Below are 53,761 nucleotides of genomic sequence, written 5' to 3' on the forward strand. Positions count from 1 at the left end.
CATCTCTCCGGTGTTCCAGGTCAAGCTGCTGCGTGTACTGCAGGAGCGTGAGTTTGAACGCGTCGGCGGCAACAAGACGATCAAGGTGGACGTACGCTTGATATGCGCCACCAACCGCAACCTGGAAGAAGCAGTCAGCAAGGGCGAGTTCCGCTCCGACCTGTATTTTCGCATCAATGTCATTTCCATCTTCCTGCCGCCATTAAGGGAACGGCGCGACGACATTCCGCTGCTGGTGGAAAATATCCTGGCTCGTTTCAACCGTGAAAACAGTGCCAAAATCGGCATCACGCCGGAAGCCATGCGCGTGCTGTCTAATTGCCACTGGCCCGGCAACGTGCGCGAACTGGAGAACTGCGTGGAGCGCTTTGCCACCATGGCGCGCAGCAGCGTTGTCCGCGAGGTGGACATCCCCTGCCAGACCAACCAGTGTTTGTCCTCCACCCTGTGGAAATACCAACCCAAGAGCGACGTCATCCCGATTGCACCGATTGCGGCAGATCCGGAAAGGCACACAGTGGCCGAAGAAGTTATCGATGTACCGGAACGCCCTTCGGAACGCAAACAACTGATCAATGCTATGGAAAAAAGCGGCTGGGTGCAGGCCAAGGCCGCGCGCCTGCTCAATCTTACCCCGCGTCAGATGGGCTATGCGCTGAAGAAATACAATATCGAAGTGAAGAAGTTTTAGCGGCGAGCCAACTTTAAAGAATCGTAGCGAAAATTTGACTGGACGAGTTTCCTTTACGTCCGACAGGCTGTTAATCCGGCGTACCACACTCCCCGACCACTGTTTCCTTTATGACAAACGCAATACGACTTTGTCGTAATGGCGACAAGCCGTAGAAACACGCCAACATATTGATTTAAAATAACTTAAACAAAAATACCTCAATGGCACGCGACTTGCTGATACCCCAGTAAATCCTTTACCGAGGGCATCAACATGGAGATCGCACTGCAAGACGCGCTATCGGGCCATAGCCGGCTCAAACCGTTAAACGGCATCAGGGTCGAGGTGGCAGGGCAACCGGCCTCTTCCGGCTGCGGGACTACGGGCGGCGAGGGCAAGGCCAGTTGCGGCTCCTCGGATGGCCAGAACGACATGCCGCCGGAAATCTGGGAAAAGGTGAAGAACCATCCCTGCTATTCCGAGGAAGCCCATCACCACTATGCCCGTATGCACGTTGCCGTGGCGCCGGCCTGCAACATTCAGTGCAATTATTGCAATCGAAAATACGACTGTTCCAACGAATCCCGCCCTGGCGTGGTATCGCAGAAGCTAACGCCGGAACAGGCGGTGAAGAAGGTCATCGCGGTCGCCAGCGAAATCCCGCAGATGACAGTGCTGGGCATTGCCGGCCCCGGCGACGCACTGGCCAGTCCGCAGAAGACCTTCGAGACTTTCCGCATGTTGCAGGAGCAGGCACCCGACATCAAGCTGTGCCTGTCAACCAATGGTCTGGCGCTACCGGATTATGTGGATGAAATCTGCAAGTACAACATCGACCACGTCACCATCACCATCAACATGATCGATGCGGCAGTGGGCGAGAAAATCTACCCATGGATTTTCTACAACCACAAGCGTTACTACGGTCGTGAAGCGGCACAGATACTGACTGACCGTCAGATGCTGGGGCTGGAAATGCTGACCAAACGCGGCGTGCTGACGAAGATCAATTCGGTGCTGATCCCTGGCATCAACGACGAACACCTGTACGAGGTGAATCGGGCGGTTAAATCGCGCGGCGCCTTCCTGCATAACATCATGCCGCTGATCTCGGAAGCGGAGCACGGCACCGTGTTCGGCCTCACCGGCCAGCGCGGTCCCTCCGCTCAGGAGCTGAAGGACGTGCAGGATGCCTGCATGGGCGGCGCCAACCTGATGCGCCACTGCCGCCAGTGCCGTGCCGACGCGGTTGGTTTACTCGGTGAGGATCGCAGCGACGAATTCACACTGGACCAGATCGAACACATGGATGTGGTGTACGACCTGGAAAAACGCCGTGCCTACCAGGAAAAGGTCGAAGCCGAGCGCCAGGCTCAACACGACGCCAAGCAGGCAGCACTGGCTGCCCAGAGTGGTACCGACGATGGCATGAAGGTGCTGGTCGCCGTCGCCACCACCGGCGGCGGCAAGGTCAACGAGCACTTTGGCCATGCTACTGAGTTCCAGATTTTCGAACTGACGCCCTCCTCCGCCACTTTCGTCGGCCACCGCCGCGTCGATCTCTATTGTCAGGGCGGTTTTGGCGAGGACGAGCAACTACCGTCCATCGTCAATGCCATCAACGACTGCCACGCCGTGCTGGTAGCCAAGATCGGCGCCTGCCCACGCGATGAGCTGAAGGCCGTCGGCATCGAGCCGGTGGATGCTTACGCCCACGACTTCATCGAAAAGGCAGCGCTGACCTGGTTCGCCGATTACCGCGCCCGCGTGGCCAATGGCGAAATCGCGCATCGGGAGCGTGGCGATGCCGCCATCCGCCAGGGCGCATTCATGGCGGCCTGACAGGCCACCCTCAACGCATTTTCAAAAGGAGAATCAAATGGCATACAAGATCGTCGGTTCACAGTGTACGGGTTGTTCGGCTTGCGAGCCGGAATGCCCGAACCAGGCCATTTACGAGAAGAATGGCGTGTTTTTCATCAAGCCGGAAAAGTGCACCGAGTGCATCGGCCATTTCGACGAGGCGCAGTGCGTCGCCGCCTGCCCGGTGGACAATACCTGCATCATCGACACCGCCTATCCGCGTTATCAGGCTGCATAAGGAAAAATCATGGAACTGACAATCACTCCGAAAGCGGAAAAATTCATCGGCCGCATGATCCGCTTCAACGGCGGCACGCCGGAGCACGGGTTTCGTCTGGTGGTCAGCCCCGGCGGCTGCTCCGGCCTGAGCTCGGAATTCACAGTGGAAGCCGGGCCGCTGGAAGGCGATGCCACCGTGGAAGCGAGTGGGCTGAAGCTGTTTCTGCCGGCAGAGTCCAGGATTTTACTGGACGGCGCCACCATCGACTTCAAGGATACGCCGCTGGAATCCGGCCTGACCTTCATCACCCAACAGGCGGAAAGCTGCGGTTGCAGCAGCAACTCCAGCGGCCACGGCGAGCATTCCGGTCCGAGCACGGTCAGTATCGCCAGCATCCAGCGCAAGCACTGATGTCATGGAAGGCGAAGCCATCGAAAATGTCTGGTTCGCCACCCGCTACCGGAGCCTTCCCACGGTGGCGGAAGAGCAGCTCAGGCTGGCGAGCATGGCTTATGCCGACGATACCAAAGCTGAAATGCATCTGGCGCTGGCCAAGGCTGTCGCGCCGAACAATCCGGTGGTGCAGGTTGGGGAATACCGCTACTACTTCTACAAGGGCCGCCTTGCGGAAGCCCTCAAGGTTGCCGTGACCTGCCTGGTGTCGGTAGCCGCGGAATTGCGGTTGCCTGCAAGGTGGCAGGAAGTCACGCCCAGCCACGCCGATTTTCGCAACGACGAACCGGCGCACCGTTTCTACTTGTTCGCACTGAAGGCCTATGCCTATCTGCTGCTGCGCCTCAAGCGCATGGACGAAGGCCGCGCCGTGGTGGACAAGCTGCTGCAACTCGACCCCGACAACAAGGTTGGCGGCAAGGTGTTGCTGGACGTTCTGGAGCGCATCGGCAAGGACGACTACGATGATTGAGAGCGATATCCCTGCCCTCGGCTGGCAAGGCGGCCCGATTGATTGCTCCGGCTGCATCCATCAGGACAGGCTGGCCAAAGGCACCTGCGCGCCTTTGCGTTCCTGTGTGCACGACCGCTATGCCAAGCGCATCGACCGTTTTTTCGCGACTAATCCCGGCCTCGCCAGCCAGCACATCGACCACCCCTATTTCGAAGTGCGTGCCGTCGCGGCGAAATATCTTGACCTATTCCAGCTCAATCGGCTGATTCATGATCCCGATGAAACGGTACGCGCCAGCGTCGCACTGAGGTTGCCGTCCAAGCTATTGGGCAAGCTGATCCACGATCCCGACCGCGAAGTCCGGGTGCGCGTCGCCTCCCGGCTCGAATTGCACGATCTGCCCGCCATGCTGCACGACCCCGACTACTACGTGCGGGTGGTGATCGCGCGCCGCATCGCACCCGGACTGCTGTTCCACCTGGTGCGCGACCCGGATTCCTCGGTACGGCACGAAGTGGCGGCGAAGATCGGCGGCGAGTGGCTGCCCATGCTGGCCAACGACAGCGCGGAGGAGGTGCGCCTCACCGCCATCCGCCGCATGCCGGCCGGCCTGCTCGCGCCATTCCGATTCGACGCTGACTGGCGTGTACGCTTCGAAGTAGCCCAGCGCGTCCCGGTGCAATATCTGGCGGATCTGGCACAGGACGAGGACGAGACGGTAGCCGCCGTGGCGCGTGACCGCCTGCACCCCGAACAGGAGCACACCCATGGCTGACATCAGCCGCGACAGCGACGTGGTCGAACTGGTCAATCCGCCCAAGTTCGAATACGGCCAGAAAGTGCGCTCGAAAAAATACGTGCGCAACGACGGCACCTTTCCCGGACGCGAAGTAGGCGACATCCTGGTCAGCAAGGGCGATGTCGGCTATGTCACCAGCATCGGTACTTTTTTGCAGCAGTTCTACATCTACGGCATTGATTTTTACGAGCTTGGCTACCGCGTCGGCATGCGCGGCAAGGAGCTGGAGCTGGCTGAAGCAATCGTCAATGAAGAAAAGGAACAAAGTCATGGCTGAACCGCGTGAACCAAAATTTCAGTGGGGTCAGCCTGTGATAACCGAGACAGACCTGGTCAACGACGGCAGTTATCCCGACGCCCCGCTGGAAGCGCTGCTCGCCGCCCAGGGTGCACGCGGCGAGATCGTCAACGTGGGGCTGGTGGAAGAAACCGGTGAGCCGGTGTACCTGGTCGAATTCGCCGATGGCAAGGTGGTCGGTGTGTTCGAGGAAGAACTCTCGCCGGCCTGACCGTGATGATCGCCGAACCCATCTACGAAACGTTGTGCCCCCACCCCAACGAGGTGGATCGCAAGCGCATCGAGAAAACGCTGGCCGAGCGCGAGCGCTACAAGTACGTCGCGCCCAGCGTGCTGCCGGACGTGGACGGCTACCTGGTGCGCAGTCCATGCTGTTCGAGAACCATTGACCCCGACGGTGGCGAAATCGACATCGCGCGCATCGAGTTCCAGGAAGGCGGCTTCTGGCGCCTGTATCAGAAGGACGACGCTAACCAGCGCTGGCGCGCGCATTCCGAATACCTCAGCCTGCCCACTCTGCTGGCGCGGCTGATTGCAGATCCGAAACGGGAATTCTGGCGATGAGCACTTTTTATTTCGACAACAACGCGACCACGCGCGTACTGCCTACGGTGCTTGAAGCCATGCTGCCGTGGTTCTCCGAGCAGTACGGCAACGCTTCCAGCAGCCACCACCTCGGCCAGCATGCCAAGGCGGCACTGGTGGCAGCACGCGCGGCAGTAGCCGCTTTTGTCGGCGCCAGCCCGGCAGAAATTGTCTTTACCAGCGGCGCGACCGAGGCCAATCACATGGCGATCCTGGGCGCGCTGGCGGCCGATCCGACACGACAGCGCATCGTTACCAGCGTAGTCGAGCATTCCTCCACGCTGTGCCTCCTCGCCCACCTTGCCGCACAAGGCGTGGAGGTAGTGCAGGTGCCGGTGCAGCCCGGTGGCGAGCTCGACATGGCGGCACTGGCCGATGCCGTCACGGATGACACCGCGCTGGTCACCCTGATGCACGCCAACAACGAAACCGGCGTGTTGTTCCCGGTGGCCGCAGCCGCAGCCATCGCGCACGCCAGAGGCGCGGCGTTTCACACCGACGCGGCGCAGACCGCCGGCAAGATCCGGATTGACGTGCGCCAGATCGGCTGCGACCTGCTGTCATTCTCCGGCCACAAGCTGCATGCGCCCAAGGGCGTCGGTGTGCTTTATGTGCGCAAGGGTTTCGCCCTGGAGCCGCTGATTTACGGCCACCAGGAGCGCAACCGGCGCGGCGGCACGGAAAACCAGGCCGGTATCGTCGGACTGGGCGTCGCCTGCCGCCTGGCGCAGGAATACCTGGTCCACCACGCAGGCCGAGTCGATGCGCTGCGCGACCGGTTGCAGAGCGGCATCCTGGCACGCATGCCGTTTGCGCGGTTCAACGGCAGCGCGGCGCGCGTACCCAACACTTGCAGCCTGAGCTTCCCCGGTCTGCACGGCGAAGAACTGCTGCACCGCCTGGACCAGGCCGGGGTCATCGCCTCGCAGGGCAGTGCCTGTACCGCAAACGGCACCGAGCCCTCTCACGTACTGCTGGCAATGGGCCTGAGCCGGGATGAAGCGCTCTCCTCGGTGCGCTTTTCGCTGTCGCGCGAGACCACCGAGGCCGAGGTCGACATTGTGGTGAAAACCATGGCGGCCGTGGTCGAGGCCATGACCGCACCGACATCGGTGGCGGCCTGATGCAAATTTTAAACACCGAAAGGACAGATCGTGAAAGTGATGATACGGCGCAACGATAAGGGTGAGCTCTCGGCCTACGTGCCGAAGAAAGACCTGGAAGAACCCATCGTGGGGCAGGAAAAACCGGACTTATGGGGCGGCGTGGTCAAGCTCGCCAATGGCTGGCAACTGGCGCTGCCGGAAATGGCGGCCGACACGCGGCTGCCGATTACTGTCGAAGCACGCCGACTGGGAGAATGACATGTGCATTTCCCTGGACACATTGAATGAAATCGAGCTGTCGCTGGCTGAATTCCGCAAGCTCACGCAGAATCCTCTGGTCATGCTCAAGGGCTGCTTTCCCGAACTTTCCTTCGTGCACATGTCGGCGTCCGACATCCCGGAAACGCCATTCCGCTCGCTGCCTGACTACAACCTTTACCTGCTGGACGGGCGCGAGCATTGCGTGCAGCTGACCAGCGACCCCGCCCATGCCACCGGCATCGTGGTCGCGCACCGATGACCGATACCTGGATTCCGCTGTCCGATCCGGACTACTCCGCGGCGGAAATTGCTGCGGTACAGGCCGTGCTCGGCCGTTCGCAGCAGAGCGACGGCCCGTTTACCGAGGCGTTCGAGGCTGCGTTCGCGGCTTATCTCGGCCGCCGGCATGCGGTAGCGGTGAGCAGCGGCACGATCGGCCTATTGCTCGCGCTCAAGGCGGCCGGCATCGGTGCCGGCGACGAGGTGGTCGCCCCCGGCTACGGCTGGCGCCAGACCGCGCAGGCCATTCCCTGGAGCGGTGCCACGCCGGTGCTGGCCGATATCGACTACTGGTCGCAGACACTGGCGCCGGACAAAGCCGAGGCCAAGGTCACGCAGCACACTCGCGCCATTCTCGCCAACAACGTCAACGGCCACCCGGCGGACTGGACGAAGCTGCGCGAGCTTGCCGACAAATCACATGCGCTGCTGATCGAGGATGCCACCGAATCCATCGGCTCGCACTATCAGGGCAAGATTGTCGGAAACTTCGGCGACGTGGCGGTGTTCGACTTCTCGCAGCCTTCGGTGCTGTGCTGCGGGCAGGCCGCCATGATCGCCACCGACGATGACACGCTGGCCCTGAAATTGCGCCATTATCGCAACCGCCGCCGTGACGAGCGCGGTTCGCTCACCGCTACCCTACGCCCGCCGCTGGACGCCGGAATTTCCGAGCTTGCCGCCGCGCTGGGGCTGATCCAGTTGCAGCGCCTGCCGGAAATCCTCGCCCGCCGCAAACAGGTGGAAGCCTGGTACCAGGCGCAAATTTCCAGTTTCGAAGGCATCAAGCCGCCATACATCGCGCCCGGCGTGGAGGAAGTGCACTGGCTGCTCTACACCGTGCATCTGGGGACAAGATTCACCGCCAGCAGCCGCGACGCGCTGGTGGACGACCTGGAAACCGAACAGGTGGAAGCCGCCGCCTATTGCCGCCCGCTGCACCTGCAACGCGCCTATATCGAGCAGTATGGCACCCGCAAGGGCGATCTGCTGGTCACCGAAAAAGTCGCCGACCGCGCCATCGCGCTGCCCTTTCACGGCCAGATCAGCGAAGACCAGGTGGCCTTCATCGTCAAGACCGCCAAGGACGCCTCGATCAATGTCGGCGCCGGGGCGGCGATCTATCTCTAATTGAAATTCAGCAAGGATCAATGGACATGAATACCCACCCGTTGCAGGAAATAGCCACCGGCCTGGCTGTCGGCACCGTCGTCCCCTACCTCGGACCTGATGTGCTTAAACTGGAACCGGCAACCTGCCCGGTGCCCGCCACGCCCACCGACCTGGTAAAACTGCTCGCCAGCAAGGTCAGCGTGCCGCACAAGATCCGCAACAACCTTACCGCAGCCGCCCAGTTCATCGAAAACTTCAAGCACCGCAAAACCGTGGTCAGCCTGATGAACGAGGCCTTTGCCCCCGGCGTGCAACCCAACACCCTGCACCGCTACCTCGCCGGCCTCACCAAGAAACCGCTGCTGATCGTGGATGCCTGGTACGACGCCGCCATGGCCCAGGCGCTGGCATCGCGCGGCAACTGGGGGCAGATCCAGGGCGTATCGCAGGCGGAGCACTTCGGCGAATGGGTGCATTACTTCGACGACAAGGGCAACCCGGTCGAAGCCAAGGAGGCCGATACCTGGCACATCGTGCTGTACAAGCCGCTGGGATCCATCATCCCGGAGAAAAACTTCATCATATCGGACTCAGACTTTGTCGAAGTCCTGACCGAAATCGACATCCAGACGCCGATCCCACCCAGAGTGCAGGAACTGCGCACCGGAGCCAACTTCCTGTTCCTCGGCTGTCGTTTCAACAACCAGCTCACCCGTACCTACGCGCGGCAGGTCATGAAGCGCTCCTCCGACAAGCACTGGGCCGTGATCGAAGGCCCGCTCACCCGCATGGAACAGAAGTTCCTCAGTGAGCAGAACATCACGCGCATCGACATGCCGCTGGCGAAGTTCACGGCGTGGCTGCAAAGCGGGCAAACCTGCCGGGCGCTGGCGGTCTAGAAAGGAGCTTTATATGCCTCTTTACGATTTTCGTTGCAACACCTGCAACAAAACCCTGGAAATGCTGGCCAAGGCCGACAGCACCCCATGCTGCCCGGAATGCAGCGGCACCATGGAAAGGCTGCTCTCCTGCCCGGCCCCGCCCGGCCAGAGCGCCGGCATCATCGCCAGCGCCCGCGCACAGGCCGCACGCGAAGGCCATTTCAGCAACTACAAGTCTTCGGAACGGCCGCGCAGCAAATAACCCCGATAGCGGAAAAATGCTGAATCTGTGACTCCATTAACCGTGTATTTGGGTTAAGGGCACGGTTTCGCATCGTGCCTTTTCGGACAGCTTTCCGGATCCCCTTCCACTTGTCTGTTCAGCCCTAGCCAGGCATCGATCGACGCCTGATCGAAACCCACCTCGAAACGGCCATCGGCCTCGATCAGCGGGCGGCGGATCAACAGAGGCTCGGCGCGCATCATGGCCAGCGCGGTTGCAGCATCCACCTCTTCCGGAACCAGTTCGCCAGATTTGACCCTGGGTGCGGCACGGTTGAACCATTCGGCAACCGGCCGGTTGCCGAAAAAGGCCAGCAGGCGCTCCGCAGTCCAGTGTTCGGTGAGCAGGTTTTTGGCAAGTACGGTATGCCCTGCCGCGGCCAGCAGCACTTTCTGGCGGGCATTATTGGCGCAGCCGGGTTTTTCATAAAAGATCACGGTGGTCATGGCAGCTTTCCTCTCAATAGTGCATTGGTTTGTCGTTCGATTTCTTCCCGCACTGTCGGGTCGAGCCGTGCCAGCCAGCGTAGCGGAATCGCTTTCACGCCGTACAGCGCGCCGGCCAGCATGCCGGCGATGGCACCGGTGGTGTCGGCGTCCTCGCCGCGGTTGACGGTTTCCACCACGCAAGTCTCGAAGCTGTCGGTATGGAAAAAATGGTGCAGCACGGTCTGCATGGTGTCGACGATGTAGCCGCTGGCGCGGCCGGGGTAAGGCAAAAAGCGGAACTGCGGGTGGGTTTCGACCAGCGCATTGGCGAGTTTGCGACATTCCTTTACCCCCTGCCCGGCCAGCAGTGCGTGCACCATGCGACCCAGCGCCAAAGTTGCGGCATCCGACAGTGGGTGATGATGGGTGATATGCGCCTGTTCGATCGCGGCCTGTTGAAAGGCCGCATCGTGGCCAAAGGTTGCCAGCGCCACCGGCAGGATGCGCATGGCCGCACCGTTGCCGCCGTCGCCGTCGCTGGGCGGCGCTTGCAGCGTGCCATCCAGCATGTAGCGCCGGATGCCGCGGCGGCAGGTGTTGCCGACATCGATAGGATGGTGCTTGAGCCAGGCGGCGAACTGTTCCGCGGCGGTGCGTGCATCCCAGCCGCCCGCCTGCATCCAGGCACGGCCCAGGCAGAGCGCCATTTCGGTATCGTCGGTGATCTGCCCCGGCTTGAGCTTGAGCCAGCCGCCGCCGGTCATTTCGCGATGTGTGCCACGCTGGGCAATTTCGCGGCGGGTAAGGAATTCCACCGGCGCACCCAGGGCATCGCCCACGGCAAGGCCGAGGTAGGCACCGATGGCTCCGGAATGCAACCGCTCAGGCATAGCTCGCCCTGACCAGGTAGTTACCGCCCAGCGCCAGTACCTCGCCCTCGCCGGCAAGCGGCGCTTTGGCCAGCAGGCCGGGAAAGAACAGCAATTTTACCGCCGGCACCTGGGCCTCCAGTATCCAGTCGCCGAACTCGTCGGCGCGTTCTCTGGATGTCGAGAACGACACCAGGTTGTTGAGCCGCACCACACACTCGCCGCAACGCAGGCGGCCTTCCACGACCATCTGCTCGTCGTGGCGGTTAACCCCGCGCCACAACCTGGCGTGATCGCGCGCCGGCTGGCCGAAACGGCGAATAGCCCATTGACAGTATTCGTACAGCAGGTCGAGCTGGGCGTGGATGCAGTTGTTGTGAAAGCGGCTGGAGAACTTTTCTTCCAGGTAGGCCACCCATGCGGGCGATAGAAAGCGTTCCAGCGGTGCCTTGTGATAGGTCGGCATCAGCCCAAAGCGGCTTTCCACCCAACCCTTGAGCACGGCACCCTGCGGGCCGTTGGCGTCGAAGCCCCAGCCTTCCAGCAGTTTGAGGTAACTCGAACGAAACCGGCGCCGTTCCGCGCCTTGCATTTCCGGCGTGGGCGATGTGAGACCGAAGGCGATTTCCAGGTAATGACGGAAAATTTCCGCGGCCTCGGCCATGCCCTGCGCTTCAGCCAGCAACCGGAACAGGCCGCGATGCGTTTCGCGGGCGCCGGCGATGTTCAACACCAGGGGATGCGCGTTGAACTCGACGGATGCGATCAGCCCCGCCGGCAAACCGACCAGGTTGGTTGACTGCCAGCGTTGCGGATCGATTTCTGCGACTGGATCAGACAGGCCGGTTCTCGTTCGGGTTGCGCACCGGCCCCATCAGCTTGAGGCCTTCCTCATAGCTGATGACCGGGTAGCTGGCGGAAAACTTGAGTGCCTTGTCGGCCACCGTGTCCAGCTTGGAGGCGGTATCCAGCTTCTTGAGGTCGTTTTTTTCCAGGCGCAGCAGTTCCAGCAGTTCGTTGTACACGGTGGACTCGTCGAGCGGCAGGATGTAGAACGTCGCGCCGCCCATGCTGACCTGGTACTTCTTCAGCAGGTCGATGTTGTTGCAGAACAGGAAATACTTGCCGTCCGCAAGCAGCGTATCGCCCAGCGCATCGGCCAGCGGTTTCAGGTATTCGAAGGAAAGCAGGTAGGCGGCGATGAACGGGATGCCGGACTCGCCTGCGTGAGCGACTGCCATCACCTGGTCGGCGGTAATTTCCGGCGGGCGTGCCTCATCGGCTACCTGCGGAGCGAACTTGATGGCGATTTCGCCACGGAAGCCGAAACGGCCGGGTTTCTTGGTGGCCTCCTTGACGACTGGATTCTGCAGGCGTTTTTCAGCCTCCAGCCTGGCGAAAGCAGTTTGTGCGAGCGTGGTCATGCGTGGTTACTCCCTCTGTCGTTACGAATGAAATTTGCGGTTTTGAAAAAAGCTTGTTCGAGTTGCTGCCTGAGTGTCGCATTGGCGACGACATCCTCCATCGCACGGCGCATGCACAGCATCCAGGCATCGCGTTCGGACTCGCCGATGGGGAATGTCATATGCTTGTGGCGCAGCCGCGGATGGCCGCGCTCGGTCGAATACACCTTGGGACCACCCATCCACTCGACCAGGAACTTGACCAGCACGTCCTTCACCGGCGTCAGGTTGGCCCCGTGCATGGCACGGATGGCTGCGGCCTCGGGTAGCGACTCCATATGAAAGTAAAAACGCTCCACCAGCCTGGCGATCGGCGCCTCGCCGCCAATGGCGTCGAAATGCGGATTCCGCATGCCCTGTGGCACGGGATGCAGTCCAGGGCGCTGGTTAGGAGATATCTGGTTGGTCATGTTCTTGCGTCAGGAGATAGCAGTTTCATTAACCACCTTCTGCAAGTGTCATACCAGCATGCTGGAAAAAACGGCGCAGGATGCCGGAACCCTGCAATCATGCGGCTAGCAGCTGATTTGCATGGAAAAAAACGGCAATTTTCCCGGATTTATCTAAAAGGATTTTCCTGTCCGTTATGTAACGTCATCTCCTGGCTTTGTCGGGTTTGCGACAGCCGTAAAAACCTCTCGCACAAACCAGAAAATAAACTTTTTATATTTATTTTTCATTGTGTTACGAATTTTTTAAGGGGTTGGCACACGCTTTGCAGTGACTGGCTTGCATGGCCGACAAACCATCCGGCGCCGGATAAGAAGAGTGACGTGTAGCGACTCGGAAGCGGAATACGGGCTGCGAACTTTAGATTACGGCTTAACGAATTTTTACTTTACGAAGGAGCATCAATCATGGCTGCATTGCGTCAAATTGCTTTCTATGGCAAAGGCGGTATCGGCAAGTCCACCACCTCCCAAAACACTCTGGCTGCGCTCGCCGAAATGGGCCAGAAGATACTGATCGTCGGCTGCGACCCCAAGGCCGACTCCACCCGCCTGATTCTGCACGCCAAGGCACAGGACACCGTGCTCTCCCTGGCTGCTGAAGCCGGTAGCGTGGAAGACCTGGAACTGGAAGACGTGATGAAGGTCGGTTATCGCGACATTCGTTGCGTGGAGTCCGGTGGCCCGGAACCCGGCGTTGGTTGCGCTGGCCGCGGCGTGATCACTTCCATCAACTTCCTGGAAGAAAATGGCGCGTATGACGGCGCAGACTATGTTTCCTACGACGTGTTGGGCGACGTGGTTTGCGGCGGTTTCGCCATGCCGATTCGCGAGAACAAGGCACAGGAAATCTACATCGTCATGTCCGGTGAAATGATGGCCATGTACGCGGCCAATAACATTTCCAAGGGTGTTCTGAAGTATGCCAATTCCGGCGGCGTGCGTCTGGGCGGCCTGGTGTGCAACGAACGCCAGACCGACAAGGAACTGGAACTGGCTGAAGCACTGGCCGGCATGCTGGGCACCAAGCTGATCCACTTCGTACCGCGCGACAACATCGTTCAGCACGCCGAACTGCGCCGCATGACAGTGCTGGAATACGCACCGGAATCCAAGCAGGCTGAGGAATACCGCCAACTGGCACAGAAGATTCACGCCAACGCTGGCAACGGCACTATTCCAACCCCCATCACCATGGATCAGCTGGAAGATCTGTTGATGGACTTCGGCATCATGAAGAAGGAAGACGAAAGCGTCATCGGTAAGGCTGCTGCCGTTGCTTAAGTAGCAAATCTGGCGGGGAGCTTGCTCCCCGCTGGCCCCCTCGGAATCTGTTTCAAAAGTTGCGGGGGCCTAGAGTTCAACCAACTTTTGAAACAGATTCTTATTAGATACAGGAGAAAGAAATGAGTGCTACCGCTGAAGCCCGCGTCACCGGCGCGGAACTGATCGAGGAGGTCCTCAAGGCCTACCCCGAAAAGGCCGCCAAACGGCGCGCCAAACACCTGAGCGTGCAGGAGGAAGGCAAGACCGACTGCGACGTCAAATCCAACATCAAGTCGCTGCCCGGGGTGATGACCATCCGCGGCTGCGCCTACGCCGGTTCCAAGGGCGTGGTGTGGGGTCCGATCAAGGACATGATTCACATCTCCCACGGCCCGGTCGGTTGCGGCCAGTATTCATGGGCCTCACGCCGCAACTACTACATCGGCACCACCGGCATCGATTCCTTCGGCACCATGCAGTTCACTTCCGATTTCCAGGAAAAGGACATCGTGTTCGGCGGCGACAAGAAGCTGGAAAAGATCATCGACGAAATTGAGGTTTTGTTCCCGCTCAACAAGGGTATCTCCATCCAGTCCGAGTGCCCGATCGGTCTGATTGGCGACGACATCGAAGCCGTCGCCAAGAAGAAAACCAAGGAATACGACGGCAAGACCATCGTGCCGGTGCGTTGCGAAGGCTTCCGCGGGGTATCGCAATCCCTCGGCCACCACATCGCCAACGACGCCGTGCGCGACTACGTATTCGACCGCACCGATCCGGAAAAGAACAAGTTCGTCGGGACTCCGTACGATGTAGCCATCATCGGCGACTATAACATCGGCGGCGATGCCTGGTCTTCCCGCATCCTGCTGGAAGAAATGGGGTTACGTGTCATAGCCCAGTGGTCCGGCGACGGTTCTATTGCCGAACTGGAAAACACCCCCAAGGCCAAGCTGAACATCCTGCACTGCTACCGATCGATGAACTACATCAGCCGCCACATGGAAGAGAAGTTCGGCATTCCCTGGGTGGAATACAACTTCTTCGGCCCCTCCAAGATCGAGGAGTCGCTGCGCAAGATTGCCAGCTTCTTCGACGATTCCATCAAGGAAAAAACCGAGCTGGTGATCCTTAAGTACAAGGCGCTGACCGATGCGGTAATCGCCAAGTACAAGCCGCGCCTGCAGGGCAAGAAGGTGATGCTGTTCGTCGGCGGCTTGCGTCCGCGCCACGTGATCGGCGCCTATGAAGACCTCGGCATGGAAGTGGTCGGCACCGGCTACGAATTCGGCCACAACGATGACTACCAGCGTACTACTCATTACGTCAAAGACGGCACGCTGATCTACGACGACGTCACCGGCTATGAATTCGAGAAGTTCGTCGAAGCCGTGCAGCCCGACCTGGTCGGTTCCGGCATCAAGGAAAAGTACGTGTTCCAGAAAATGGGCGTGCCGTTCCGCCAGATGCATAGCTGGGACTACTCCGGCCCATACCACGGTTACGACGGCTTCGCCATCTTCGCCCGTGACATGGACATGGCGATCAACAACCCGGTTTGGGGCCTGACCAAGACCCCCTGGAAGAAATAACCAACAGGATATAAACCTCAATATGTAGGGTGGGTTAGCGTAGCGTAACCCACCACCCGTTCGGCGGGTTACGGCGCCTCAAACGCCTAACCCACCCTACAGATAAAGGAGCCTCAAAATGAGTCAGAATGCTGAAAAAGTACTAGACCACTTCAACCTGTTCCGCGAACCCGAATACAAGGAAATGTTCGCGAAAAAGAAACAGGAATTCGAATACCCGGTTCCCGCCGAGGATCTGCAAAAGACCATCGAATGGACCAAAACCGTTGAATACCGCGACAAGAACTTCGCCCGCGAAGCCCTCACCGTCAACCCTGCCAAGGCCTGCCAGCCGCTGGGCGCGGTGTTCGCCGCCAACGGCTTCGAAGGCACCCTGCCCTTCGTGCACGGTTCGCAAGGCTGCGTGGCGTACTATCGCTCGCACTTCAGCCGCCACTTCAAGGAGCCGACCTCCTGCGTATCGTCCTCCATGACCGAAGATGCGGCGGTGTTCGGCGGCCTCAACAACATGATCGACGGCCTCGCCAACTCTTATAGTCTTTACAAGCCCAAGATGATCGCGGTTTCCACCACCTGCATGGCGGAAGTGATCGGCGACGACTTGAACGCCTTCATCAAGACTTCCAAGGAAAAAGGCAGCATTCCCGAGTCGTTCGACGTGCCGTTCGCCCATACTCCAGCCTTCGTCGGCAGCCATATCACCGGCTACGACAACGCGCTCAAGGGCGTGCTGACCCACTTTTGGGACGGCAAGGCTGGTACCGTGCCCGCGCTGGAACGTAAGCCCAACGACAGCATCAACTTCATCGGCGGCTTCGACGGCTATGTGGTCGGCAACAACCGCGAAATCCGCCGTATTTTCGACCAGTTCGACATCAAGTACACCATGCTGTGCGACCCGTCCGATGCATGGGATACCCCGACCGACGGCGAATTCCGCATGTACGACGGCGGCACTACGCTGGAAGACACCGCCAACGCCATCCACGCCAAGGCTACCATCGTAATGCAGACCATCAGCGCGGAAAAAACCGCCGCCTTGATCGAAGAGCACGGCCAGGAAGTGGTACGGCTCCATCACCCGGTGGGCGTAGCCGGCACCGACAAGTTCCTGATGGAACTGTCGCGCATCACCGGCAAGGACATTCCCGACAGCTTAACCAAGGAACGTGGCCGCCTGGTAGATGCCATCGCCGACTCCAGCGCGCACATCCATGGCAAGAAGTTCGCGCTCTACGGCGACCCCGACCTGATGCTGGGTCTCACCGCCTTCCTGCTGGAACTGGGCGCGGAGCCGGTGACGGTGTTGTCGACCAACGGCGACAATGATTGGGCGGCCAAGGTGCAGGCGCTGTTCGATGCCTCCCCATTCGGCAAGAACTGCAAGGTCTATCCGAAGAAGGATCTGTGGCATATGCGCTCGCTGCTGTTCACGGAGCCTGTGGATTTCCTCATCGGCAACACCTACGGCAAGTATCTGGATCGCGACACCAAGACGCCGCTGATCCGCATCGGCTTCCCGATCTTCGACCGCCACCACAAGCACCGCTACCCGGTGTGGGGCTACCAGGGCGCGCTGAATGTACTGGTGACCATTCTCGACAAAATTTTCGACGAGATGGATGCCGACACCAACGGCATCGGTACCACCGACTACAGCTTCGACATCATTCGTTAAACAAGCGATCGGCATTCAGCTTTCAGCCTAAAAAGCTGATCGCTGAATGCTGACGGCTGAAGCCAAGGAAAAAATCATGGCCAACATTACCTTCAGCTCCCCCAAGATGAAGAAAGACCTGACGGTCTATGCCACCGCCGGAAATTGCAGCACGCTGCTTGCCGTCGCCAAGGAACACAAGGTGCCGATTGAATTCGAGTGTGAAAACGGCGAATGCGGCTCCTGCCCGGTAGAGGTCGTCATTCTCGCCAATAAACAGCCCATGGGCATGCACCTGACCGAGAAGGAGAAGACCGTGCTCAAACTCGCTGGCAAGATCACCAAGCAGCAGATCGAAGATGCCGAGTTGAAGGATATCCCGCCACCGTGGCGACTGGCATGCCAGTTTATCGTGCGTAACGAGGATATCCTGGTCAAATTTTAGGACGTATTCACACTAATTTCCGCCTCCGCTCTCTCTCACAAGGAGAGGGCCGGAGAACAGTTCAGAAACAAGCTGCAAGAGCGGCTGATCAACCCGCGCGTTCCGGCTTTAAGGCTTGCCGGACAAAACGACCGCTATAAAATCAAACTCAGAAGCGTCGGCTACCGCCTGTACGAAATCCGCGACAGCGAGTTGGTCGTCATTGCAGTCGGCAAACGCGAACGCAATGCGGCTTACAAGGCGGCAGCGAAGCGATGATCGGCATGCGGAAGCGAAAATGACTCCGACCCTGAGGTTTCCGAACATAGCGTACCTATGATCGAGACGTAGTTGATGCAGGGTGGGCATGCTACGTTCTGTTCAACCCACATCAACTGAAGATGGTAGGGTTTGTCGGATTTGCGACGTAAGCCGTTTCTGTAAATATTTATATAAAACAATTATTTAAAATAAAACATTGCGCTGGCATGGTGTTTGCAGTAGTTGTGTCATCACAGACACAGGCATTGCATCATGGCATCCCTCAGCGAGAAGGTGCAGGACGTTTTCAACGAGCCCGGCTGCGACAAGAATCAGGCCAAGGGCGAGAAGGAACGCAAGAAGGGCTGTACCAAGCAACTGACGCCGGGCGCGGCGGCGGGCGGCTGTGCTTTCGACGGCGCCAAGATCGCCTTGCAGCCGATCACCGACGTGGCGCATCTGGTACACGGCCCGATCGCCTGCGAGGGCAACGGCTGGGATAACCGCGGGGCGAAATCCTCGGACTCCCAACTTTATCGCACCGGGTTCACCACCGACATCAGCGAACTGGATGTGGTCTATGGCGGCGAGAAGCGCCTGTACAAATCCATCCGCGAAATCCTCGACAAGTACGACCCGCCGGCGGTGTTCGTATACCAGACCTGCGTCACCGCGCTGATCGGCGACGACATCGAAGCGGTATGCAAGGCCGCGACAGCCAAGTTCGGCAAGCCCATCATCCCGATCAATGCGCCAGGCTTCGTCGGCAGCAAGAATTTGGGCAACAAGCTGGCGGGCGAAGCGCTGCTGGAGCACGTGATCGGCACCGAAGAACCCGAATACACCACGCCCTACGACATCAATATCATCGGCGAGTACAACCTGGCCGGCGAACTGTGGCAAGTGAAGCCTTTGCTGGACGAGCTCGGCATCCGCATCCTTTCCTGTATTTCCGGCGATGCCAAGTACAAGGAAGTGGCGTCCTCCCATCGCGCCAAGGCTGCCATGATGGTGTGCTCCAAGGCCATGATCAACGTGGCGCGCAAGATGGAGGAGCGCTACGGCATCCCTTTTTTCGAAGGCTCGTTCTACGGCATCACGGACATGAGCGAATCGCTACGCCAGATCGCCACGCTACTGGTGCAGCAAGACGCGCCGGAAGAGCTGCTGGCGCGTACCGAAAAGGTGATTTTCCGCGAGGAAACCCGTGCCTGGGAAGCGATCAACCATTACCGCAAGCGGCTGGAAGGCAAGAAGGTGCTGCTCATCACCGGCGGCGTGAAATCGTGGTCGGTGGTGTCCGCCTTGCAGGAAGCCGGGCTGGAAATCGTCGGCACCAGCGTGAAGAAATCCACCGCCGAGGACAAGGAAAAGATCAAGGAACTGATGGGCGAGGACGCTCACATGTTCGACGATATGCGGCCGCGCGACATGTATGCCATGTTGAAGGACTCGCGCGCCGACATCATGCTTTCCGGTGGGCGCAGCCAGTTTGTCGCGCTCAAGGCCAGGATGCCGTGGCTGGACATCAACCAGGAACGCCACCATGCCTACGCCGGCTATGTAGGCATGGTGGAACTGGTGAAGCGGATCGAGCAGGCGTTGTACCACCCGGTTTGGGAGCAGGTGCGCAAGCCTGCACCGTGGGAAACACTACCTACTCCTGCTATTGAAGCAAAGGCCGCATGATGGCTACTGTCACCACCAGCCACAAGGCCTGCACAGTCAACCCGCTCAAGATGAGCCAGCCGATCGGTGCAGCGCTGGCCTTCATGGGACTGAAACACTGCCTGCCTACGCTACATGGCTCGCAGGGCTGTACCTCGTTTGGCCTGGTGCTGTTCGTGCGCCATTTCCGCGAGATGATCCCGCTGCAAACCACGGCCATGAACGAGGTCACCACCATCCTCGGCGGCATGGACAACATCGAGCAGGCCATCATGAACATCTGGAACCGCGCCAAGCCGGATGTGATCGGGCTGGCTTCCACCGGCCTGACGGAAACCAAGGGCGACGACGTCGATGCCTATCTCAAGCTGATTCGCGCCAAGCATCCTGAGATCGCTGACATGGCGATTATCTACGTTTCTACGCCGGATTACGTGGGTGCCTTCCAGGACGGCTGGAGCAAGGCCGTGGTGCGCATCGTGCAGGATCTGGCGGTGCCGTGCAGGGTCAAGCAGATCGACCGCGTCAACGTGCTGCCGGGCTCGCACCTGACGCCGGGCGATATCGAGGAAATCCGCGAGATCATCGAAGCCTTCGGACTCGACCCGGTGTTCATCCCGGATATCTCCGGCTCGCTGGATGGCCACATCCCGGACGACTTCACGCCCACCATGTTGGGCGGGACGACGCTGGGACAGCTGCGCACCATGGGCGCGGCAAGAGCTACCATCGCCATCGGCGAGCAGATGCACGCCGCGGCCATCGAGCTGGAAATGAAGACCGGCGTGCCTTATACCGTGTTCGATCGGCTCACCGGGCTGGAGGCCAACGACCACCTCCAGCAACATCTTTTCGCGCTGTCCGGCAAGCCGGTGCCGATGAAATACCGCCGCCAGCGCAGCCAGTTGCAGGACGCCATGCTGGACGCGCATTTCTTCACCGGCGGCAAGAAGGTCGCCATTGGCGCCGAGCCGGATTTATTGTGGTCGCTCGGCAGTTTTCTGGCGGAAATGGGCTGCGAACTGACCGCCACCGTTACCACCACACACTCCCCGCTACTGGAAAAACTGCCGGCAGAAGAAGTGCTGATCGGCGATCTGGAAGACCTGGAAACGCGCGCCAGGGATTGCGACCTGCTCATTACCCATTCGCACGGACGGCAGATGGCGGACAGGCTGAAGCTTCCCTTCCTGCGCTTTGGCGTACCAACCTTCGATCGCCTGGGCGCCGCGCACAAGGTGATAGTGGGCTATCGCGGCACGCGCGAACTGGTGTTCGAGCTGGGCAACACCTTTCTCGCTGACGCACACGAAGCCACTCCCGACACCTGGGCAGAGCCGAAAAACGATTGCACATCCGGGGGTGGCTGCGCCAATTGTCACGGGGCAGCCGATACTGCACATCCGCAGGCTGCATTTGGTTAAACCAAGAAAGGAAACAAGCATGAAAGTCGCTTTTGCCACACAGGACCTGAAACGGGTAGACGCCCATTTCGGTTGGGCCAAGAACATCGCCATTTACGAGCTGTCACCGCAGGGCTGGAGCCTCATCAAGGCCGTGCAGTTCGACGGCGACCTGCAGGAAGACGGCAACGAGGACAAGCTGGCACCCAAGCTCGAAATCATCAAGGACTGCGCCCTGCTCTATGTCGCGGCCATCGGCGGCTCGGCGGCGGCGCGCGTGGTGGCGCACAAGATCCACCCGGTGAAAGTGGCCGGCCCGGAACCTATCGAGGAAGTGCTGGAAAAACTCAAGGACGTACTCAACGGCACCCCGCCGCCATTCCTCAGGAAAGCGCTGATGCGCGACCAGGAACGCGTCTTCGACTTCGACGAGGAAGAAACGGTTTAACTCTTTTAGGAATCAGGAGAATCACATGACAGCCGCCGCAGTTACCGCCCCCCCCACCGAAACTTGCACAGACCCGTGGGAATCGTCCTTCGTCCAGGAACTGGTCAAGCAATGGCGCGCCCAGGATACGCACGGTGCCTGGGAAGGCAAGGATAACGCGACCCTCCTCGCCCCCTACATCATCACCAAGGAAAAGCGCCGCGAAATGCCCATCATCGGCGACCCCGACCCGGAAACCCTGTGGCGGCTGGAGCTGTTCTACAACGCCGTCGGTCTCGCCATCGAGCGCGAAACCAGAATCATGGTATCGCCCATGATGAAGATGCACCACGAAGGCTTCGGCAAGATAATCCTCACCGCCGGGAGGCTAGTGGTGGTCAACAAGCAGCTGCGCGACGTGCATCGATTCGGCTTCGAAACCATGGAAAAGCTGGCCGCCGAGGGCGAAAAATTTGTGACCGCGGCAGTCGAGATGATTCGGAAGTTCCCCGAAGTCGCAAACTATGGATGAAAACTGCTGCGGTGACCATCCTCGCTACGTTTTCAAAATTTAATTAGGAGCACCCCATGAGCGATATCGAAACCATCAAGGCCGAGGTGAAGAAACTCAATGCCCAAGCCACGCAGCTCAAGATGGACCTGCACGATCTGTCGGAAGACCTGCCCACCGGCTGGGAGAAAATCCCGGAGGTGGCTGAAAAAACTTTCAAGGCATATGGGCAACTCACCGAGGCCCGCAAGAAACTGGCGGTAGCAGGAGGTTGACATGACATATACCGTAACCTTGCCTAGCGGCACCGTCTGGACACCCCAGTTCGCCGAACATATCGCCGAAGAAAAATGTATCGGCTGCGGCCGCTGTTTCCGCGTGTGCGGGCGCGATGTCCTGCAATTGGTGGGCATCGACGATGAAGGCGAGCGCGTCGCGATGACGCTGGGCGACGACGATGACGACGGCGAATATGAGAAAAAGGTAATGACGATCGCTCACCCGGAAAGCTGCGTCGGCTGCGAGGCATGCGCCAAGATTTGCCCGAAGAAGTGCTACACGCATGCTCCGGTGACGGCGTAGAGCCATCCATGCAAGTACAAATCACAACTCGTGCCAGCACCACGTCGGTGCGCATTGACAATCGCACGGATGAGTTCGACGACCTGGTCGAACTGCTGCTGGACTACCGTTGCGATGACAGCGACGCTACCCGCGATCTGGCGGTGTTCATCGCCGCTGCCTGCATGGGAGACAACCACCTGTGGCAGGACATGCGGCTGCCGAACCGCGCGGCACTGACAAAGCTGATGCAGACGCGCTTCCCCGGCCTGTACGCCAAAAACAGCAGCAACATGAAGTGGAAGAAATTTTTCTACAAGCAGTTGTGCGAGCGCGCTGAAATCTTCATCTGCAAATCGCCCTCCTGCGGCGTGTGTGTCGATTACGACAAATGCTTCGTATCTGAGGATGCATCCGGCTGAACGTGATGAACACGGAACTCGCCGCGCTGCAAACCGTCCTCGCCTACCACCAGCGCACCAAACACCGCTTTGAAGCCTATGCGCCCGGCCCGGGAACCCTGGACTGGGACGCGCAGCCGGCGCCGTTCCGCCGCTTTGAAGGCGCGACCGGCGTCGCCTTGCCTGCGCTGGCCGAAGCCATGCGGGACGCAAGCCTGACGGCAGCATTGCGGCGCCCGTTCGCCGATATTGCGCTGCCTGCCGCACCCGTCGTCCCCAGCCTGAATGCGTTGAGCGTGCTATTCCAGCTTGCCCTCGGCATCACCGCCTGGAAGTCTTACGGACCGGAGCGCTGGGCAGTGCGCGCCAATCCTTCCAGCGGCAACCTGCATCCGGTCGAGGGCTATGTTTTCCTGCGCGGCATCGCCGGCATCGCGGATGGCCTTTATCACTACTGCCCGGACACCCACGCGCTGGAATGCCGGGCCGGCTTCGAACCCGCCGACGGCCTTGCCCAGCCGCAGTTGCTGGTCGGGCTGAGCAGCCTGATGTGGCGCGAAGCCTGGAAATACGGTGAGCGCGCTTTCCGCTATTGCCAGCTCGATACCGGCCACGCCGTCGGCGCGTTGCGCTATGCCGCCGCGCTGCTGGGCTGGCCACTGACCGAACTGCGACAGGTCGGCGGCGCAACGCTGGCGCACTGGCTCGGACTGGATCGCGCGCAAGACTTTCCGTTCCCGCGCCATGCCGCCACCGAGCGGGAGGAGGCTGAAATCCTGCTGTCCATGTCGCCCGGCCCTGTGGATGTTGCCGCGCTGGAACAAGCTTGCGCCGCTGCGCGCTGGCGCGGTCCGGCCTCGGCCATCGATCCGCATCCGGTGTACGACTGGCCTGCCGTCGAAGCAGTGGCGACCGCCACGCGACGCACCGCGCAAGCCGCCGTATCGAGGCTGCTCCTGCCGGACATCCTGCCATCCTTCCCGCGCGGCCGCGACATCGCCGCCGCCCAGGTCATCCTGCAACGCCGCAGCGCACAGCGCTTCGATGTGCGCTGCGTGATGCCGCAACAGGATTTCTTCGCCCTGCTCGACGCCGTGTTACCGTCCAACCGGGCGCCATGGGACGTCCTCGCCACGGCGCCCCATATCAGCCTGGTATTGTTCGTGCACCGCGTTGATGGCCTGCAACCCGGCCTTTACCTGCTAGCGCGTGTCGCGCGCCTGGCGGCGCTGTTGAATGAATCCCTGGATGCGCGCTTCCTGCGTGCGGCGGTCGATGAGGCCCCGCCGCATCTCGGCCTGCAACTGCTCATCCCGGCGCCACTGGCGGAGCTGCACCGTGCCGCGCGCAGCCTGAACTGCCATCAGGATATCGCCTCGAACTCCTGCTTTGCGCTCGGCATGCTGGCGGAATTCGACGCTGTCGTCTCACCCGATCCGGCAGCCTACCGCGACCTCTACCGCGAGGCCGGCCTGATCGGACAGGTACTCTACTTACAGGCCGAAGCGTGCGGCCTGCGCGGCACGGGCATCGGCTGCTACTTCGACGACCCGTTGCACGACTTGCTCGGGCTGGATGGCAACCGATTCCAGAGTCTTTACCATTTCACCGTTGGTCTGCCGCTGGACGACCCGCGCATCGAGACTTCCATCCCTTTCGACATGAGCCCAACACCATGACGACCGCATTTCAACGTATCAGCCCGGCGCAAGCCGCCGACCTCATCCGCCGTTCGCGTGCCGGTATCCAGCCACTGGCACTGTTCGATACCCGCGACGAACGCAGTTACCGCCATGGACACCTCACCGGTGCCGACCGACTGACCGAACAGGGTTTCGGCGACATGGTGGCCATTCTGCCGAAAAATATCCCGGTGATGATCTACTGCTACCACGGCAACGCCAGCCAGGTGTATGCCGGCATGTTCGCGGATTTCCGTTTCAGCGAGGTGTACAGCGTGGACGGCGGCTACGAGGCGCTGGCCCCTGCCCTGCCCGATCCACCTGCGCTGAGCTCGCGATCAAGCAGAGAATTGGCCGATTTCATCACGAAATACCACTTCAACCCGGCCAACCTCGACAGCCCGTGGGATTTTGCCCTGACCCCGCTGATGCGCGCCGCGCTGCTTGGCCGCGACGACCTGGCCGAGGAATTGCTGGCACACGGCATCAACCCCCACCTGCGCAATAGCGACGGCAACAACGCGCTGTGGCTGGCCTGCGTCCCCGGCAATGCCGTTCTGGTACAACGGCTGATCGATGCCGGCATAAACCTCGACAACCGCAACCTCACCGGCGCTACCGCACTGATGTACACCGCATCCAGCGGAAAACCGGAAATGATGACGTTATTGCTGAAAAGCGGTGCCAACCCGCTGATCCGCACCGACGACGACTACCTGGCCGTGGAACTGGCGGCGACGGCGGAGTGCCTGCAGTTGCTACGACACACCGCCGCCTGAGAAGCCGTTGCTGCGGCAAACGACCGCAGCAACGTTATTCAAACAAAGCTCAACACTTCGACTGTTACATCCCCTTCACCAAGAATAGCTTGGCAAGCCAAGCGCGACTTGGAACCGACACCGACGATGGTATCAAGCTTCTCGTTTTCCACACGCTGGATTTTGGACAAGCTCTTGCGGCCTTCCTGCACGAAGATATGGCAGGAACCGCACTCGGCCTTGCCATCGCACTTATGCTCGATGTCCGTCCCTGCGGCAAGCAGAGCTGCAAGTATGTTGCTACCGGCGGCAATTTGTATGGTCTTGCCGGAAGGCTGAATAGTGACGATTGGCATTGCTTTCACTCCTTGGTTGAATTGTTGTTGGGTTTGTCGCAAATAGAACACGACGGTATGCGAAATTAGTGTGAACACGCCCTGGTGCACAAGGGCTAAAAGCAAACGACGTACCGGCTTTGCAGCCGGAAAGCTGGTACTGCCACCTGCGGTATCGGGTGAACAACATTACGCAGCTACATCATCAAACTGCCTGCGCGGCACCCGCTGCGTAGGCCTCGATCACCGAAGCGCCGACCGAATCCCGCGGATCGATCTCGCGCAGCTTGGCGAGTAGCTGACGCGCATCCTCTGCACGCTGCTGGCGCAGGCGGATAAAGGCCAAAGCTTTCAGGCTGAACAGGTAGAAATGCTGCGGGGCGTCCACCCGGGCCCAATCGCAGGAGGCGTTGCCCAGCAGCCTCCAGTCGGAGGGAATGTGCGCTTGGCGGGCGGCGGCATCCAGCGCCAGGCAGGCGGCGCGTTCGGCGTCGCCCAAACGATTGTGGTTGAAGTAGAACTTGTACAGGGTGTAATACACGTGCAGGCAGTCGGGGGCGGCGGTTTGCGCCCGCCACAGCAGGGATTCGGCCTCGCGCCAGTCGCCGGCCGCGGCTACCGCGGCGGAAAGATAGCCTGCCACGCGTGGCGGCAAGTCGTCGGTGGCGACGATGCCCTGCGTCGTTACAGGTCTCATACAAAACATCCAAGCGATGGGAGTGCAAGGCGCGAAACATGGGCAAAATGGGAGTTTACAGACGGACAAATGAGGATTTTGGCCATGTTTCGCAACACCGCAAGCGTGAGCGACGTGTTTTGCATTCCTTACTTACCAGACACTTTCAGGGGCCATCAGTCGCTTGATGACCTTATCCCCTAGCAAATGCTCGTCGATGATGGCGGCCACATCGTCTTTGGTGACACCGCTATACATCACGCCCTCGGGGTACACCAGCACGTTGGGGCCGCAGTCGCACGGGCCCAGGCAACCGGAATAGGTGACGGAAAACTTGTCCCACAGGTTGCGCGCCTGCACCTGCTGCCAGAATGCCTGCAACACTTCGTTGCCGCCCTTGGCTTGGCAGGAGCCGCGCGGATGGCCAGGCGGGCGGGGCTGGTTACAGACGAAAACATGTTTGGCGGGTTTTGGCATGATGCCTCCTTAAGTTTTTAAAGTTACATGATTCGCTTGCGGCTGGTTTTCACCCCATCCCCTTGCAAAGGGGATGGCCGGGACGGAGTGATAGCTTGTTCGTTTGCACAACTTTCGCCCCTCACCCCTGGCAACAAACAATCAACCAAACTTGAACAGGATGCCGTAGCCACCGCGCGGGTACTCCCACTCCACGTTGCGGTGCTCGTCGCAGATGATGCGGCAGGTGCCGCATTCCAGGCAGCCGTCGCTGATCACCGTCACCCCGCCGTTGCCTTCCATGGTCCAGCAGCCGGCCGGACAGCACACGATGCAGGCGCGCTCCCGACAGTCATTGCGGCATTTGTCCTCATCGAGGATGCTGATATGCGGTCGGCCGGAATCGACCTTGTAACGGTTCTGGAACAGTTTTTCCTCGACCTTGACCACGATGCTCATTCGAATGCCCTCCATAACTTGAACGTGTCGCCTACCAGACCGAACAGCGAACGGCGCTGGCGGAAACTCTTACCGATTTCGCGTTCCTTGGATTTCTTGTCCACGCCGTCCACCGTGAGCATGGTGCGGGCGGCCTTGGATAACAGTTCCGGGTAATCGTTAAAGAACTGCGGATTAGTGTGAAACACGCCCGGCATGTTCTTGTATTTCTTGAGGTCCTTCATCACGAAGCTCTCGTCCAGCTTCGCCTTGTAACGCTTGAGGTTGGCGGCGCCGAACGCCCTGCCTTCGTTCTTCAGCTCGATTAACGTATCGGCGGCGTGCATGCCGGTGGTCATCGCCAGGTTGGAGCCTTCGCGGTGCACCGCGTTGACGAACATGCCGGCGTCGCCGACGATCATCCAGCCGTCGCCATAGAGATCCGGCATGGCGTTGTAGCCGCCTTCCGGAATCAGGTGGGCGGTATATTCCTTCATCTCGCCGCCCTGGATTATGGGCGTGATCGCCGGATGCGCTTTCATCTGCTCCAGCAGTGCGTAAGGCGTGGTCTGCTGCGTCTTGAAGTCGGACAGCATGCAACCCACGCCGATGGTGATGGACTCGCGGTTGGTGTAGAGAAAGCCGGTGCCCATCATGCCCTTGGTAATCTTGCCCACCATTTCGATCACCACGCCCTCGTCGCCGGTGACGTTGAAGCGCTGCTCGATCAGTTCCTGCGGCATGAAGTGGATTTCCTTCACCGCCAGCGCCACGTCCTTGGGATGCAGCTCAGGGTGGAAGCCGGCCTTCCTGGCCAGCAGCGAATTCACCCCATCGGCCAGGATCACCGCGTCGGCGTAAATCTCGCCGCCCTGGCGGTCGGTCTGCACGCCGATGACGCGGTTGCCGTCCAGCAGCAAGTTGGAAACCGTGGTTTCGCAGATCAGCAGCGCGCCGGCCTTCTGCACCCGCTCCGAGAACCACTTGTCGAACTGCGAACGGATCATGGTATAGCGGTTATAGGGCTGCTTGTTGAAGGTATCGGAGCGGTAATGCGAGCCGATATAGGAGTCATCGTCCAGCACCCACATGCGCTGTTCGATGATGTGGCGCTCCAGCGGCGCATCATCGCGGAAGTCCGGAATCAGTTTTTCCAGCGCGTCGGAATAGAGGATGGCACCCTGCACGTTCTTGGAGCCGGGCGATTCGCCGCGCTCGATTTGCAGCACGCTCAAGCCCGCGTTTGCCAGCCGATAGGCCGCCGCATTGCCGGAAGGCCCGGCGCCGACGACGATGACATCAAATTTTTCGGCCACAATTAACCTGCCTTTCTTGCGGTTGCCAGATGCACCCGGAATGCCTCGGTCAGCGCCGGCAAGATGGTCATGGCGTTGCCGACGATGCCGTAGTGTGCGAAATCAAAAATGGGTGCATTGGGGTCGTTGTTGATGGCGATGATGACGTCCGAGGCATCCATGCCGACGCGGTGCTGGATCGCCCCGGAAATCCCGGCGGCGATGTAGAGCTTGGGGCGCACCGTCTTGCCGGACTGCCCGACCTGGCGCTCCAGATCGACCCAGCCCGCCTGCACTACCGGCCGCGTGGCACCGACCTCGGCCCCCAGCACCAGCGCCAGATCCCAGATCAGCTTGAAGTTTTCCGGCTTCTTCATGCCGCGCCCGCCGGAGACGATGATGTCGGCGAACGGCAGTTGCGGCTTGTCCTGCATCTCGTCGGGGATGAATTCCAGAACCTTGGTGATAATCGAGCTTTCCACCATGCCCAAGGGAGCTTCCAGGATGCGGCCAGTACGTGCGGCATCGCGATCCGGCATCGCCATCACGCGCGGCCGTATGGTCGCCATCTGCGGGCGATAGTTGAGGGTCTGGATGGTGCACAGCAGGCTGCCACCAAAGGTCGGTCTGGTTGCCAGCAGACTGCGCGCTTCCATGTCCACGTTAAGCTCGGTACAGTCCGCTGTCAGCCCGGTCTTGAGCGTGGTCGCCACGCTGCCGGCCAGGTCGCGGCCCAGCGTGGTCGCACCCAGCAGCAGAATTTCCGGCTGGTATTTGTTGACCAGGTCGGTCAACCCCTTGGTGTATGGCTCGTTGCGATAATCGGTGAGCAGCAGGTCTTCGATCAGGTAGCACAGATCGGCGCCGTGAAAGAACGCCTCGTGGCAGAAGCTGCGCGTGGCATCATTCGGCACCCCCATCACCACCCCGGCCAGTTCCACACCGAGATTGTCGGCCAGTTTGCGGCCCTCGCCCAGCAGTTCCAGCGAAACCGGGTGGATCGCGCCGCGCTCGTGTTCGACGAACACCCAGATGCCCTTGTAGGCCTTGAGCCGCTCGTCCAGCTCGACGCGCTTCTTGCCCACCGGCTTTTTAGGTTCGGTTGTTTCGCTCATTGTTTCATCCTTCTCATGTACTTTGTTGTACCGCAGGCGGTCTCGCCCGCATTGCCTGGCACGAGGTGGGCTCACGGCTCGCTCGCAAAGGCGTGGGCTCGATCACGCTTTACCCTGCCCTTTTCGCTATTTCCCGCTCCAGCTTCGGATGCTTGGTGAACATCTTGGCCAGCAGGGTCACGCTCAAATCCTTGGGGTCGTTGCTCTCGCACTGGATGATCTCGGCCTTGACCGCGCGAGGTGTCGGCGCGAACACCTTGGAAACGACGGTGGGCGAACCCTTGAGACCGGTCTTGGTGGGATCCTCGATGCCCGCCAGTTCCTTGTTCCATATCTTCACCGGATAGCGCGAGGCGCGGAACATGTTGGCCATGGTCGCAAACCGCATTTCGTTGTTGCCTTCCAGCACCGTGATCAGACTGGGAATGCGCGTCTTCAGCACCTGCACGCCGCCTTCCGAACGGCGCTCCACGACGATTTCCTTCTTTTCCACATCCAGCTCGCGCACCTTGGAAACGTAAGTCAGCAACTGCATGTCGAGCCTTTTTGCAATGCCGGGGCCGACCTGCGCGGTGTCGCCGTCGATGGTCTGCTTGCCGGTAAACACCAGGTCGACCGGCATATCCTTGTGAATCTGGCCGATGGCCGAGGCCAGCGCGTAGCTGGTCGCCAGCGTATCGGAGCCGGCGAACACGCGGTCGGTCACCAGCACCGCATCGTCCGCGCCGTAGGAAATGGCTTTGCGCAATGCCGCCTCTGCCATCGGCGGACCCATGGTCAGCACCGTCACTCGCCCGCCGTACTGGTCCTTGAGGCGTAGCGCTTCTTCCAGCGCATAGAGGTCATAGGGGTTGACGATGGCCGGCACGCCCTGGCGCATGATGGTGTTGGTCACTGGATGCACGCGAATTTGCGCGCTATCCGGGACTTGCTTGATGCAGACAACGATATGCATGTCTCGCTCCGTGAATTGCCTTACCCTGACTACAGCAACCTCCATGCCAAACTGGGCATGATGCTATTTTTACAAATATTTCAATAAGTTATAAACTGGTGACGGCGCTTTGCACTTTGTCGCAAACCCGACAATCAGACGCGGCGCTCTTCCAAAGTAGTCTTGAGTTTCTTCACGCTCACGGTCTGCACGCCTTCCGCGTCCTGAAACACCTTGAACACCTTCTCGGTGACGGCGTTGGACTGCACGAAGTCCTGGTAGGCATGCTGCAGCCTATCCTTGTAGGCAGCACGCTCCTCTGCCTCCGGCAAATCTTTCTGCACCGGGTCGTGGCCGAGGTACTGCTGAAAGCGCTTCAGGATGTGCAGACGGTTCACATGCACCACCTGCGGGGCATAGTCCACGCCCAGAAAATCGAGAAATTCTTCGGCCGCAGAAAACTTCTGCATGGTGTCGAGTAGTTGGCTCATGATGGCTCCAGGTTGAAAATTCAATGTATCGTGACGATGCGGGCGTTGTTAGCCGGGGTGCCGGCCTCCACCAGGTCTTGCCTACCCGCCGCCTGTTCGCGCTTCAGCATCACCAATTGCGCTTCCAGGTCGTCGATACGGCCCAGCAGCGTCGCCACGGCCCGCCCCACCGGGTCAGGCATCAGATGATGGTCAAGGTCGATGCCGCGCTGCGGCTGGCGGCGCTGGTCTTCCGGCAGCACCACGCGGCCGGGAATGCCGACCACGGTCATACTTTCGGGGATATCGTGAATCACCACGGAGTTCGCACCTACCCGCGCCAGCTTGCCAACCGTGACCGGTCCCAGGATCTTGGCGCCGGCGCCTACCATGACGCCATCGCACAAGGTCGGATGGCGCTTGCCGGGGTTCCACGAAACACCGCCCAGAGTCACGCCGTGATACAGCGTTACGTCGTTGCCGATTTCCGCCGTTTCGCCGATCACTACGCCGCAACCGTGGTCGATGAAAAACCGTCTGCCGATGGCGGCACCCGGATGGATGTCAATCTGCGTGAACATGCGGGTGAAATAGCTCAGCCAGCGCGCGGCGAAGCGCAGGTCGCGCTTCCACAGGCCGTGTGCCAACCGATGGGCAACGATCGCGTGCAGGCCGGGATAGGTCAGCAGCACTTCCAGCCGGTTGCGCGCCGCCGGGTCGCGCTCGAACACGCAGTTCAGATCCTCCCGCAGTAATTGCAGCAGGGAAGGCTGGTGTGTAGAGGTGTCCATGGCCTGCTCCTATTGTCCCGACGCCTGCACCTGCACTGCTTCCAGGTACAGGCGCATCAGGTCTTCGGTTTGGGGATTGCGCTTGGTCGCGTTGGCGAACTGGCGAATCCGCGCCAGCACCTGCGGCGCTTCGTTCCCCTGCAGGTTGATGCCAAGCTGCGCGTAAGCATGCTTCACACCGTGGCTGCCGGAATGCTTGCCGAGGACTAATCTGCGGTCACGTCCCACCTGCGCCGGATCGAAGTTTTCATAGGTGGCCGGATCTTTCAGCAGGCCGTCCACATGCAGACCGGATTCGTGCGTGAACACCGCCTCGCCGACGATGCTCTTGTTGAGCGCCACTGCGCGACCGGAAGCCTTGGCCACCAGGTGCGAAATGACCGGGAAGCGCTGCATGTCTACTCCGGTTTCGATGGCGTGGATGCGCCACAGCGCCATCACCACCTCTTCCAGCGGGGCGTTGCCGGCGCGTTCGCCCAAACCATTCACGGTCGTGTTCACGTGGCTGGCGCCGGCCAGCACGGCGGCAATGGAATTGGCCGTGGCCATGCCCAGATCGTCGTGGGCATGGATTTCGATTTCGAGGTCGGTAGCAGCGGCAAGGCGGGAGATACGCCCATGCGTGGCGAACGGGTCGAGCACGCCCAGCGTATCGGCATAGCGGAAGCGGCGCGCCCCGGCGGCCTGCGCGGTTTCGACCACCTGCAGAACAAAAGACTGATCGGCGCGCGAGGCATCTTCCCCGCCCACCGATACCTGCAAGCCGAGATCGACCGCCTTGCGCACGAAATAAGCAACTTGCGCCAGCACCCAGGTGCGGTCGCGGCGTAGTTTTTTCTCGATATGCAAATCGGAAACCGGCAGCGAAAGGTTGACCATCTCCACGCCGCACTTTGCGCATGCGGCCAGGTCGGTTCCCGTCATGCGGCCCCATACCATCAGACGGCTCGGCAGGTTCAGCGCGGCGATGGCGCGGATATCACCGATCTCGGCCCCGCCCATGGCCGGGATACCCACCTCCAGCTCCGGCACGCCGGCATCGGCCAAAGACCGGGCGATCGCCAGTTTTTCCACACGGCCAAACGCCACCCCGGCGGTCTGTTCGCCGTCGCGCAGGGTAGTGTCGTTGATGATGGGATTGGCTTGTCGCATGGCTGGCTCGGCTGTCATTTGAACTTAATCAAGCATCTGCCGTGCCAGCCTGAGGGTAAGTCAATTTATCAATACAAATCATCAGGTTGTGAAACATCCACACCTGCACCAGAATTGTCCGGTTTGCTACAAGCATCGGCAATGCTCACGCCCAGAAAATCCGCCACGATCACACGGGCATGCAGTGCCACGCCGCTGCTCGACACCCATATCGCCCTGTGGGTCGCTGCGGCTACCGAAACCCTTCCTATGCATCATGCCGACCCGTTCGACCGGATGCTGGTTGCACAGGCAGTTACGGAACCGCTCAAATTGCTCACACACGACAGTACCGTGGCGAAGTACGGCGATGTGATTGTATTAGTTTAGGTAAACGCAACTCGGCATAATTACTCTTATGCCTCTGAATCTCTCTAACATGGAAGATGAGGTAATCTTTCTCAAGGCCATCAAATATCTAGTTAACTCATGAAGATCGGTGCCGAGCGAGTTCGGTTTGTTAGACGCTCTTACTCGTACTCCCGCGCGTGGTTGAGGCTGTAGCGCGGCAGTTCGACGGTGAGCGGGGTTTGCCCGATCCTAACCTGACAGGCCAGGCGGGAGGTGGGCGTCAGCCCCCAGGCTTCGTCCAGCTGGTCTTCTTCCTCTTCGCCGGCCGGAGCCAGCGACGTGAAGCCCTCGCGCACGATGACATGGCAAGTGCTGCAGGCGCACACGCCGTCGCAGGCATGTTCAATTTCCACCCCGGCGGCCAGCAGCGCGTCGCACAGCGCCTTGCCTGGCTTGGCCTCGAAGACGAGGCCATCCGGGCAGGTATTGGGATGAGGAAGGACGTTAATGATCGTCATTGCAGCCCCTCACCCCAACCCTCTCCCGCGAGAGGAGAGGGAGTGCATTGGTTATGATCATAGTTCGATATTTTCAATTTGTTTCCCCGACAGCGCCTTGCGGATGGAAGCATCCATGCGGCGGCCGGCGAAAGCGGCAGTGGCGGCATTGAGCGCTTCAGTGACCTGGCGCAACGATTCCAGGCTGTTCGCATCGCCCATCAGCAGAATTTCGGCAAGCTCGTAAATCTTGCTCCAGATCGCGTCCCACTCGGGTTTGCTGAGCAGTTCGTGCCCATCCTCGGCCATTGCGGTTTCGGTCGCGTCCAGCAGGCGCCGCGCATCCACCTGGGCCTCGCGCAGGGCGCGCATGCGCTTGTCATGCTCGGCATTGGAAATGCCGGCGGTAAGCATGCCGGCAATTTCGGCATCGGTAAGGCCATAGGAAGGCTTCACCGTAATGTGCGATTCGACACCCGTGGTCTGTTCCCGTGCCGATACCGACAGCAGGCCGTCGGCATCCACCTGGAAGGTCACCCGGATGCGCGCCGCCCCCGCCACCATGGGCGGAATGCCGCGCAATTCGAAGCGCGCCAGCGAGCGGCATTCCGACACCAGTTCGCGCTCGCCCTGCACCACGTGGAAACTCATGGCGGTCTGGCCGTCCTTGAAGGTGGTGAAGTCCTGTGCCCGCGCCGAAGGAATGGTGGAATTGCGCGGAATAATCTTTTCGCTCAAACCGCCCATGGTCTCGATACCCAGCGAGAGCGGGATCACGTCCAGCAGCAGCAGTTCGTCCCCGCCTCCATTTCCAGCCAGCGCGTTGGCCTGGATGGCAGCGCCCAATGCTACTACCTTGTCCGGGTCGAGATTGGTGAGCGGTTCACGGAAAAAGAATTCGGTCACCCCCAGCCGCAGATGCGGCATGCGGGTGGCGCCGCCTACCAGCACCACGCCCTGCACCTCCTCCACCTGTAAGCCGGCATCGCGTAAGGCACGGCGCACCGGGCTGAAAGTTCTGGCCAGCAGCGGCTTGGTCAACTCGACGAACACCTCGCGGCTGAGGATGGCGTCAATCGGCGCACCGTCCGACAACACGCAGGAAAATTCCGTGGCCGGCGCATCGGTCAGGCGCTCCTTGGCGAGACGGGATTCGGTGAGCAGCAGGCGGGCGTCTTCCGGTCCCAATATCGGCAGTTTGAGTATTTCCACCAGCCAGCCGTATATGCAGCGGTCGAAATCGTCGCCGCCCAGTGCCGAGTCACCGCTGGTAGCAAGCACCTCGAACACCCCGCGCGTGAGGCGCAGGATGGAGAAATCAAAAGTCCCGCCACCCAGGTCGTAGACGCAGTAGATGCCTTCCGATGCGTTATCCAGTCCGTAGGCGATGGCCGCGGCGGTCGGCTCGTTGAGCAGGCGCAGCACGGACAGGCCGGCCAGCCGCGCCGCATCCTTGGTGGCCTGGCGCTGGGCATCGTCGAAATAGGCGGGAACCGTAATCACCGCGCCGGACAACTCGCCGCCCAGGCTTTCCTCGGCGCGCAGGCGCAGCACCTTGAGGATTTCGGCGGAAACTTCGACCGGGCTGAGTTCGCCCGCTACGGTCTTGAGCTTGACCATGCCGGGGGCCTCGACGAACTGGTAAGGCAGGTTGGCCGCGTCGGCGATGTCGGCCGCGCCGCGCCCCATGAAGCGCTTTACCGAGACGATGGTGTTGCGGGGATCTTTGGCTGCGCCATCGCGCGCCTCCCAACCCACGCCCACCTCACCGCCGGAGCCGTAGCGCACCACCGAGGGCAGCAAGGCGCGGCCTGAGGCGTCCGGTAGCACTTCCGCGGTACCGCTGCGCACCGAGGCCACCAGCGAATGCGTGGTGCCAAGGTCGATGCCGACCGCCAGCCGGTGTTGATGCGGCGCGGCGCTCTGGCCGGGTTCGGTGATCTGGAGCAGTGCCATTAGCTATCCAACCGGTCCAATGCGTCGTCGATCTCGACGCGCAGTTTTTCGTAGAAACGCAACTCATTGACCCGCTGCGCGGCAGCGTCGAAATCTCCGCGTTCATCCAGCGCCACCGCCAACTCTTTCTCGTGCACGACGACCTTGTGGCGCAGGCGGCGCGACAAGGCTTCCAGTGCTGCGGCATTGCTGGCGCCCCGCGCTTCCTCGATCGCCTCGCGCCACTCCATCTGCGCCATCAGGAATGCCGGCGCAACAGCGGCAGAGGCGTCGGCTCCGGATTTTCCGGCCAAACCGATCAGGCATTGCGCGCGGCTGGCCGGATGGCGCAGGGTGCGATAGCCGTCATTGACCGCAGTGGAAAGCTGCAGCGCCATGCGCTGCTCGTTTTCGGTGTGGCTGGCATGGCGATCCGGGTGCACCTCGGCCTGCAGGCGCCGGAAAGACAGCTCCAGGCTGTTCAGATCGATGGCGAAGCGCGGCGCCAGGCCAAACAGATCGAAATAGTTGGTACCGCTCAGGTTCTCCATGACGCTAGACACTGAAACTCTCGCCGCAGCCGCAGTTAGCCTTGGCGTTGGGGTTGTTGAACTTGAAGCCTTCGTTCAACCCTTCCTTGGCATAATCCAGTTCGGTGCCGTCGAGGTAAACCAGGCTGGCAGGATCGACCAGCACTTTTACCCCGTTGCTGTCGAAAATCATATCTTCCGGCGCGGCCTCGTCCACGAACTCCAGCGTGTAGGCCATACCGGAACAGCCCGAGGTCTTGACGCCGACACGCAGGCCGATGCCCTTGCCACGGCTGGCGAGAAACTTCTGCACGCGCGTTGCGGCGGTTGCAGTCAACGTAACAGCCATGTCGATTCTCCTATCTCTATACCGAGAACGAACTGCCACAACCGCAGGTGGAGGTGGCGTTGGGGTTGGTAATGACGAAGCGCGCGCCTTCCAGGCCTTCCTGGTAATCGATGGTGGCACCCACCAGGTACTGGAAGCTCATCGCGTCGACCAGCAACGTGACGCCGTCCTTTTCCAGCACCGTATCGTCTTCGGCGACCTGGTTGTCGAAGGCGAAGCTGTACTGAAAGCCGGAGCAGCCGCCGCCGGTGACGTAGACGCGCAGTTTGAGACTGGCGTCGCCTTCCTCGGCGAGCATCTCGCTGACCTTGCCGGCAGCGTTGGAAGTAAAAATAATGGGATCGAGCGTGGCGGTTTCGGACATGTCCTGATCTCCTGAAATGGGTTCTATGCGGCAGACTTGCAGGCCACGTAGCCTTCAGTCTCGGTGGCGTTCTTGCTGCGGTAATCGTTAATGGCAGCGCGAATGGCGTCTTCGGCCAGCACAGAGCAATGGATTTTCACCGGTGGGAGAGCGAGCTCCTCTGCGATGTTCGTATTCTTGATCTCCAGCGCCTGGTCCAGCGTCTTGCCCTTGAGCATTTCCGTGACCAGCGAGGACGAGGCGATGGCAGAACCGCAGCCGTAGGTCTTGAACTTGGCGTCTTCGATGATGCCGTTTTCACCCACCTTGATCTGTAGCTTCATCACGTCGCCGCAGGCGGGTGCCCCCACCATGCCGGTACCGATATCTGGGTCTTCCTGGTTGAAAGAGCCGACGTTGCGCGGATTTTCGTAGTGATCCAATACCTTGTCGCTGTATGCCATGATGTTCTCCTGTACCAGTCAGCTGTTTCAGGCCGCCACTTTTTCGGGGCCGCGATGTGATTCCGTGCCATGCGCCCAACTCACGGAGGAAAGGTCGATGCCGGACTTGAACATGTCCCACAGCGGGGAAAGGTCGCGCAGCTTGCCGATCTTTTCCTTGATCAGCATGATCGCGTACTCGATATCCTCCTCGGTGGTGTAACGTCCGATGGAGAAGCGGATCGAACTGTGCGCCAGTTCGTCCTCGCGGCCGATAGCACGCAGGACGTAGGATGGTTCCAGGCTGGACGAAGTACAGGCCGAACCGCTGGACACCGCCAGATCCTTAACCGCCATCATGAGCGACTCGCCCTCGACGTAGTTGAAGCTGACGTTGAGGTTGTGCGGAACACGCTGGTCCATGTCGCCGTTGAGATAGACTTCTTCGATCCCGGACAGCCCGGCCCACAGCTTGTCGCGCAGCTTGCGGATGCGTTTGTTCTCCAAAGCGAGCTCCAGGCCGGCGATGCGGAACGCCTCGCCCATGCCGACGATCTGGTGCGTGGGCAGGGTGCCGGAGCGGAAGCCGCGCTCGTGGCCACCGCCATGCATCTGCGCTTCCAGACGCACGCGCGGTTTGCGACACACGTACAGGGCACCGATACCCTTGGGGCCGTAGGTCTTGTGCGCGGAAAAGCTCATCAGATCGACCGGCAGCTTCGCCAGGTCGATCTCCGTCTTGCCGGTGGCCTGCGCGGCATCGACATGGAACACGATGCCTTTCTCGCGGCAGATGTTGCCGATGGCTTCGATATCCTGAATCACGCCGATCTCGTTGTTGACCAGCATCACCGAGGTAAATATGGTGTCCGGGCGGATTGCTGCCTTGAATGCTTCGAGGTCGATCAGACCGTTTTCCAGGGGCGAAAGATAGGTTGCGCTGAAGCCCTGGCGCTCCAGCTCGCGTACCGTATCCAGCACCGCCTTGTGCTCAGTTTTGACCGTAATGAGGTGCTTGCCCTTGCCGGAGTAGAAATGCGCCGCGCCTTTAATGGCAAGATTATTCGATTCCGTCGCGCCGCTGGTCCAGATGATCTCCTTGGGGTCGCAGTTGACCAATGCAGCCACCTGCTCGCGGGCAGTCTCGACGGCTTTTTCCGCTTCCCAGCCGAACGCATGGGAGCGGCTGGCCGCATTACCGAAGTGTTCGGTGAGATAAGGAATCATTTTCTCAGCCACACGCGGATCGACCGGAGTAGTAGCGGAATAATCGAGATAAATTGGCAAGTGCTTCATGAGTTATGTCCCGAATGGGTCGAGTTAACTCAGTAAAAGCAATCCTTATGCCACCGACAGGAACATGTACAACAAATTGAATTTTAAATGAATTAAATTTTTCCAGCCAACTTGCCCAATTGAAGTTGTGGGGTTTGTTAGATTCTCTACACAATGAAACAAACGTCTACTCACCCTCCCCTTGACTCTAGTACATCATAATCAAATCTCAAGAACAGGATGTCCAGGACCCGGATATTCAATTCCGATTTTATTTTTTCCGTGATCTGGTTTTTAAGTTTTTTCAAATCGCTGTCGGCGTTGAGATCAGCGATACTGCTAGACCGGAAAACGGTTGAGATAATGTCGCGCAATTTGCTATTGCTTTGCTCAATCGTTAAGCGGGATTTGAGGGGAACATCAAGAACCATGTCGGCATGCGCTATGACGGTTGAGCCATCAGGGGCTGGCTTACATGGCAAGATCATGTTGAACACTTCGACTTTGCTGGTGAGATCGGCTGCTTTTTCCTCCCATTGTTCTTGATGGCTTCGTGCAGCATCGTTTTTATTGATGTAATAAAAAGCTACAACACCAACCGCTAATAAACTGATTGTTATGGTAAAAATAAATGCAATTAATTTGATCCGCATGGGCGCCTGAGAGGTTATTGCTTGAGTTCGGAAGATATCTGTCCGGCTAGCGACCCGGCTCCAATTTTATTGGCGAGATCGAGTGCCTGCTTTAGCAGGGTCCGGGCTTGTTCGGAGTTGTCTCGTGCTTTTTCAAGCTGCCCTTTATAAAACAACGCCTTCGCTTCCCAGTAGCTGCTGCCGGCGCTTTGGGCCTGGTCCAGACTGGCTTCCAGCTCTTTCTGGGCGCGGACGAAGTCTTTTGCGGCAATGGCGAGGGCGGCCAATTCAAGTTTGGCGTTGAGGTAGTGGTCGAAATCCCCGCTGCGCTCTTCCAGCATCACGCTTTTGATCTGGTACTCGATGGCGCGATCGTGCTCGCCCAAACGGCTAAATGCCGCGGCAATCAATTGATCGCATTCGGAGCGCTCGTTGTCGTTGGCGGCGTCGGTGTAGGCCTCGCGGTACCTCTCCAAGGCCGCATGCACGTCGCCCTTATTTTGCAGCAGCTGGCCGCTTTCGTTGAGATTGATCATCAATGCCTGCTTTTGTCCGAGCTGACGGGCGATTTTCAGGCTGCGGTCGTAATGGCCCAGCGCTTCGTCGGTTTTGCCGGCCGCTTGCGTGGCACGAGCGCGAAACGTAATCGCCAGCATTTGATCGAACGGTTCGCGCGCGCTTTTTTCGGCGTCAGCGAACGTAGCCGCGGCATCAGCATGATCGCCGCGTCCTTGGTGGGCTCGCCCTTTGCACATCATGCTTTCGAATCCCTGCGTATTCCGGACCGATTGCAGAGCCTGGTTATAGTCACCCGCTGCCAGCGCTTTCTGGCAGGCCTGCACAGCATCGTCCGCATGGCCGATTGCAGGAAAAGCAGCCAAACAAATAAGCAGGATTTTTTTCATAAGTACTGCGTCCAGTCATGATTGCCTGCACCTACCGCAAAAAAATGCGGATTGAGCAAAGACTCTTTCAGGTTATAGCGGAATGACGCTCCATCCAAACCTATCAGCCGTCCTCCCGCTTCTTCCAGCACGCATTGCGCGGCGGCGGTATCCCATTCCGAGGTCAGCCCCAGGCGCGGATAAACATCCGCGCGCCCTTCTGCCACCAGGCAGATCTTGAGCGAACTTCCCATGCTGATCAGCATATGCGGGCCCATGCGGTCAAGAAAGCTTAGAAGCTCTTCGCTGGCATGCGAACGGCTGCCGGCAACGGTGACTTGCGTGGAATCGAACTCGCGGGCACGTATGGCTTGCGGCGATTTGTTGCCTAACTGCCGGAATGCGCCGTGGCCGGCAGTCGCAAAAAACAGCAGGTCGAGCGCCGGTGCATATACCACTCCCAGTGCGGGGCGGTGATTTTCGATCAGCGCGATGTTGACGGTGAATTCGCCATTGCGTTTGATGAATTCCCGCGTACCGTCGAGAGGGTCAACCAGCCAGTAGCTATCCCATTGGCGGCGCGTGGTGAAAGGGATTGCGGCAGATTCCTCGGACAAAACCGGCAGTTCGGGGATGAGCGCTGCCAGGCCGGATTCGATAATGTCATGGGCCGCCAGGTCGGCTTGCGTCAGCGGCGAATTATCCTGTTTGTGCCGGACTTCGATATCCTGCGCGTAAACCGCCATGATCGCATTTCCGGCACGTTTGGCGATGGCGATGATGTCCGCAAGCGCAGCCTGCTGTTTCATGACGCTTCCCCCAGCATATTCATCAATTCGGCTTCGCCGATGATGACGATGTTCAATTCCTGCGCTTTGACCAGCTTGCTGCCGGCCTCACTGCCGGCGACGACGAAATCGGTTTTTTTCGAGACGCTGCCAGCCACCTTGCCGCCCGCGGCCTCGATTTTCTCTTTTGCCTCATCCCGCGACAAGGACGGCAGCGTGCCGGTAAGCACGAAGGTCTTGTTCACGAGCGCCCCGCCCGGCCTCATCGGCGCGCCCTCCTCCCAGGCTACGCCCAGCATGCGCAATTGCGCGATCACTTCGAGATTATGCGGTTCCGAGAAGAATTGCAGGATGGATTCAGTCACCACGGGGCCAACGTCCGGCACCTGCTGCAAGGCTTCGGCATCCGCTTGCAGCAACGCATCCAGACCACCGAAATGGCGCGCCAGATCCTTGGCCGTGGCTTCGCCCACGTTGCGTATGCCAAGCGCGAAAATAAACCGTGCCAGCGTCGTATGCCGGCTTTTGTCGATCGCATCCAGCAGGTTTTGGGCCGATTTTTCGCCCATGCGCTCCAAGGCAGACAAGGTGTCCAGGTCCAGCCGATACAAGTCGGACAAGCGATGCACATGGCCTTGGTCGACCAGTTGCTCGACCAGCCTATCGCCCAGGCCATCGATATCCATCGCGCGGCGGCCGGCAAAATGCAGGATCGCCTGCTTGCGCTGTGCCGGGCAGAACAGGCCGCCGGTGCAGCGCACCACCGCTTCGTCCGGCAGCCGCATCGCATGCGAGCCGCAGACGGGACAGACATGATGGATGGCTTCGAGCAGGTGATAAGGCTGCGATGCCGCGGGGCGACGGCTCCGGATCACGGAAACCACTTCCGGAATGACATCCCCGGCACGGCGGACGATTACGGTATCGCCAATACGCACGTCCTTGCGGTCGATTTCGTCCTGGTTGTGGAGCGTGGCATTGGTTACGGTGACGCCGCCGACAAAAACAGGTTTCAACCGTGCCACAGGGGTAATGGCGCCGGTGCGGCCCACCTGCACATCGATGTTCTCGACGATTGTCATTTCCTCCTGGGCAGGAAACTTGTGCGCTACCGCCCAGTTCGGCTCGCGGCTGCGGAAGCCCAGTTCGCGCTGCAGGCCGAGCCGGTTGACCTTGTACACCACGCCGTCTATATCGTAGGGCAACGCATCGCGTTTCCGCGAAACCACCTGATGAAACGCGATCAGCGTTTCCGCGCCCGGGCCGACGACGCGCTCCGGGCAGACAGGAAAACCGAACGATTGCAATTTGTCCAAAACTGCGCCGTGCGTGGCCGGCACATCCCAGCCTCGAGTCTCGCCCAGTCCATACACGAAAAAAGATAGCGGACGCTGCGCCGCCAGCCTGGAATCCAGCTGCCGAATGCTGCCGGCGGCGCCGTTGCGGGGATTAACCAAAGCAGGCTTGCCTTGCGCCCGCTGACGCTCGTTATAACGCTCGAAATCGGGGCGGCTCATATAGATTTCGCCTCGTACCTCCAGCACCTCCGGGGCTACGCCGATGAGGCGAAGCGGAATTTGACGAATGGTCCGGATATTCCGGGTGACATCCTCCCCCACTTCACCGTCGCCGCGCGTGGCGGCTTGCGCGAGTATTCCATTTTCATAGCGCAAGCTGATGGCCAGGCCATCGAATTTCAATTCTGCCGCGTATTCAACCGGCGAGTCGCTGCTCGCGAGTCCCAGCCTTTTGCGTGTCCTGGCGTCGAACGCTTGAGCGCCGTTTGGCGTAATGTCGGTTTCTGTTTCGATGGACAGCATGGGCACCCGGTGCCGTACCGGAGCCAGCTCGGAAAGCGCTGCGCCGCCCACGCGCTGCGTCGGGGAGTCGGCGGTTGCCAGTTGCGGATACTGCGCTTCCAGCGATTGCAATTCGCGGAATAGCCGGTCGAACTCCGCATCCGGGATTTCGGGAGCATCCAGCACGTAGTAAAGATGATTGTGGCGCTCGATTTCCGTGCGCAAATATTCGGCACGTTGCGCCAATTCTTCAGGGACAGCCATGATTCTGGAAAGTATCCGGATAAAGCACGGCTCAGGAAAATAGCCGCAGCGCAGACGCACTGCCGGGCGTGATGCCGCGTGCCAGCATTTTTGAATAGATCACCTTGAGTTGCTGGCGTATCTTGTCGATTTCGGTTTCGCCCAGCTGCTGCTGATTCTCGTCCATCAGCCTGGCCGAGAGCGCTGTCTCCAGTTTGCGGCCCAGCATCACCATCAGGTTGAATGCCTCTGTACCATTGGCAACGCGCGGCACGTCCATCAGCAACACGATGCCATGCAGCTGCGCGGTACGCAGCAGGTCGGCGGTCAATGAGCGCCTGTCCTGGCTGACCAGAACGAACAGGCTGGCGCCCTCTTCGTTGAGGTAATGGAACTGGCCGTCTTCCTGCAGCGTCAAGCCGCCGGCTTCGGCCACGCCGCGTAGTTTGGTCCCGGCAAAAGGAGCGCTACCACCGCCGGTGAGCTGCAGGCTGATCATGACGTCGACGTCGATGCAGAACCGGTCGAGGTCGCGCGCATACTGCAACGGGTCGCCATGCTCGCGCCATTCCAGTCCTCCGCCGACGCGGGCGGTGAGATCCTCTACTTTTGCATGGAAATTGCGCAAATCCTCACCATGGGCGGGGCCGGAGCGGTCGGCCAGCTGCAGCGCGCAAATAATGTGGGTAAACCGGGTTTGCTCGTGTTCCTTGGTTATCACGGACACCTTGCCACCGACCTCCCGGCCCAGCCAGCGCACTGATTTCTGGAATACCGGCAATGGCAGCAATGCCTCGCGGATCGCGCCGCCGATACATGCCCGGTTCGGCGTGATAATGGCGATCTCGTCGATCTGCGGGTCGACATTGGGCGGCAACTCTATCGGGAGGGCATCCGCATCCGCAGGATTGCTGATCCAGACAGGCTCTGGCGCAAGCCCGTCGGCAATGACTTCTGCAGCGGCAACAACATCCGGTTGCGGTATCGGCGCTGCCTCAGGAACGGCTTCAGCAAACTCCGCTTCGACGATGGATTCGACAACGATGACAACTTCTTTCTCCACCAGCTCCGGGATGGCTGTTTCCTCATCGGGTGCGGCCGCGGAACCGATGCGAAAATCATCATCGATCATGAGGTCCTCCGTCGTTTCCGCCTCATGCTCGCCGCTCAGTTCTTCCATCAGCACGTCGTCGATTGGGCCTTCGAAACGGCGCACCATTTCGCGCTTGATATTGCGCTCCTGCCACCAGTTGAACATCAGCACCGCCAGGATAATGAGGGCGCCAAGGGAAACCAGACCGATTTGCAATTGACTCATTTAAGGTTGTACTCCGGTTTTTTGAGCAAAGCCATCATCAGCCAGATAGCAGGCAAACATGATCCCCAGTGCAACCACCGGGCTCAGCCAGAAATTCATTGTCATCCGCAGCAGCAACGGCAAGGCAATAATGAAGAACGACATTGACGGCAGCGCCAGCCAGAAAATTCCGGTGGACAGCGCCGCGACCCTTTCGGCATCGCGTGTGCCGCGTAAAGCCAGACTATAGCCAAGAGCGAGATGGTTGGCAAAGAGGCCAGCAGGCTGCCCGGCCAACAGTCGCGCCTGGCCAGCCCCGAAACCGCGGCGACGATGCCAGCCGAAGCGGATATTTTCAGCAGCGTATACATCCCAGGCAATTTCCCTCAGATAATTTCCGCCATGCGCAGGGCTTCTTCCACGTCGACTTCCACCACGCGCGAAACACCGGATTCCTGCATCGTCACGCCCACCAGTTGCTGCGCCATTTCCATCGCGATCTTGTTGTGGGAAATGAACACGAATTGCGTGAATTCCGACATTTTTTTTACCATCGCACAAAAGCGCTCGGTGTTGCTGTCGTCCAGCGGCGCATCTACTTCGTCCATCAGGCAGAACGGCGCCGGGTTGAGGCGGAACAGCGCGAACACCAGCGCCAGCGCAGTCAGCGCTTTTTCGCCGCCGGACAGCAGATGGATAGTGCTGTTTTTCTTGCCCGGCGGCTGCGCGAACACCTGTATGCCGGTGTCCAGGATTTCCTCGCCCAGCAGCTCCAGTCTTGCCTGGCCGCCGTTGAATAGCACGGTGAACAGCTCGGCAAAGTTGCGGTTGACTTCGTCGAAGGTCAACTGCAGGCGGCTGCGGGTTTCGCGGTCGATGCGGCGGATGGCTTCTTCCAGCGTTTCAATCGCGGAGTTCAGGTCCAGCGCCTGGGCATCCAGGTAGCCGGCTCGTTCCCGTTCGCTGGTCAGCTGGTCTATGGCGGCGAGGTTGACGGCGCCCAGCGCGGCGATTTCCTGCTGCAATGTTTCGGCCTTGCGGCTCATGTCGGCCGGGCGCGCCGATTTTTCCAGCTGCATCGCAAGCGCTTCTTCGTCCGCCCCGGCCAGGGCTTCCGCGCAATGCTCGAAATGCAGCCGGGCTTCCTGCTCGGCCAGGCGCGATTGTTCCAGGCGGTCGCGCAACGGGTGCAGTCCTTGCTCGGCCTGCATGCGCCGACGGTCAATATCGGTGAGGCTGGCCTCGATGCCGGACAGCGCATTGCGCGCGGCGGCCATCGCTTCTTCGCGCCGGCGTCGGGTTTCGACGGCGGATTCCAGTGCCGTCTTGATCGCCGCGATGTCATGGCTGGCGCGCAGGGATTGTGTTTCCCGCAGTTGGCTTTCCAACCCGATTTTTTGTTCCTCCAAAACTTTAATTGTATTATTTATTTCATTGATTTTATTTGTTATTATGTTTATATTGAATTCCGCTTCGCGCGCTGCGTGCTCCACCTGGTGCGACGCTTCGCGAGCCTGTGCCAGCATGTCATCTGCCGCTGTCAGCGTTTCTCGCTGTTCGTCGCGCTGCTGTTTCAGCTTCCGCAATTCCGCTTCCTGGGAGGTATTGGCCGCTTGCGTCACCTGCAGCTGCCCCTCCCCTTCGGCAACCTGGTGCGCCAGTTCTTCCAGCTCTTTCGCAAATTGCTGCAGCCGTTCTTCCGCATGCTGACGCTGCTGGCAGAGTTTCTGCACTTCCATCATCAGCGCATGCTGCCGGCTCCCAAGCTGCTTTTGCGCATGACGCTGCTCGCCCAGCTGGCGGCGAATTTCACCGAGGGATTCCTGCAACGCATCGAGCCCTGCTTCCGCGCTGGCGAGGGTATTTTTTTGTTCCGGCAATTGCGCTTGCAGCGCGTCCAGTTCGCGCTGGCGTTCCAACACGCCATGCAAGGCCGAGCCCGGCGCATACAAGCGCACGCTGGTGCGGCTGACCAGATGGCCCTCCGGACATGCCAGCCATTCGCCATCGCGTAGTTGCTCGCGCTTGTTCAGTGCATCGGCGTGGCTATCGGCGCCATAGATGCCCGCAAGCCAATCGTCGGCGATGCTGGCAACCTCTGCAGCCAATGGGGTCACCCATTGCGCTAGCGGTTTAAGACCGTGCGCCGTCTCCGCCACGGCTGCCTGTGCGGCCGGCGCGCAAAACACCAGCGGTGCCGGCGGCTGCGGCAGCCCCTGCACCGCAGCCAACGACTCCAGCATCAGCGCATTGAGCCGCTCGCCCAGCACGCTTTCCACCGCGGTCTCCCAGCCGGCTTTCACGCGCACCGCTTGCCAGAAGCGTGCGTGCTCGGCCATCCCATGCTGCTTCAGCCATTCGCCGAGCTTGGCGTCGCTGCCTACGGCCTGCTGAATCTTGTGCAGGGTGGCAAGCTGCGCCTCCAGTTGCGCGATGTGGCGTGCCTGTTCATGCACGACAAGTTGCGCCTGATGCAGCGCAGTCTGCTCGACGGTTTCGCGTTCCTGCAAGGTAATGATTTCCGCCTCCAGCGCATTCAACTGCTGTCGGGCATGCCGCTGCTGCGATTCTTTATCGGTAAGCATTGCCAGGTCCGGCAATACGATATTGTTCCTTTCGGCCTCCAGCCGTTGCTGGCGCTGCCGGTGCTGGTCCAGTTGGCGGTGCTGGTACTGGAGGTTGGTGAAGCCGACTTGCAAGCCCTGCTCGGCCTTGGCCAGCGCACTTTGCACGGCTCCCATCGCCTGCTGCGCGGCACGCTGCTGCGCTTCGCGTTGCGGCAGGGCCATGCGGCAAGCCTCCAGAGCGGTTTTTGCCGAGGCGCTGCGGGTTTCGGCCTGCTGCAGCAGACTTTCCTGTTCAGCCAGCGCGGCGCGGCGCTCCAGGTCTTGCGTTTCGGCGTGGCCGCGCTGGACTGCGAGATCGCGCTGGCGGGCTTCGGCACGATCGACGTTTTCCTGCGCGTGCTTGAGCTGTTGCTCGATGGTGCTCAGCGCAGCGTTGGCCTCATACAAGGCCGCCTGAGCCTGCTGCGTAGCGGCGCTACCGTCAACATGCAACAGGCGCGCCTGTTCCAGTTCGCTTTCCGCGCGGCGCAAGGCCGCCATTTCCGCTTCCAGTTCGTTGACCATTGCCCCCACGCGACGCCGGGATTTTTCCCAGTCGCCTGCGGCCTGGCTTTTCTTCAGCAGCCAGATGAGCTGATTGGCGGTGTCGAACTGCTGTTGGAGCTGGTGAAAGCGCTCGGCGACCTCGGCCTGTGCTTCCAGCAGCGTGATCTGCTTATCCAGTTCGCGCCGGATGTCGTCGATGCGCGTCAGGTTCTCGCGCGTATCGCGCAGCCTGAGCTCGGTCTCGCGCCGCCGCTCCTTGTATTTGGAAACACCCGCGGCCTCTTCCAGGAATACGCGCATTTCCTCGGGTTTGGCCTCGACGATGCGCGAGATGGTGTTCTGCCCGATGATGGCGTAAGCGCGGCTGCCGACGCCGGTACCGAGGAATAAATCGGTAACGTCGCGCCGGCGCACCTGCTGGTTGTTGATGATGTAGCCGGAGTTGCCGTCGCGCTCCAGCACGCGCTTGACGACAATCTCGGCATATTGCGACCACTGCCCCCCAGAACCGTTGCCACTGCCGCCGAAGCTGTTGTCGAAGTGCAGCTCCACGCTGGCGCGCGATACCGGTTTGCGGTTGAGCGAGCCGTTGAAAATCACGTCCTGCATCGAATCGCCGCGCAGCTCGCGCGCGCTGGATTCGCCCAGTACCCAGCGGATCGCTTCCATGACATTGGATTTGCCACACCCGTTGGGGCCGACGATGCCCACGCGCTGCCCGTGCAGATGCAATGTGGTGGGGTCGACGAAAGACTTGAACCCGGCGAGCTTGAGATGGGTGAGGCGCAAGGGGCGTTATTCACTTGGTCAAGGATGCCGCATTTTAGCCGGGAGCTATGTGCGGGATCAAACTTTATATAGCGGCCCAAGCGGGAAAAATAAATATGCCGTATGCAAGCCTTGTGCGGAAGAATGCCTGCTGACGAGGCCAGGCCCCGGCTATAATATTCACCTTTCGTTGCAAACCCGTCCGGATAGCCTTGCGTGGCGCGGAGCCGGCCTGTTCGCCTCATAATATTACCCACAGGAGCCATCCAATGATCGTTCAAAGCCACCTCACAGACTTGCCGACTCCTACAGGGACAATGCGCACCTATATACATCGACCGATGGCTGAAGGGCTTTTCCCCGCGATTCTGTTCTATTCCGAAATTTTCCAGCAGACCGGCCCCATCGAGCGCGCAGCGCGGCTGATGGCTGGCCACGGCTATGCCGTGCTGGTGCCGGAAGTGTTTCACGAGCTCAACCCGATCGGCACCGTGCTGGCTTACGACGATGCGGGCCGCGAAAAAGGCAATGCCGACAAGGCGGCCAAGCCGGCGGAGAGCTACGACAGCGACAATGCTGCGATGATTGCCTATGTCAAACAGCAAGCCTGGTGTAACGGAGAAATCGGCGCGATGGGCTTCTGCATCGGCGGACACCTGGCTTTTCGCGCCGCGCTACAGCCCGCGGTCAAGGCAACTGCCTGTTTTTATGCCACCGACCTGCATACCACGACCATTCCCAGCCAACCCGGCCAGCACAGCATGGAACGCTGCGGCGAAATCGGCGGGGAATTGCTGATGATCTGGGGCAAGCAGGATACGCATATTCCTGCAAGCGGCCGCGCCGAGGTGTACCGGAAGCTGATGGAACAGGGTCTTGATTTCACCTGGCACGAATTCAACGGCCAGCACGCTTTCATGCGCGACGAGGGCGAACGCTACGATCCGCAGTTGGCGCTGACGGGCTATCAACTGGCGCTGCAACTGTTCGGCCGCACCCTCAATGCTTCCCACGCAAGGGCGATGGTAAAATGACGGCTATTCATCAGGAGCAAACGCATGCCCTCTTCACCCGCAACAACCCTTGAAACTTTCGAAAACCCTCAGCCGGCGCGTGATTTCCATATTCACATGGAAATTCCCGAGTTTACCTGCCTGTGCCCCAAGACCGGCCAGCCGGATTTCGCCACGCTGATCCTCGATTACATTCCCGACCGGCTGTGCGTTGAGCTTAAAAGTCTGAAACTCTATATCTGGTCGTTCCGCGAACAAGGCGCCTTTCATGAAGCCGTTACCAACCGCATCCTGGACGACCTCGTCACCGCTACCCAGCCGCGCTTCATGCGCCTGACTGCCAAATTCTTCGTGCGCGGCGGCATTTTCACCAACGTCGTTGCCGAACACCGCAAGCCTGGCTGGCAGCCACCGCAGCGCGTCGAGCTTTCCCGGTTTGAAACGCAATCCAACACCCGGGGCTAAGTCCGACTATTTTCCTGGCTGTTATCTCGGGCTGGATTTCGGCACCAGCGGCGCGCGGTTGATTGCCATCGATGCCCAACTCGATGTCCTGTTCGAAACACAGCGGCGTTCCTCCGCCAACACGGCGACGGCATGGCGCGATGCGCTGTTCGAATTGATAAGTTCGGTGCCGCCGGACTTGCGGCAAACGACGCAGGCTATCGCTGTTTGCGGCACTTCCGGAACCAGCCTGCTGTGTGATGCCGCGGGCGAGCCGCTGCTGCCCGCCGTGCTCTATAATGAAGCGCGCGACGTTTCCACACTGCGCCATATCCCCGCCACGCACCTTGCGGCCAACCCCGGCTCCAGCCTCGCCAAGTTATTGTGGTTTTCAGAACAGCCGCCGATTGGCCGCGCGCGCTATTTTCTGCACCAGGCAGACTGGCTGGCCATGCAACTGCATGGCCAGCCCGGCGTCAGCGATTACCACAACGCGCTCAAGCTTGGCTACGATGTGGCGCAACTGCGTTATCCCGACTGGCTGATGGCGCTGCCGGTGGCCCCGCTGCTGCCGCGCGTGCTCGTACCTGGCACCGCAGTCGGCAATGTGCGGCAAGACATCGCCGCACGCCTGGGGCTGCCTACTGCCTGTTGGGTACGCGCCGGCACCACGGATAGTATTGCGGCCTTTTTCGCCAGCGGCGCATGCCGGCCCGGGCAGGCAGTGACGTCGCTGGGCTCTACGCTGGTGCTCAAACTGTTGAGCCGAACACGCGTGGAATCTTACGAATACGGTGTTTACAGCCATCGTTGCGGAGATTTATGGCTGGCCGGGGGGGCTTCCAGCTGCGGCGGTGCGGTACTGGAAAATCTGTTCGGGCGCGAACGGCTAGCGGCATTAAGCCGCGAGATCGATCCGGCAGTTGCGAGCAATCTGGATTACTACCCGCTCCATGGTATAGGCGAGCGTTTCCCTGTTAACGCCCCAGACATGCAGCCGCGTATAGAACCACGACCATCAAGCGACGCGGAATATCTGCATGGCCTGCTGGAAAGCCTGGCACGGATCGAGCACCAGGGTTATCTGTTGCTGGAACGCTTGGGCGCGACGCCGGTGGATGAGCTTTTCAGCGCAGGCGGCGGCGCGCATAACGAGACCTGGAGGCGCATCCGTAAACGGGTCATGGGATACCCCATGCGTGTCGCCGCGCATACCGAAGCGGCCATGGGGGCTGCTTTGCTGGCAGCCAAGGGAGAGCTCTTGTTATACTCTGAAGCTGCTGATTCCGGACACTGTATTCAATGAGTGAAAGTTCATCCGCCACCGGCGTTAGCCTGCAGGCATCCCTTCCCTTCGCCTGGTGTGTCGAGCAGCAGGCTTCCGCCACCGTGCTCGATCTGCGCCGTCACGGCAACATTGCCGTATTGCGCGCACTTGCCGTGATCGAAAGCACGGGGCCGGAACGCGAGCATGACCTGCCGGACGGCGTGCAGAAAAGCCTGGATCATCTTGAATCCAAGCTGGACCTGGTGCTGTTGCTGGTGGCTGAATTGACGCGCGCCGGGACGAGCCTGCCGTCCGAAAAACCGGTGACGCTTTTTAGCGATCATATCGTCTGGATCGACAAGGACGACAATGCGCCGATGGCCGGCCAGCATATTCTGCTCAGCCTGTACCCCAGCCTGCGCCTGCCTCAACCCTTGCAGTTGTCCGCAACGGTATCCAATGTGGATATGCAACCTGGGGTTAGCCATATTTCAGCGCGTTTTGACGAGCTGGATGACGAGCTTGGCGAGTGGCTGACCCGCACCATTTTCAGATACCATAGGCGCGCCTTGCAAGCCCGTCGTCAGCCATGAAAGCCGCATCCGGCGCAAAAAATCGTTGACAACGGGTTCAAGCATCTCTAATATGGCGGCTCCTTTTCGGGGGGGTATAGCTCAGCTGGGAGAGCGCTTGCATGGCATGCAAGAGGTCAGCGGTTCGATCCCGCTTACCTCCACCACCGAAATGTGCCTCAGTCCCCATCGTCTAGAGGCCTAGGACATCACCCTTTCACGGTGAGTACCGGGGTTCGAATCCCCGTGGGGACGCCACACAAAATAGGGGTTGCAGAGATGCAACCCCTTAATTTTGAGAATTTTCTCAAAAGCTGCATTGCAATAATGCAGCCACCACTGCGGAGTGGTAGTTCAGTTGGTTAGAATACCGGCCTGTCACGCCGGGGGTCGCGGGTTCGAGTCCCGTCCACTCCGCCACAAATAAAGTGCTTTAACAATCAAACGGTTATTGCATTGCTGGTAAAGAGAGAGGCATACCGAAAGGTATAATCACCTCTCATACTCCTGCCTGAGAAATAGGCAGAATATGTGGATTTACCTGGTCAATATTCAACGCGCAAACAGGACTAGCGCCCAAAGCGAGCGGTCTGCCGACGTTCCGGCAATGAGAATAAGGTCGGGGCCGGCGCCCGCCACATCGTAGGCGAGCCGGACTTGCTTATTGGTCGTGAAGGCCATTGTCTGCTCCCCGGTCTCACAGGCGGACGACGATCTTGCCGAAGTGGCGTCCGCCCGCGAGTTCGTCGAAGGCGGCCTGCGCGTCCGCCAAAGCGAAGGTCTTGTCGATCACAGGCTTGATCCCATGCGTTTCGAGGAATGCATTCATCGCTTCGAAGTGCTCGCCGGAGCCGACATTGATGCCGTCGATCGTTCCGTTGATCATCTGGAGGCGGATCAGGTTGGAGTGGGGGCCGAACCCCGTGAACACGCCTATCTGCGCAATATGCCCGCCGGCAGCGAGTGAGCGCAGCGACCGGTCGAACGTGTCCGGACCCCCGAGTTCCAGAATGTGGGTGGCCCCGAGCCCATCGGTGAGCCTGCGCACCTCGACATCCCATTCAGGTGTCGTCTTGTAGTTGACTGTCGCCCATGCACCGAGTTTCATGGCTCGTGCGCGCTTCTCGTCCGAGGACGACAGGACGATGGTTCTGGCGCCCAGAGCCGTAGCAATCTGGAGGCCGAAGAGCGCGACGCCGCCGGTTCCCTGTACGAGCAGCGTATCGCCCGCCGCGAGGCGTCCGCGCACTACGAGCGCTTGCCACGCGGTCAGGGCAGCGCAAGGAAGCGTAGCCGCCTCCTCGAAGCTTAGGCCGTCGGGAATGCGCACCAGCGAGGCCTCGGGCACGACCACTAGATCCGCAAGCACGCCGTCGGTATCGCCGCCGCCGAGGGCCGCAGGTCCGTACGCCTCCCGGAAGGGACCCGCGATCCAACGGCGATAGAAGATCGGCGCCACCCAGTCGCCCACGCGCCAACGCGTCACATCCGCCCCTGTGGCGACCACGCGACCCGCTCCGTCGGAAAGGGGTATCAGGCCTTCGCGCACCGGTCCGAGTTGTCCGCGCAGAACGAGCAGGTCCCGGTAGTTGAGGCTCGCAGCCTCGATTTGCACCAAGACCTCTCGGGGCCCGGGTCTCGGCGCTGTGTCTTCGACAAGCTGGAGGCGATGCCCGCCATTGTGTGGGATCAGCCGTCCGACGCGTCGGCTTGCCGGCAGCGAGGTGTTTGCAGTAGTCACAGTTCTCTCCTTGGTCTAATTAACTAGCGAACGCTATTAAATTACCTTGTTGCACCCAGGTCAATATGTTTTTATATTGATCGCTATGAAAAACGTGAAGACACGTCCGCGAGGCCGTCCCCGGGCGCTGGACAAAGACGAGGCCCTTGAGACTGCGCTGCAACTCTTCTGGCGGCATGGTTACGAGGGCACATCCATCGCCGAACTCACCGCCGCGATGGGCGTGACACCACCCAGCCTCTACACCACCTTCGGCAGCAAGGAGCGGCTCTATCAGGAGGCCTTGGACCGCTACGGCGCGTCTTATGGCTCGTTCGCCGCCCGCGCGCTCGCCGAGGAGCCGACGGCGCTGCAGGCGGTTGCTCGTATCCTTCGCGAGGCGGTCGCCGTGTATTCCGAAGGGCCAGAACCACGCGGCTGCATGCTGACGACCGGGGCCGTGGCCTGCGGCGTCGAGCATAGGGACGTGTCAGCCGACCTTGCCAAGCGAAGGCGTGCCGCCATCGCGGCCATCAAGGAGCGATTCGATCGGGCGGTTCGCGAGGGCGAACTGGGCCGCTCGACGGATACTGGGGCGCTGGCCGCCTACTTTGCAGCCGTCGTCCAGGGGCTTGCCATCCAGGCGCATGATGGTGTCGCGGCGGAGGCATTGGAGGCGATGGCGAACATTGCACTTTGCGCCTGGCCCAAGACAAGCCGAGACGGGACTACACGTCCGGCTTCCCACCGGCCACGTTCGAAGTGACGT

The 53,761-nt window shown here is 60.2% G+C and carries 67 protein-coding genes and 3 tRNA genes (1 of these 70 cut by a window edge); 38 read left to right on the forward strand and 32 right to left on the reverse strand.

Going from position 1 to position 53,761, the window contains the following annotated elements; all coding sequences use genetic code 11:
• The 15 genes from VGK14_RS10165 to VGK14_RS10235 form a co-directional block, all read left to right on the forward strand.
• The coding region (locus VGK14_RS10165) for a sigma 54-interacting transcriptional regulator (protein ID WP_331508964.1) at positions 1–691 on the forward strand (691 nt) is incomplete at its 5' end.
• 255 nt (positions 692–946) lie between these two features.
• Entirely contained in the window at positions 947–2,515 is a 1,569-nt protein-coding gene (gene nifB, locus VGK14_RS10170; protein WP_331508965.1) for a nitrogenase cofactor biosynthesis protein NifB, read from the forward strand.
• Between the two features lie 37 nt (positions 2,516–2,552).
• Positions 2,553–2,774 (forward strand): 4Fe-4S binding protein, encoded by a 222-nt coding sequence (locus tag VGK14_RS10175; protein WP_331508966.1) that lies wholly within the window; start codon positions 2,553–2,555, stop codon positions 2,772–2,774.
• A 9-nt stretch (positions 2,775–2,783) separates the two neighbouring features.
• Positions 2,784–3,167 (forward strand): HesB/IscA family protein, encoded by a 384-nt coding sequence (locus tag VGK14_RS10180; protein WP_331508967.1) that lies wholly within the window; start codon positions 2,784–2,786, stop codon positions 3,165–3,167.
• A 4-nt stretch (positions 3,168–3,171) separates the two neighbouring features.
• The gene (locus VGK14_RS10185; protein WP_331508968.1) at positions 3,172–3,681 is read left to right on the forward strand and encodes a hypothetical protein; all 510 of its coding nucleotides are present in this window, start codon (positions 3,172–3,174) and stop codon (positions 3,679–3,681) included.
• Complete coding sequence (locus tag VGK14_RS10190) at positions 3,674–4,438, forward strand: 4Fe4S-binding leucine-rich repeat protein (protein ID WP_331508970.1); 765 nt, start codon at positions 3,674–3,676, stop codon at positions 4,436–4,438. Before VGK14_RS10185 ends, VGK14_RS10190 begins: the two co-directional genes overlap by 8 nt.
• Positions 4,431–4,739, forward strand: coding sequence for a nitrogen fixation protein NifZ (locus VGK14_RS10195; RefSeq protein WP_331508971.1), 309 nt, complete (start codon positions 4,431–4,433; stop codon positions 4,737–4,739). Before VGK14_RS10190 ends, VGK14_RS10195 begins: the two co-directional genes overlap by 8 nt.
• Positions 4,732–4,971, forward strand: a complete 240-nt coding sequence (locus VGK14_RS10200) for a nitrogen fixation protein NifZ (protein WP_331508972.1) — start codon at positions 4,732–4,734, stop codon at positions 4,969–4,971. Before VGK14_RS10195 ends, VGK14_RS10200 begins: the two co-directional genes overlap by 8 nt.
• A 5-nt stretch (positions 4,972–4,976) precedes the next feature.
• The gene (locus VGK14_RS10205; protein ID WP_331508973.1) at positions 4,977–5,324 is read left to right on the forward strand and encodes a DUF3024 domain-containing protein; all 348 of its coding nucleotides are present in this window, start codon (positions 4,977–4,979) and stop codon (positions 5,322–5,324) included.
• Positions 5,321–6,469: a cysteine desulfurase family protein gene (locus VGK14_RS10210; protein ID WP_331508974.1), complete on the forward strand. Its 1,149-nt coding sequence runs from the start codon at positions 5,321–5,323 to the stop codon at positions 6,467–6,469. Before VGK14_RS10205 ends, VGK14_RS10210 begins: the two co-directional genes overlap by 4 nt.
• A gap of 39 nt (positions 6,470–6,508) precedes the next feature.
• A complete protein-coding gene (gene nifT / locus VGK14_RS10215; RefSeq protein ID WP_331509035.1) occupies positions 6,509–6,709 on the forward strand; it encodes a putative nitrogen fixation protein NifT in 201 nt (66 codons plus the stop codon).
• Position 6,710: 1 nt separating this feature from the next.
• Entirely contained in the window at positions 6,711–6,971 is a 261-nt protein-coding gene (locus VGK14_RS10220) for a hypothetical protein (protein ID WP_331508975.1), read from the forward strand.
• Positions 6,968–8,122 (forward strand): DegT/DnrJ/EryC1/StrS family aminotransferase, encoded by a 1,155-nt coding sequence (locus VGK14_RS10225; RefSeq protein WP_331508976.1) that lies wholly within the window; start codon positions 6,968–6,970, stop codon positions 8,120–8,122. The genes VGK14_RS10220 and VGK14_RS10225 overlap by 4 nt, the downstream gene beginning before the upstream one ends.
• A gap of 26 nt (positions 8,123–8,148) precedes the next feature.
• Complete coding sequence (locus VGK14_RS10230) at positions 8,149–9,003, forward strand: SIR2 family protein (protein ID WP_331508977.1); 855 nt, start codon at positions 8,149–8,151, stop codon at positions 9,001–9,003.
• Positions 9,004–9,016: 13 nt separating this feature from the next.
• Positions 9,017–9,247, forward strand: a complete 231-nt coding sequence (locus VGK14_RS10235; protein ID WP_331508978.1) for a zinc ribbon domain-containing protein — start codon at positions 9,017–9,019, stop codon at positions 9,245–9,247.
• 53 nt (positions 9,248–9,300) lie between these two features.
• Here VGK14_RS10235 and VGK14_RS10240 read toward each other — a convergent pair whose 3' ends face one another.
• The 5 genes from VGK14_RS10240 to VGK14_RS10260 are packed head-to-tail and all read right to left on the reverse strand — an operon-like array spanning position 9,301 to position 12,381.
• A complete protein-coding gene (locus tag VGK14_RS10240) occupies positions 9,301–9,714 on the reverse strand; it encodes an ArsC/Spx/MgsR family protein (RefSeq protein ID WP_331508979.1) in 414 nt (137 codons plus the stop codon).
• Complete coding sequence (draG, locus tag VGK14_RS10245) at positions 9,711–10,586, reverse strand: ADP-ribosyl-[dinitrogen reductase] hydrolase (protein WP_331508981.1); 876 nt, start codon at positions 10,584–10,586, stop codon at positions 9,711–9,713. Before draG ends, VGK14_RS10240 begins: the two co-directional genes overlap by 4 nt.
• Complete coding sequence (locus VGK14_RS10250) at positions 10,579–11,406, reverse strand: NAD(+)--dinitrogen-reductase ADP-D-ribosyltransferase (protein ID WP_331509036.1); 828 nt, start codon at positions 11,404–11,406, stop codon at positions 10,579–10,581. Before VGK14_RS10250 ends, draG begins: the two co-directional genes overlap by 8 nt.
• Positions 11,399–11,989, reverse strand: coding sequence for a hypothetical protein (locus VGK14_RS10255; RefSeq protein ID WP_331508982.1), 591 nt, complete (start codon positions 11,987–11,989; stop codon positions 11,399–11,401). The genes VGK14_RS10250 and VGK14_RS10255 overlap by 8 nt, the downstream gene beginning before the upstream one ends.
• The gene (locus VGK14_RS10260; protein ID WP_331508983.1) at positions 11,986–12,381 is read right to left on the reverse strand and encodes a group II truncated hemoglobin; all 396 of its coding nucleotides are present in this window, start codon (positions 12,379–12,381) and stop codon (positions 11,986–11,988) included. Before VGK14_RS10260 ends, VGK14_RS10255 begins: the two co-directional genes overlap by 4 nt.
• A 504-nt stretch (positions 12,382–12,885) precedes the next feature.
• On the opposite strand from VGK14_RS10260, the gene nifH reads away from it, so the two are divergent.
• The 14 genes from nifH to VGK14_RS10330 all read left to right on the forward strand — a co-directional run bounded on the left by nifH (position 12,886) and on the right by VGK14_RS10330 (position 25,109).
• Positions 12,886–13,761, forward strand: coding sequence for a nitrogenase iron protein (gene nifH, locus VGK14_RS10265; RefSeq protein WP_331508984.1), 876 nt, complete (start codon positions 12,886–12,888; stop codon positions 13,759–13,761).
• Positions 13,762–13,883: 122 nt separating this feature from the next.
• Entirely contained in the window at positions 13,884–15,335 is a 1,452-nt protein-coding gene (nifD, locus tag VGK14_RS10270; RefSeq protein ID WP_331508985.1) for a nitrogenase molybdenum-iron protein alpha chain, read from the forward strand.
• Between the two features lie 118 nt (positions 15,336–15,453).
• A complete protein-coding gene (gene nifK, locus VGK14_RS10275) occupies positions 15,454–17,013 on the forward strand; it encodes a nitrogenase molybdenum-iron protein subunit beta (protein ID WP_331508986.1) in 1,560 nt (519 codons plus the stop codon).
• A 76-nt stretch (positions 17,014–17,089) separates the two neighbouring features.
• Entirely contained in the window at positions 17,090–17,437 is a 348-nt protein-coding gene (locus VGK14_RS10280; RefSeq protein WP_331508987.1) for a 2Fe-2S iron-sulfur cluster-binding protein, read from the forward strand.
• Between the two features lie 15 nt (positions 17,438–17,452).
• Positions 17,453–17,695 carry a type II toxin-antitoxin system mRNA interferase toxin, RelE/StbE family gene (locus tag VGK14_RS10285; RefSeq protein ID WP_331509037.1) on the forward strand — a complete coding sequence of 81 codons (243 nt, stop codon included), beginning with the start codon at positions 17,453–17,455 and terminating at the stop codon, positions 17,693–17,695.
• A gap of 255 nt (positions 17,696–17,950) precedes the next feature.
• Positions 17,951–19,366 carry a nitrogenase iron-molybdenum cofactor biosynthesis protein NifE gene (gene nifE, locus VGK14_RS10290; protein ID WP_331508988.1) on the forward strand — a complete coding sequence of 472 codons (1,416 nt, stop codon included), beginning with the start codon at positions 17,951–17,953 and terminating at the stop codon, positions 19,364–19,366.
• Entirely contained in the window at positions 19,363–20,769 is a 1,407-nt protein-coding gene (gene nifN, locus VGK14_RS10295; RefSeq protein WP_331508989.1) for a nitrogenase iron-molybdenum cofactor biosynthesis protein NifN, read from the forward strand. The genes nifE and nifN overlap by 4 nt, the downstream gene beginning before the upstream one ends.
• A 19-nt stretch (positions 20,770–20,788) precedes the next feature.
• A complete protein-coding gene (gene nifX, locus VGK14_RS10300; protein WP_331508990.1) occupies positions 20,789–21,196 on the forward strand; it encodes a nitrogen fixation protein NifX in 408 nt (135 codons plus the stop codon).
• A gap of 25 nt (positions 21,197–21,221) precedes the next feature.
• On the forward strand, positions 21,222–21,707 hold the full coding sequence (locus tag VGK14_RS10305) for a NifX-associated nitrogen fixation protein (protein WP_331508991.1): 486 nt from the start codon (positions 21,222–21,224) through the stop codon (positions 21,705–21,707).
• Positions 21,708–21,763: 56 nt separating this feature from the next.
• Positions 21,764–21,961 carry a CCE_0567 family metalloprotein gene (locus VGK14_RS10310; protein WP_331508992.1) on the forward strand — a complete coding sequence of 66 codons (198 nt, stop codon included), beginning with the start codon at positions 21,764–21,766 and terminating at the stop codon, positions 21,959–21,961.
• A 1-nt stretch (position 21,962) separates the two neighbouring features.
• Positions 21,963–22,268 (forward strand): ferredoxin III, nif-specific, encoded by a 306-nt coding sequence (fdxB, locus tag VGK14_RS10315; RefSeq protein WP_331508993.1) that lies wholly within the window; start codon positions 21,963–21,965, stop codon positions 22,266–22,268.
• A gap of 8 nt (positions 22,269–22,276) precedes the next feature.
• A complete protein-coding gene (locus VGK14_RS10320; protein WP_331508994.1) occupies positions 22,277–22,669 on the forward strand; it encodes a nitrogen fixation protein NifQ in 393 nt (130 codons plus the stop codon).
• 5 nt (positions 22,670–22,674) lie between these two features.
• Positions 22,675–24,327: a SagB family peptide dehydrogenase gene (locus VGK14_RS10325; protein ID WP_331508995.1), complete on the forward strand. Its 1,653-nt coding sequence runs from the start codon at positions 22,675–22,677 to the stop codon at positions 24,325–24,327.
• On the forward strand, positions 24,324–25,109 hold the full coding sequence (locus tag VGK14_RS10330) for an ankyrin repeat domain-containing protein (protein ID WP_331508996.1): 786 nt from the start codon (positions 24,324–24,326) through the stop codon (positions 25,107–25,109). The genes VGK14_RS10325 and VGK14_RS10330 overlap by 4 nt, the downstream gene beginning before the upstream one ends.
• Before the next feature lie 38 nt (positions 25,110–25,147).
• Here VGK14_RS10330 and VGK14_RS10335 read toward each other — a convergent pair whose 3' ends face one another.
• The 10 genes from VGK14_RS10335 to nifV form a co-directional block, all read right to left on the reverse strand.
• Positions 25,148–25,444: a 2Fe-2S iron-sulfur cluster-binding protein gene (locus tag VGK14_RS10335; RefSeq protein ID WP_331508997.1), complete on the reverse strand. Its 297-nt coding sequence runs from the start codon at positions 25,442–25,444 to the stop codon at positions 25,148–25,150.
• Positions 25,445–25,628: 184 nt separating this feature from the next.
• Positions 25,629–26,120 (reverse strand): hypothetical protein, encoded by a 492-nt coding sequence (locus VGK14_RS10340; protein WP_331508998.1) that lies wholly within the window; start codon positions 26,118–26,120, stop codon positions 25,629–25,631.
• Positions 26,121–26,252: 132 nt separating this feature from the next.
• Positions 26,253–26,576 carry a (2Fe-2S) ferredoxin domain-containing protein gene (locus VGK14_RS10345; protein WP_331508999.1) on the reverse strand — a complete coding sequence of 108 codons (324 nt, stop codon included), beginning with the start codon at positions 26,574–26,576 and terminating at the stop codon, positions 26,253–26,255.
• A gap of 141 nt (positions 26,577–26,717) precedes the next feature.
• On the reverse strand, positions 26,718–27,014 hold the full coding sequence (locus VGK14_RS10350) for a ferredoxin family protein (RefSeq protein ID WP_331509000.1): 297 nt from the start codon (positions 27,012–27,014) through the stop codon (positions 26,718–26,720).
• Positions 27,011–28,309 carry an FAD-dependent oxidoreductase gene (locus VGK14_RS10355; protein WP_331509001.1) on the reverse strand — a complete coding sequence of 433 codons (1,299 nt, stop codon included), beginning with the start codon at positions 28,307–28,309 and terminating at the stop codon, positions 27,011–27,013. The genes VGK14_RS10350 and VGK14_RS10355 overlap by 4 nt, the downstream gene beginning before the upstream one ends.
• 2 nt (positions 28,310–28,311) lie before the next feature.
• Positions 28,312–29,403, reverse strand: coding sequence for an electron transfer flavoprotein subunit alpha/FixB family protein (locus tag VGK14_RS10360; protein ID WP_331509002.1), 1,092 nt, complete (start codon positions 29,401–29,403; stop codon positions 28,312–28,314).
• Between the two features lie 109 nt (positions 29,404–29,512).
• Positions 29,513–30,358 (reverse strand): electron transfer flavoprotein subunit beta/FixA family protein, encoded by an 846-nt coding sequence (locus VGK14_RS10365; protein WP_331509003.1) that lies wholly within the window; start codon positions 30,356–30,358, stop codon positions 29,513–29,515.
• A gap of 134 nt (positions 30,359–30,492) precedes the next feature.
• On the reverse strand, positions 30,493–30,828 hold the full coding sequence (gene nifW, locus VGK14_RS10370) for a nitrogenase-stabilizing/protective protein NifW (protein ID WP_331509004.1): 336 nt from the start codon (positions 30,826–30,828) through the stop codon (positions 30,493–30,495).
• Positions 30,829–30,848: 20 nt separating this feature from the next.
• Positions 30,849–31,598 (reverse strand): serine O-acetyltransferase, encoded by a 750-nt coding sequence (gene cysE / locus VGK14_RS10375; protein WP_331509005.1) that lies wholly within the window; start codon positions 31,596–31,598, stop codon positions 30,849–30,851.
• Between the two features lie 9 nt (positions 31,599–31,607).
• Positions 31,608–32,768, reverse strand: coding sequence for a homocitrate synthase (gene nifV, locus VGK14_RS10380; protein ID WP_331509006.1), 1,161 nt, complete (start codon positions 32,766–32,768; stop codon positions 31,608–31,610).
• A gap of 123 nt (positions 32,769–32,891) precedes the next feature.
• On the opposite strand from nifV, the gene VGK14_RS10385 reads away from it, so the two are divergent.
• Positions 32,892–33,119, forward strand: a complete 228-nt coding sequence (locus VGK14_RS10385; protein ID WP_331509007.1) for a hypothetical protein — start codon at positions 32,892–32,894, stop codon at positions 33,117–33,119.
• 140 nt (positions 33,120–33,259) lie between these two features.
• Here the strand turns inward: VGK14_RS10385 and fdx are convergent, their stop codons facing one another.
• The 14 genes from fdx to smc form a co-directional block, all read right to left on the reverse strand.
• Positions 33,260–33,598, reverse strand: coding sequence for an ISC system 2Fe-2S type ferredoxin (gene fdx, locus VGK14_RS10390; protein WP_331509008.1), 339 nt, complete (start codon positions 33,596–33,598; stop codon positions 33,260–33,262).
• A 57-nt stretch (positions 33,599–33,655) separates the two neighbouring features.
• Positions 33,656–35,533, reverse strand: coding sequence for a Fe-S protein assembly chaperone HscA (gene hscA / locus VGK14_RS10395; RefSeq protein WP_331509009.1), 1,878 nt, complete (start codon positions 35,531–35,533; stop codon positions 33,656–33,658).
• Positions 35,533–36,063, reverse strand: coding sequence for a Fe-S protein assembly co-chaperone HscB (gene hscB / locus VGK14_RS10400; protein ID WP_331509011.1), 531 nt, complete (start codon positions 36,061–36,063; stop codon positions 35,533–35,535). Before hscB ends, hscA begins: the two co-directional genes overlap by 1 nt.
• Positions 36,064–36,067: 4 nt before the next feature.
• Positions 36,068–36,391 (reverse strand): iron-sulfur cluster assembly protein IscA, encoded by a 324-nt coding sequence (gene iscA / locus VGK14_RS10405; RefSeq protein ID WP_331509012.1) that lies wholly within the window; start codon positions 36,389–36,391, stop codon positions 36,068–36,070.
• Positions 36,392–36,407: 16 nt separating this feature from the next.
• The gene (erpA, locus tag VGK14_RS10410) at positions 36,408–36,755 is read right to left on the reverse strand and encodes an iron-sulfur cluster insertion protein ErpA (RefSeq protein WP_331509014.1); all 348 of its coding nucleotides are present in this window, start codon (positions 36,753–36,755) and stop codon (positions 36,408–36,410) included.
• A gap of 23 nt (positions 36,756–36,778) precedes the next feature.
• The gene (gene iscU / locus VGK14_RS10415) at positions 36,779–37,198 is read right to left on the reverse strand and encodes a Fe-S cluster assembly scaffold IscU (RefSeq protein ID WP_331509015.1); all 420 of its coding nucleotides are present in this window, start codon (positions 37,196–37,198) and stop codon (positions 36,779–36,781) included.
• Between the two features lie 27 nt (positions 37,199–37,225).
• Positions 37,226–38,473 (reverse strand): IscS subfamily cysteine desulfurase, encoded by a 1,248-nt coding sequence (locus VGK14_RS10420; RefSeq protein ID WP_331509016.1) that lies wholly within the window; start codon positions 38,471–38,473, stop codon positions 37,226–37,228.
• A 170-nt stretch (positions 38,474–38,643) separates the two neighbouring features.
• A complete protein-coding gene (locus tag VGK14_RS10425; protein ID WP_331509018.1) occupies positions 38,644–39,105 on the reverse strand; it encodes a flagellar basal body-associated FliL family protein in 462 nt (153 codons plus the stop codon).
• 14 nt (positions 39,106–39,119) lie between these two features.
• Positions 39,120–39,989 (reverse strand): hypothetical protein, encoded by an 870-nt coding sequence (locus tag VGK14_RS10430; RefSeq protein ID WP_331509020.1) that lies wholly within the window; start codon positions 39,987–39,989, stop codon positions 39,120–39,122.
• Complete coding sequence (cysQ, locus tag VGK14_RS10435; RefSeq protein ID WP_331509021.1) at positions 39,986–40,777, reverse strand: 3'(2'),5'-bisphosphate nucleotidase CysQ; 792 nt, start codon at positions 40,775–40,777, stop codon at positions 39,986–39,988. The genes VGK14_RS10430 and cysQ overlap by 4 nt, the downstream gene beginning before the upstream one ends.
• Positions 40,774–42,819, reverse strand: coding sequence for an NAD-dependent DNA ligase LigA (gene ligA, locus VGK14_RS10440; protein WP_331509022.1), 2,046 nt, complete (start codon positions 42,817–42,819; stop codon positions 40,774–40,776). The genes cysQ and ligA overlap by 4 nt, the downstream gene beginning before the upstream one ends.
• Positions 42,820–42,850: 31 nt before the next feature.
• Positions 42,851–44,116, reverse strand: coding sequence for a cell division protein ZipA C-terminal FtsZ-binding domain-containing protein (locus VGK14_RS10445; RefSeq protein ID WP_331509023.1), 1,266 nt, complete (start codon positions 44,114–44,116; stop codon positions 42,851–42,853).
• Entirely contained in the window at positions 44,117–44,392 is a 276-nt protein-coding gene (locus tag VGK14_RS10450) for a hypothetical protein (protein ID WP_331509024.1), read from the reverse strand.
• A gap of 89 nt (positions 44,393–44,481) precedes the next feature.
• Positions 44,482–47,997 (reverse strand): chromosome segregation protein SMC, encoded by a 3,516-nt coding sequence (gene smc, locus VGK14_RS10455; protein ID WP_331509025.1) that lies wholly within the window; start codon positions 47,995–47,997, stop codon positions 44,482–44,484.
• Positions 47,998–48,245: 248 nt separating this feature from the next.
• On the opposite strand from smc, the gene VGK14_RS10460 reads away from it, so the two are divergent.
• The 7 genes from VGK14_RS10460 to VGK14_RS10490 all read left to right on the forward strand — a co-directional run bounded on the left by VGK14_RS10460 (position 48,246) and on the right by VGK14_RS10490 (position 51,692).
• Positions 48,246–49,010 (forward strand): dienelactone hydrolase family protein, encoded by a 765-nt coding sequence (locus VGK14_RS10460; protein WP_331509026.1) that lies wholly within the window; start codon positions 48,246–48,248, stop codon positions 49,008–49,010.
• Positions 49,011–49,034: 24 nt separating this feature from the next.
• The gene (gene queF / locus VGK14_RS10465) at positions 49,035–49,454 is read left to right on the forward strand and encodes a preQ(1) synthase (protein ID WP_331509027.1); all 420 of its coding nucleotides are present in this window, start codon (positions 49,035–49,037) and stop codon (positions 49,452–49,454) included.
• Positions 49,426–50,739 carry an FGGY-family carbohydrate kinase gene (locus tag VGK14_RS10470; RefSeq protein ID WP_331509028.1) on the forward strand — a complete coding sequence of 438 codons (1,314 nt, stop codon included), beginning with the start codon at positions 49,426–49,428 and terminating at the stop codon, positions 50,737–50,739. Before queF ends, VGK14_RS10470 begins: the two co-directional genes overlap by 29 nt.
• Entirely contained in the window at positions 50,736–51,293 is a 558-nt protein-coding gene (locus VGK14_RS10475; protein ID WP_331509029.1) for a PilZ domain-containing protein, read from the forward strand. The genes VGK14_RS10470 and VGK14_RS10475 overlap by 4 nt, the downstream gene beginning before the upstream one ends.
• A 70-nt stretch (positions 51,294–51,363) precedes the next feature.
• Positions 51,364–51,439 (forward strand) — tRNA-Ala (locus VGK14_RS10480).
• A gap of 15 nt (positions 51,440–51,454) precedes the next feature.
• Positions 51,455–51,530 (forward strand) — tRNA-Glu (locus VGK14_RS10485).
• An 85-nt stretch (positions 51,531–51,615) separates the two neighbouring features.
• Positions 51,616–51,692: transfer RNA gene (locus tag VGK14_RS10490), tRNA-Asp, on the forward strand.
• A 132-nt stretch (positions 51,693–51,824) separates the two neighbouring features.
• On the opposite strand, the gene VGK14_RS10495 is transcribed toward VGK14_RS10490, so the two are convergent.
• On the reverse strand, positions 51,825–51,953 hold the full coding sequence (locus VGK14_RS10495) for a hypothetical protein (protein ID WP_331509030.1): 129 nt from the start codon (positions 51,951–51,953) through the stop codon (positions 51,825–51,827).
• Between the two features lie 16 nt (positions 51,954–51,969).
• Complete coding sequence (locus VGK14_RS10500) at positions 51,970–52,992, reverse strand: NAD(P)-dependent alcohol dehydrogenase (RefSeq protein ID WP_331509038.1); 1,023 nt, start codon at positions 52,990–52,992, stop codon at positions 51,970–51,972.
• 106 nt (positions 52,993–53,098) lie between these two features.
• Between VGK14_RS10500 and VGK14_RS10505 the strand changes: the two genes are divergently transcribed.
• On the forward strand, positions 53,099–53,758 hold the full coding sequence (locus VGK14_RS10505) for a TetR/AcrR family transcriptional regulator (protein WP_331509031.1): 660 nt from the start codon (positions 53,099–53,101) through the stop codon (positions 53,756–53,758).
• Here VGK14_RS10505 and VGK14_RS14655 read toward each other — a convergent pair.
• On the reverse strand, positions 53,721–53,761 hold the end of the coding sequence (locus VGK14_RS14655; RefSeq protein WP_414691717.1) for a cupin domain-containing protein. The gene runs 352 nt beyond the window's last position; only the last 41 of its 393 coding nucleotides appear in the window; its start codon lies beyond the right edge, outside the window; its stop codon occupies positions 53,721–53,723. The genes VGK14_RS10505 and VGK14_RS14655 overlap by 38 nt on opposite strands.

This window comes from Novimethylophilus sp. (assembly GCF_036504375.1).
In the GTDB taxonomy this organism is placed as follows: domain Bacteria; phylum Pseudomonadota; class Gammaproteobacteria; order Burkholderiales; family Methylophilaceae; genus Novimethylophilus.

Coding starts and splice junctions, on each gene's coding strand:
- nifW (WP_331509004.1), bottom strand. CDS start 30,828: ATGAGCCAACTACTCGACACCATGCAGAAGTTTTCTGCGGCCGAAGAA.
- VGK14_RS10255 (WP_331508982.1), bottom strand. CDS start 11,989: ATGACCACGCTCGCACAAACTGCTTTCGCCAGGCTGGAGGCTGAAAAA.
- VGK14_RS10430 (WP_331509020.1), bottom strand. CDS start 39,989: ATGAAAAAAATCCTGCTTATTTGTTTGGCTGCTTTTCCTGCAATCGGC.
- draG (WP_331508981.1), bottom strand. CDS start 10,586: ATGCCTGAGCGGTTGCATTCCGGAGCCATCGGTGCCTACCTCGGCCTT.
- VGK14_RS10475 (WP_331509029.1), top strand. CDS start 50,736: ATGAGTGAAAGTTCATCCGCCACCGGCGTTAGCCTGCAGGCATCCCTT.
- VGK14_RS10445 (WP_331509023.1), bottom strand. CDS start 44,116: ATGAGTCAATTGCAAATCGGTCTGGTTTCCCTTGGCGCCCTCATTATC.
- VGK14_RS10205 (WP_331508973.1), top strand. CDS start 4,977: ATGATCGCCGAACCCATCTACGAAACGTTGTGCCCCCACCCCAACGAG.
- VGK14_RS10180 (WP_331508967.1), top strand. CDS start 2,784: ATGGAACTGACAATCACTCCGAAAGCGGAAAAATTCATCGGCCGCATG.
- VGK14_RS10320 (WP_331508994.1), top strand. CDS start 22,277: ATGCAAGTACAAATCACAACTCGTGCCAGCACCACGTCGGTGCGCATT.
- erpA (WP_331509014.1), bottom strand. CDS start 36,755: ATGTCCGAAACCGCCACGCTCGATCCCATTATTTTTACTTCCAACGCT.
- VGK14_RS10280 (WP_331508987.1), top strand. CDS start 17,090: ATGGCCAACATTACCTTCAGCTCCCCCAAGATGAAGAAAGACCTGACG.
- VGK14_RS10425 (WP_331509018.1), bottom strand. CDS start 39,105: ATGCGGATCAAATTAATTGCATTTATTTTTACCATAACAATCAGTTTA.
- hscA (WP_331509009.1), bottom strand. CDS start 35,533: ATGGCACTGCTCCAGATCACCGAACCCGGCCAGAGCGCCGCGCCGCAT.
- VGK14_RS10460 (WP_331509026.1), top strand. CDS start 48,246: ATGATCGTTCAAAGCCACCTCACAGACTTGCCGACTCCTACAGGGACA.
- fdx (WP_331509008.1), bottom strand. CDS start 33,598: ATGACGATCATTAACGTCCTTCCTCATCCCAATACCTGCCCGGATGGC.
- VGK14_RS10505 (WP_331509031.1), top strand. CDS start 53,099: ATGAAAAACGTGAAGACACGTCCGCGAGGCCGTCCCCGGGCGCTGGAC.
- iscU (WP_331509015.1), bottom strand. CDS start 37,198: ATGGCATACAGCGACAAGGTATTGGATCACTACGAAAATCCGCGCAAC.
- VGK14_RS10235 (WP_331508978.1), top strand. CDS start 9,017: ATGCCTCTTTACGATTTTCGTTGCAACACCTGCAACAAAACCCTGGAA.
- VGK14_RS10175 (WP_331508966.1), top strand. CDS start 2,553: ATGGCATACAAGATCGTCGGTTCACAGTGTACGGGTTGTTCGGCTTGC.
- nifV (WP_331509006.1), bottom strand. CDS start 32,768: ATGACAGCCGAGCCAGCCATGCGACAAGCCAATCCCATCATCAACGAC.
- hscB (WP_331509011.1), bottom strand. CDS start 36,063: ATGGAGAACCTGAGCGGTACCAACTATTTCGATCTGTTTGGCCTGGCG.
- nifD (WP_331508985.1), top strand. CDS start 13,884: ATGAGTGCTACCGCTGAAGCCCGCGTCACCGGCGCGGAACTGATCGAG.
- nifK (WP_331508986.1), top strand. CDS start 15,454: ATGAGTCAGAATGCTGAAAAAGTACTAGACCACTTCAACCTGTTCCGC.
- nifE (WP_331508988.1), top strand. CDS start 17,951: ATGGCATCCCTCAGCGAGAAGGTGCAGGACGTTTTCAACGAGCCCGGC.
- VGK14_RS10365 (WP_331509003.1), bottom strand. CDS start 30,358: ATGCATATCGTTGTCTGCATCAAGCAAGTCCCGGATAGCGCGCAAATT.
- VGK14_RS10420 (WP_331509016.1), bottom strand. CDS start 38,473: ATGAAGCACTTGCCAATTTATCTCGATTATTCCGCTACTACTCCGGTC.
- cysQ (WP_331509021.1), bottom strand. CDS start 40,777: ATGAAACAGCAGGCTGCGCTTGCGGACATCATCGCCATCGCCAAACGT.
- nifX (WP_331508990.1), top strand. CDS start 20,789: ATGAAAGTCGCTTTTGCCACACAGGACCTGAAACGGGTAGACGCCCAT.
- nifB (WP_331508965.1), top strand. CDS start 947: ATGGAGATCGCACTGCAAGACGCGCTATCGGGCCATAGCCGGCTCAAA.
- cysE (WP_331509005.1), bottom strand. CDS start 31,598: ATGGACACCTCTACACACCAGCCTTCCCTGCTGCAATTACTGCGGGAG.
- VGK14_RS10335 (WP_331508997.1), bottom strand. CDS start 25,444: ATGCCAATCGTCACTATTCAGCCTTCCGGCAAGACCATACAAATTGCC.
- queF (WP_331509027.1), top strand. CDS start 49,035: ATGCCCTCTTCACCCGCAACAACCCTTGAAACTTTCGAAAACCCTCAG.
- VGK14_RS10325 (WP_331508995.1), top strand. CDS start 22,675: ATGAACACGGAACTCGCCGCGCTGCAAACCGTCCTCGCCTACCACCAG.
- VGK14_RS10220 (WP_331508975.1), top strand. CDS start 6,711: ATGTGCATTTCCCTGGACACATTGAATGAAATCGAGCTGTCGCTGGCT.
- VGK14_RS10385 (WP_331509007.1), top strand. CDS start 32,892: ATGCTCACGCCCAGAAAATCCGCCACGATCACACGGGCATGCAGTGCC.
- VGK14_RS10350 (WP_331509000.1), bottom strand. CDS start 27,014: ATGAGCATCGTGGTCAAGGTCGAGGAAAAACTGTTCCAGAACCGTTAC.
- VGK14_RS10230 (WP_331508977.1), top strand. CDS start 8,149: ATGAATACCCACCCGTTGCAGGAAATAGCCACCGGCCTGGCTGTCGGC.
- VGK14_RS10340 (WP_331508998.1), bottom strand. CDS start 26,120: ATGAGACCTGTAACGACGCAGGGCATCGTCGCCACCGACGACTTGCCG.
- VGK14_RS10225 (WP_331508976.1), top strand. CDS start 6,968: ATGACCGATACCTGGATTCCGCTGTCCGATCCGGACTACTCCGCGGCG.
- VGK14_RS10210 (WP_331508974.1), top strand. CDS start 5,321: ATGAGCACTTTTTATTTCGACAACAACGCGACCACGCGCGTACTGCCT.
- VGK14_RS10345 (WP_331508999.1), bottom strand. CDS start 26,576: ATGCCAAAACCCGCCAAACATGTTTTCGTCTGTAACCAGCCCCGCCCG.
- VGK14_RS10195 (WP_331508971.1), top strand. CDS start 4,431: ATGGCTGACATCAGCCGCGACAGCGACGTGGTCGAACTGGTCAATCCG.
- nifT (WP_331509035.1), top strand. CDS start 6,509: ATGATACGGCGCAACGATAAGGGTGAGCTCTCGGCCTACGTGCCGAAG.
- VGK14_RS10200 (WP_331508972.1), top strand. CDS start 4,732: ATGGCTGAACCGCGTGAACCAAAATTTCAGTGGGGTCAGCCTGTGATA.
- nifH (WP_331508984.1), top strand. CDS start 12,886: ATGGCTGCATTGCGTCAAATTGCTTTCTATGGCAAAGGCGGTATCGGC.
- VGK14_RS10260 (WP_331508983.1), bottom strand. CDS start 12,381: ATGCGGAATCCGCATTTCGACGCCATTGGCGGCGAGGCGCCGATCGCC.
- VGK14_RS10495 (WP_331509030.1), bottom strand. CDS start 51,953: ATGGCCTTCACGACCAATAAGCAAGTCCGGCTCGCCTACGATGTGGCG.
- VGK14_RS10185 (WP_331508968.1), top strand. CDS start 3,172: ATGGAAGGCGAAGCCATCGAAAATGTCTGGTTCGCCACCCGCTACCGG.
- VGK14_RS10305 (WP_331508991.1), top strand. CDS start 21,222: ATGACAGCCGCCGCAGTTACCGCCCCCCCCACCGAAACTTGCACAGAC.
- iscA (WP_331509012.1), bottom strand. CDS start 36,391: ATGGCTGTTACGTTGACTGCAACCGCCGCAACGCGCGTGCAGAAGTTT.
- VGK14_RS10330 (WP_331508996.1), top strand. CDS start 24,324: ATGACGACCGCATTTCAACGTATCAGCCCGGCGCAAGCCGCCGACCTC.
- VGK14_RS10360 (WP_331509002.1), bottom strand. CDS start 29,403: ATGAGCGAAACAACCGAACCTAAAAAGCCGGTGGGCAAGAAGCGCGTC.
- ligA (WP_331509022.1), bottom strand. CDS start 42,819: ATGGCTGTCCCTGAAGAATTGGCGCAACGTGCCGAATATTTGCGCACG.
- VGK14_RS10310 (WP_331508992.1), top strand. CDS start 21,764: ATGAGCGATATCGAAACCATCAAGGCCGAGGTGAAGAAACTCAATGCC.
- fdxB (WP_331508993.1), top strand. CDS start 21,963: ATGACATATACCGTAACCTTGCCTAGCGGCACCGTCTGGACACCCCAG.
- nifN (WP_331508989.1), top strand. CDS start 19,363: ATGATGGCTACTGTCACCACCAGCCACAAGGCCTGCACAGTCAACCCG.
- VGK14_RS10240 (WP_331508979.1), bottom strand. CDS start 9,714: ATGACCACCGTGATCTTTTATGAAAAACCCGGCTGCGCCAATAATGCC.
- VGK14_RS10190 (WP_331508970.1), top strand. CDS start 3,674: ATGATTGAGAGCGATATCCCTGCCCTCGGCTGGCAAGGCGGCCCGATT.